General features: G+C 69.2%; 52 protein-coding genes (1 of these 52 cut by a window edge). 24 read left to right on the forward strand and 28 right to left on the reverse strand.

Features of this window, described 5'->3' with window-relative positions:
• Positions 1–214 precede the first annotated feature (214 nt).
• Positions 215–970, forward strand: a complete 756-nt coding sequence (locus IEY70_RS13050) for a phosphodiester glycosidase family protein (RefSeq protein ID WP_189065467.1) — start codon at positions 215–217, stop codon at positions 968–970.
• Positions 971–1,243: 273 nt separating this feature from the next.
• On the opposite strand, the gene IEY70_RS13055 is transcribed toward IEY70_RS13050, so the two are convergent.
• The 5 genes from IEY70_RS13055 to minD form a co-directional block, all read right to left on the reverse strand.
• Positions 1,244–3,736: a DUF937 domain-containing protein gene (locus tag IEY70_RS13055; protein ID WP_189065468.1), complete on the reverse strand. Its 2,493-nt coding sequence runs from the start codon at positions 3,734–3,736 to the stop codon at positions 1,244–1,246.
• 333 nt (positions 3,737–4,069) lie between these two features.
• Entirely contained in the window at positions 4,070–4,666 is a 597-nt protein-coding gene (locus tag IEY70_RS13060) for a dihydrofolate reductase family protein (protein WP_189065469.1), read from the reverse strand.
• Positions 4,666–5,733, reverse strand: coding sequence for an FtsW/RodA/SpoVE family cell cycle protein (locus IEY70_RS13065; protein ID WP_189065470.1), 1,068 nt, complete (start codon positions 5,731–5,733; stop codon positions 4,666–4,668). The genes IEY70_RS13060 and IEY70_RS13065 overlap by 1 nt, the downstream gene beginning before the upstream one ends.
• 156 nt (positions 5,734–5,889) lie before the next feature.
• A complete protein-coding gene (gene minE / locus IEY70_RS13070) occupies positions 5,890–6,150 on the reverse strand; it encodes a cell division topological specificity factor MinE (RefSeq protein ID WP_189065471.1) in 261 nt (86 codons plus the stop codon).
• 1 nt (position 6,151) lies between these two features.
• Positions 6,152–6,952, reverse strand: coding sequence for a septum site-determining protein MinD (gene minD / locus IEY70_RS13075; protein WP_189065472.1), 801 nt, complete (start codon positions 6,950–6,952; stop codon positions 6,152–6,154).
• 149 nt (positions 6,953–7,101) lie between these two features.
• Between minD and IEY70_RS13080 the strand changes: the two genes are divergently transcribed.
• The 4 genes from IEY70_RS13080 to IEY70_RS13095 all read left to right on the forward strand — a co-directional run bounded on the left by IEY70_RS13080 (position 7,102) and on the right by IEY70_RS13095 (position 12,447).
• Positions 7,102–9,018, forward strand: a complete 1,917-nt coding sequence (locus IEY70_RS13080; RefSeq protein WP_189065473.1) for an alpha/beta fold hydrolase — start codon at positions 7,102–7,104, stop codon at positions 9,016–9,018.
• 118 nt (positions 9,019–9,136) lie between these two features.
• Complete coding sequence (gene rimO / locus IEY70_RS13085) at positions 9,137–10,630, forward strand: 30S ribosomal protein S12 methylthiotransferase RimO (RefSeq protein WP_189065474.1); 1,494 nt, start codon at positions 9,137–9,139, stop codon at positions 10,628–10,630.
• 97 nt (positions 10,631–10,727) lie between these two features.
• Positions 10,728–11,237 carry a hypothetical protein gene (locus IEY70_RS13090; RefSeq protein WP_189065475.1) on the forward strand — a complete coding sequence of 170 codons (510 nt, stop codon included), beginning with the start codon at positions 10,728–10,730 and terminating at the stop codon, positions 11,235–11,237.
• A gap of 64 nt (positions 11,238–11,301) precedes the next feature.
• Positions 11,302–12,447: a prepilin peptidase gene (locus tag IEY70_RS13095; protein WP_189065476.1), complete on the forward strand. Its 1,146-nt coding sequence runs from the start codon at positions 11,302–11,304 to the stop codon at positions 12,445–12,447.
• Between the two features lie 100 nt (positions 12,448–12,547).
• On the opposite strand, the gene IEY70_RS13100 is transcribed toward IEY70_RS13095, so the two are convergent.
• On the reverse strand, positions 12,548–12,991 hold the full coding sequence (locus tag IEY70_RS13100; RefSeq protein ID WP_189065477.1) for a superoxide dismutase: 444 nt from the start codon (positions 12,989–12,991) through the stop codon (positions 12,548–12,550).
• A 223-nt stretch (positions 12,992–13,214) separates the two neighbouring features.
• On the opposite strand from IEY70_RS13100, the gene IEY70_RS13105 reads away from it, so the two are divergent.
• Both IEY70_RS13105 and mobA read left to right on the forward strand, forming a co-directional pair.
• Positions 13,215–14,660 (forward strand): aldehyde dehydrogenase family protein, encoded by a 1,446-nt coding sequence (locus IEY70_RS13105; RefSeq protein ID WP_189065478.1) that lies wholly within the window; start codon positions 13,215–13,217, stop codon positions 14,658–14,660.
• A gap of 133 nt (positions 14,661–14,793) precedes the next feature.
• Entirely contained in the window at positions 14,794–15,378 is a 585-nt protein-coding gene (gene mobA, locus IEY70_RS13110; RefSeq protein WP_189065479.1) for a molybdenum cofactor guanylyltransferase, read from the forward strand.
• Between the two features lie 59 nt (positions 15,379–15,437).
• Here mobA and IEY70_RS13115 read toward each other — a convergent pair whose 3' ends face one another.
• From IEY70_RS13115 to IEY70_RS13125, 3 genes are all read right to left on the reverse strand, one after another.
• Positions 15,438–15,929, reverse strand: a complete 492-nt coding sequence (locus IEY70_RS13115; protein WP_189065480.1) for a DUF4385 domain-containing protein — start codon at positions 15,927–15,929, stop codon at positions 15,438–15,440.
• A gap of 84 nt (positions 15,930–16,013) precedes the next feature.
• A complete protein-coding gene (locus IEY70_RS13120; RefSeq protein ID WP_189065481.1) occupies positions 16,014–16,628 on the reverse strand; it encodes a Dps family protein in 615 nt (204 codons plus the stop codon).
• Between the two features lie 48 nt (positions 16,629–16,676).
• Positions 16,677–17,579 carry an MBL fold metallo-hydrolase gene (locus tag IEY70_RS13125; protein WP_189065482.1) on the reverse strand — a complete coding sequence of 301 codons (903 nt, stop codon included), beginning with the start codon at positions 17,577–17,579 and terminating at the stop codon, positions 16,677–16,679.
• Between the two features lie 63 nt (positions 17,580–17,642).
• Here IEY70_RS13125 and IEY70_RS13130 point away from each other — a divergent pair, with 63 nt between their 5' ends.
• Together IEY70_RS13130 and IEY70_RS13135 are read left to right on the forward strand one after the other, a co-directional pair.
• On the forward strand, positions 17,643–18,071 hold the full coding sequence (locus IEY70_RS13130; RefSeq protein ID WP_189065483.1) for a hypothetical protein: 429 nt from the start codon (positions 17,643–17,645) through the stop codon (positions 18,069–18,071).
• A gap of 143 nt (positions 18,072–18,214) precedes the next feature.
• Positions 18,215–18,706 carry a hypothetical protein gene (locus tag IEY70_RS13135; RefSeq protein ID WP_189065484.1) on the forward strand — a complete coding sequence of 164 codons (492 nt, stop codon included), beginning with the start codon at positions 18,215–18,217 and terminating at the stop codon, positions 18,704–18,706.
• A 37-nt stretch (positions 18,707–18,743) separates the two neighbouring features.
• Here IEY70_RS13135 and IEY70_RS13140 read toward each other — a convergent pair whose 3' ends face one another.
• Positions 18,744–19,562, reverse strand: a complete 819-nt coding sequence (locus tag IEY70_RS13140) for a hypothetical protein (RefSeq protein ID WP_189065485.1) — start codon at positions 19,560–19,562, stop codon at positions 18,744–18,746.
• Positions 19,563–19,631: 69 nt separating this feature from the next.
• On the opposite strand from IEY70_RS13140, the gene IEY70_RS13145 reads away from it, so the two are divergent.
• Positions 19,632–20,912 carry an MFS transporter gene (locus IEY70_RS13145; RefSeq protein ID WP_505706062.1) on the forward strand — a complete coding sequence of 427 codons (1,281 nt, stop codon included), beginning with the start codon at positions 19,632–19,634 and terminating at the stop codon, positions 20,910–20,912.
• A gap of 31 nt (positions 20,913–20,943) precedes the next feature.
• On the opposite strand, the gene IEY70_RS13150 is transcribed toward IEY70_RS13145, so the two are convergent.
• From IEY70_RS13150 to IEY70_RS13160, 3 genes are all read right to left on the reverse strand, one after another.
• The gene (locus tag IEY70_RS13150; RefSeq protein ID WP_189065486.1) at positions 20,944–22,359 is read right to left on the reverse strand and encodes a S41 family peptidase; all 1,416 of its coding nucleotides are present in this window, start codon (positions 22,357–22,359) and stop codon (positions 20,944–20,946) included.
• Between the two features lie 179 nt (positions 22,360–22,538).
• Complete coding sequence (locus tag IEY70_RS13155; RefSeq protein ID WP_189065487.1) at positions 22,539–23,624, reverse strand: M20/M25/M40 family metallo-hydrolase; 1,086 nt, start codon at positions 23,622–23,624, stop codon at positions 22,539–22,541.
• 134 nt (positions 23,625–23,758) lie between these two features.
• A complete protein-coding gene (locus tag IEY70_RS13160) occupies positions 23,759–24,184 on the reverse strand; it encodes a hypothetical protein (protein WP_189065488.1) in 426 nt (141 codons plus the stop codon).
• 157 nt (positions 24,185–24,341) lie between these two features.
• Here IEY70_RS13160 and IEY70_RS13165 point away from each other — a divergent pair, with 157 nt between their 5' ends.
• From IEY70_RS13165 to purL, 7 genes are all read left to right on the forward strand, one after another.
• Positions 24,342–25,802, forward strand: coding sequence for a CbiX/SirB N-terminal domain-containing protein (locus IEY70_RS13165; protein WP_189065489.1), 1,461 nt, complete (start codon positions 24,342–24,344; stop codon positions 25,800–25,802).
• A 456-nt stretch (positions 25,803–26,258) separates the two neighbouring features.
• Complete coding sequence (gene purC / locus IEY70_RS13170; protein WP_189065490.1) at positions 26,259–26,987, forward strand: phosphoribosylaminoimidazolesuccinocarboxamide synthase; 729 nt, start codon at positions 26,259–26,261, stop codon at positions 26,985–26,987.
• Positions 26,988–27,081: 94 nt separating this feature from the next.
• On the forward strand, positions 27,082–27,345 hold the full coding sequence (gene purS / locus IEY70_RS13175) for a phosphoribosylformylglycinamidine synthase subunit PurS (RefSeq protein ID WP_189065491.1): 264 nt from the start codon (positions 27,082–27,084) through the stop codon (positions 27,343–27,345).
• Positions 27,342–28,013, forward strand: coding sequence for a phosphoribosylformylglycinamidine synthase subunit PurQ (gene purQ, locus IEY70_RS13180; RefSeq protein ID WP_189065492.1), 672 nt, complete (start codon positions 27,342–27,344; stop codon positions 28,011–28,013). The genes purS and purQ overlap by 4 nt, the downstream gene beginning before the upstream one ends.
• Positions 28,014–28,033: 20 nt before the next feature.
• Entirely contained in the window at positions 28,034–28,495 is a 462-nt protein-coding gene (locus IEY70_RS13185) for a DinB family protein (protein ID WP_229777912.1), read from the forward strand.
• A 1-nt stretch (position 28,496) separates the two neighbouring features.
• Complete coding sequence (locus IEY70_RS13190) at positions 28,497–29,018, forward strand: DinB family protein (protein ID WP_189065494.1); 522 nt, start codon at positions 28,497–28,499, stop codon at positions 29,016–29,018.
• Positions 29,015–31,243, forward strand: coding sequence for a phosphoribosylformylglycinamidine synthase subunit PurL (gene purL, locus IEY70_RS13195; protein WP_189065495.1), 2,229 nt, complete (start codon positions 29,015–29,017; stop codon positions 31,241–31,243). The genes IEY70_RS13190 and purL overlap by 4 nt, the downstream gene beginning before the upstream one ends.
• A 65-nt stretch (positions 31,244–31,308) precedes the next feature.
• Here the strand turns inward: purL and IEY70_RS13200 are convergent, their stop codons facing one another.
• Positions 31,309–31,692, reverse strand: a complete 384-nt coding sequence (locus IEY70_RS13200) for an endonuclease domain-containing protein (protein WP_189065496.1) — start codon at positions 31,690–31,692, stop codon at positions 31,309–31,311.
• Positions 31,693–31,787: 95 nt separating this feature from the next.
• On the opposite strand from IEY70_RS13200, the gene purF reads away from it, so the two are divergent.
• From purF to IEY70_RS13215, 3 genes are all read left to right on the forward strand, one after another.
• Positions 31,788–33,206 carry an amidophosphoribosyltransferase gene (purF, locus tag IEY70_RS13205; RefSeq protein ID WP_189065497.1) on the forward strand — a complete coding sequence of 473 codons (1,419 nt, stop codon included), beginning with the start codon at positions 31,788–31,790 and terminating at the stop codon, positions 33,204–33,206.
• A 333-nt stretch (positions 33,207–33,539) separates the two neighbouring features.
• Positions 33,540–33,740, forward strand: coding sequence for a YwbE family protein (locus tag IEY70_RS13210; protein ID WP_189065498.1), 201 nt, complete (start codon positions 33,540–33,542; stop codon positions 33,738–33,740).
• Positions 33,741–33,805: 65 nt separating this feature from the next.
• A complete protein-coding gene (locus tag IEY70_RS13215) occupies positions 33,806–34,366 on the forward strand; it encodes a hypothetical protein (protein WP_189065499.1) in 561 nt (186 codons plus the stop codon).
• A gap of 102 nt (positions 34,367–34,468) precedes the next feature.
• On the opposite strand, the gene IEY70_RS13220 is transcribed toward IEY70_RS13215, so the two are convergent.
• On the reverse strand, positions 34,469–36,019 hold the full coding sequence (locus IEY70_RS13220) for a serine hydrolase (protein WP_189065500.1): 1,551 nt from the start codon (positions 36,017–36,019) through the stop codon (positions 34,469–34,471).
• 27 nt (positions 36,020–36,046) lie between these two features.
• Positions 36,047–36,307 (reverse strand): hypothetical protein, encoded by a 261-nt coding sequence (locus IEY70_RS13225; protein ID WP_189065501.1) that lies wholly within the window; start codon positions 36,305–36,307, stop codon positions 36,047–36,049.
• Between the two features lie 169 nt (positions 36,308–36,476).
• Here IEY70_RS13225 and IEY70_RS13230 point away from each other — a divergent pair, with 169 nt between their 5' ends.
• The 3 genes from IEY70_RS13230 (at position 36,477) to IEY70_RS13240 (ending at position 41,317) form a co-directional block, all read left to right on the forward strand.
• The gene (locus IEY70_RS13230; RefSeq protein ID WP_189065502.1) at positions 36,477–39,323 is read left to right on the forward strand and encodes a 2-oxoglutarate dehydrogenase E1 component; all 2,847 of its coding nucleotides are present in this window, start codon (positions 36,477–36,479) and stop codon (positions 39,321–39,323) included.
• Positions 39,324–39,462: 139 nt separating this feature from the next.
• Entirely contained in the window at positions 39,463–40,692 is a 1,230-nt protein-coding gene (odhB, locus tag IEY70_RS13235) for a 2-oxoglutarate dehydrogenase complex dihydrolipoyllysine-residue succinyltransferase (protein WP_189065503.1), read from the forward strand.
• A 142-nt stretch (positions 40,693–40,834) separates the two neighbouring features.
• Complete coding sequence (locus IEY70_RS13240; protein WP_189065504.1) at positions 40,835–41,317, forward strand: hypothetical protein; 483 nt, start codon at positions 40,835–40,837, stop codon at positions 41,315–41,317.
• A 74-nt stretch (positions 41,318–41,391) separates the two neighbouring features.
• Here the strand turns inward: IEY70_RS13240 and IEY70_RS13245 are convergent, their stop codons facing one another.
• From IEY70_RS13245 to IEY70_RS13270, 6 genes are all read right to left on the reverse strand, one after another.
• Positions 41,392–42,864 (reverse strand): xylulokinase, encoded by a 1,473-nt coding sequence (locus IEY70_RS13245; protein WP_189065505.1) that lies wholly within the window; start codon positions 42,862–42,864, stop codon positions 41,392–41,394.
• Entirely contained in the window at positions 42,848–43,690 is an 843-nt protein-coding gene (locus IEY70_RS13250) for an ATP-binding cassette domain-containing protein (protein ID WP_189065506.1), read from the reverse strand. Before IEY70_RS13250 ends, IEY70_RS13245 begins: the two co-directional genes overlap by 17 nt.
• Positions 43,687–44,679 carry an ABC transporter permease gene (locus tag IEY70_RS13255; protein WP_189065507.1) on the reverse strand — a complete coding sequence of 331 codons (993 nt, stop codon included), beginning with the start codon at positions 44,677–44,679 and terminating at the stop codon, positions 43,687–43,689. Before IEY70_RS13255 ends, IEY70_RS13250 begins: the two co-directional genes overlap by 4 nt.
• 163 nt (positions 44,680–44,842) lie before the next feature.
• Complete coding sequence (locus tag IEY70_RS13260; RefSeq protein ID WP_189065508.1) at positions 44,843–45,856, reverse strand: sugar ABC transporter substrate-binding protein; 1,014 nt, start codon at positions 45,854–45,856, stop codon at positions 44,843–44,845.
• Between the two features lie 45 nt (positions 45,857–45,901).
• Positions 45,902–46,999, reverse strand: coding sequence for a LacI family DNA-binding transcriptional regulator (locus IEY70_RS13265; RefSeq protein ID WP_189065509.1), 1,098 nt, complete (start codon positions 46,997–46,999; stop codon positions 45,902–45,904).
• 504 nt (positions 47,000–47,503) lie between these two features.
• Entirely contained in the window at positions 47,504–49,417 is a 1,914-nt protein-coding gene (locus IEY70_RS13270; RefSeq protein ID WP_189065510.1) for an HRDC domain-containing protein, read from the reverse strand.
• A gap of 136 nt (positions 49,418–49,553) precedes the next feature.
• On the opposite strand from IEY70_RS13270, the gene IEY70_RS13275 reads away from it, so the two are divergent.
• Positions 49,554–50,762 carry a vWA domain-containing protein gene (locus IEY70_RS13275; protein ID WP_189065511.1) on the forward strand — a complete coding sequence of 403 codons (1,209 nt, stop codon included), beginning with the start codon at positions 49,554–49,556 and terminating at the stop codon, positions 50,760–50,762.
• A 96-nt stretch (positions 50,763–50,858) separates the two neighbouring features.
• Here IEY70_RS13275 and IEY70_RS13280 read toward each other — a convergent pair whose 3' ends face one another.
• From IEY70_RS13280 to IEY70_RS13305, 6 genes are all read right to left on the reverse strand, one after another.
• Positions 50,859–51,311: a DinB family protein gene (locus IEY70_RS13280; protein WP_189065512.1), complete on the reverse strand. Its 453-nt coding sequence runs from the start codon at positions 51,309–51,311 to the stop codon at positions 50,859–50,861.
• A gap of 70 nt (positions 51,312–51,381) precedes the next feature.
• Entirely contained in the window at positions 51,382–51,759 is a 378-nt protein-coding gene (gene mscL, locus IEY70_RS13285; RefSeq protein ID WP_189065513.1) for a large conductance mechanosensitive channel protein MscL, read from the reverse strand.
• 195 nt (positions 51,760–51,954) lie between these two features.
• Positions 51,955–52,548 carry a DoxX family protein gene (locus tag IEY70_RS13290; protein ID WP_189065514.1) on the reverse strand — a complete coding sequence of 198 codons (594 nt, stop codon included), beginning with the start codon at positions 52,546–52,548 and terminating at the stop codon, positions 51,955–51,957.
• Positions 52,549–52,982: 434 nt separating this feature from the next.
• A complete protein-coding gene (locus IEY70_RS13295) occupies positions 52,983–54,485 on the reverse strand; it encodes a DUF512 domain-containing protein (protein WP_189065515.1) in 1,503 nt (500 codons plus the stop codon).
• 161 nt (positions 54,486–54,646) lie between these two features.
• The gene (ribH, locus tag IEY70_RS13300; protein ID WP_189065516.1) at positions 54,647–55,111 is read right to left on the reverse strand and encodes a 6,7-dimethyl-8-ribityllumazine synthase; all 465 of its coding nucleotides are present in this window, start codon (positions 55,109–55,111) and stop codon (positions 54,647–54,649) included.
• Positions 55,112–55,268: 157 nt separating this feature from the next.
• Positions 55,269–56,035, reverse strand: partial view of a bifunctional 3,4-dihydroxy-2-butanone-4-phosphate synthase/GTP cyclohydrolase II gene (locus IEY70_RS13305; RefSeq protein ID WP_189065517.1) — the 3' portion only. The gene runs 439 nt beyond the window's last position; 767 of the gene's 1,206 nt are visible here — the last part of the coding sequence; the start codon falls outside the window, past its right edge; its stop codon occupies positions 55,269–55,271.

Here is a 56,035-nt window from a genome sequence, read left to right on the forward strand (position 1 = left end):
CATGCATCGCGCCTCGCTTGAGGCTCAGAAAAGATACAGGCCACCAGCGAATCTGTCAACACCCTGTTCCCGATCAACACTTCACGCTTGCCGCCACGCTGCCCGGCACGCCTGCCAGAACGGCGTTCCCCGGACGCCTCTCACCCCGAGTGGCCGCGCACACACCACGCAGCTGCCATGCAGGCACCACATGAAGGACCGCCATCATGGGCGTATGTTCCGCCTCTGCGTTCGCCTGTCCCTGCCGCCTGTCCTGTTCGCGGGCGCGCTGCTCTCCTGCGTCCTCTCCCCCGCCGCTTCGGGGTTGAAGGTCGAACCGGTCGTCGCGGGCGGCACCCTCTACACGGTCGCCACCGTGAATCCCGGCCGGGACCGCCTGCAACTGCACTGGCTGAACCCCACCACCCGCGCCCCGTACACCACCTTCACGCAGTTACGGGCGCGGCTGCGTAAGGAAGGCCGCACGCTGACCTTCGCCACGAACAGCGGCATCTACGCGCCGGGCCTGAAACCGCTGGGCCTGCACGTCGAGAACGGGCGGACGCTGGTGCCGCTGAACATGGCCCGCAGCGGCGGGAACTTCGCGCTGCTGCCCAACGGCGTGTTCTGGGTGAAAGGCGCGCAGGCTGGCGTGACCGAAACGCGCCAGTACGCCACGCTGAACGTGCAGCCCACCTTTGCCACGCAGTCCGGCCCGCTGCTGCTCCGGGGCGGGAAGGTCCACCCGGAATTCAACCGGGGCAGCACGTCGTTCAAACTGCGCAGCGGCGTCGGTGTGTGCCGGGACGGACAGGTGCGCTTTGCGGTGAGTGCCGGGCCGGTGAACTTCTACTCGTTCGCGGTGTTCTTCCGGGACACCCTGGGCTGTCCGGACGCCCTGTACCTGGACGGCAGCATCAGCGCCTACGCCACCAGCGACCGCAGCACGCAACTGGCGGACTTCGCGGGCATCTGGAGCGTGAGCCGCTGACCATCCGCCCCACACGACCCGCCCTGCACAAGCGGTCCCTATAGAAGGATCATACGGATTCCGTTTGTTTCGCTGACAATCCGGAACTTCACCGGATTGCCAGCTCCACGCCCGGAACCCGTTTTTCTCCTACTCGCATCCGCTCGGATTGAACGGTCTTTGCAGCCCATTCAATCGGAGTCCGTATCAGAGCCGCCCGGTTCCCCTGAAGGAATGGGCGGCTCTGCTGCCTGCTTACTGCCTGTTTACTGCCTGAAGGTCACTGCCTGACGGTTACTGCTTGACGGTCAGGGTGACGCTACTGAGAGGCTCGGCAGCCGCGTCACCCGTGGGGCGGACCTCGTAGGTGATGGTGCCCGCGCCGGGGCGGCTCTGGTAGCTCCAGCCGCAGGTGGCGTCCAGCGGGATGGCCTTGGTGCCGATAGTCCGGTCGCCGCGCTTGACGGTCACGCTGTACCCCTCGCCCTGCCCGACCCCGCCGAAGCGGAAGGGTTCGCTGACGGTCTGGCCGTCCGTGATGCTCAGGGTGTAGTCCTCGGTGCAGTCGGCGGCGCTGGCGTCGGCACTGGCGGCCGCGACCGTCGCGCTGACCGTTCCGAGTTCCGTGCCGTCCGGGCCGTTGACCGAGTAGGTGTGCGCGCCCGCGGCGGGGCTGGGCACGTCGAAGGTCCAGGTGCCGTCCTCGCCGATGGTGACCTTGCCGAGGCTGGTGCCGTCCTCGAACAGTTCCACTTCCTCGCCGGGCGTGCCGGTGCCGTTCATGGTGAAACCGCCCGCCGGGAGTTCCTGATCGGCCGTGGGGGCGCTGATCGCGAAGGCCGCCGGGGTCGCCGCGCCGTCCGCATCGGTGCCAGTCGTGTCGGTGCCAGTCGTGTCGGTACCGGTCGTATCAGTGCCGGTCATGTCCGTGCCGTCGTCAGCAGCGCCGCTCGCGTCGCCACTCGTGTCGTCGGCGGGGGCCGCGCCGTCAGCGCCCTCGGTAATGTTCACCTTGAACTCGCTGCGGGCCGAGCCGCTGTCCACGGTGTACGTGTGCTCACCCACGGTCGGGGCGGGCAGGTCGGCCGACCAGTTGCCGTCGTCACCGACCGTGGCGGTCCCCACGTCCTGACCCTCGTCCTGGATGGTCAGGGTCGCGCCGGCCGGGCCGGTACCGCTCATGGTGAACGGCTGGGGCGGCAGGTTCGCGTCGGAAGACGGGTTGGTGACCAGAATGCTGGCCGCCGTGTCGGTCGCCGTGGTGGCCGTTCCCGCCGTGTCCGTGGACGGACGGTTGACCAGCCAGCAGCCGCCCAGCAGCAACAGCAGCAACAGCGGAATGATCCACCAGGGGAAGCCGCCCCGGCGTTTCTCCTCGGGAGGCGTGGGCGGCGTACCCGCCGGAGGCACCGGCGCAGGCGCGACCGGCGGCACGGCCGGACGGGGTGCGCCCGCCATGGCCGCAGCCGTCCCAGCGGCGGCCAGTCCACCGGCGCCCAGCAGCGCGCCCAGGCTACTCAGGCCGCTGGGCAGCAGACCCGCGAGGCCCGCGCCCATGCCGCCCAGCACGCCGCTGAAGCCAGCCGCGCCCAGGCCGCCGCTGCGGGCGCGGTTGCCCAGCACGCCCAGCACCAGCGGGGTCATCAGGGCCAGCAGGCGCCCGGCGCTGGCGCCACTGCCGCCCAGCGCGGTACCCAGTCGGCCCGCGACCTGATCCACATTCCCGAACAGGCCGCCCAGCAGGCCGCGCCCCTGGCCCTCGATGCGGGCGGATTCGGCGGCGTCGTCCAGCACGGCCGTGTTCAGGTGGCCGTCCGTGTCGGCCAGCGGTTCGAAGGGCCGGGCCATGTTCAGCACGTCCTGCGCGCCCGCCTCGGTGCGGCCCTTGTTCACCAGTGAATTCAGGATCAGCGGCAGCGCCGCCTGCGCCGCCCGCCTGGACGCGCCGCCACCGAACCCGGCGGAGGTTCCGATGCGTTCGGCGGCCGGGCCGCTGAACTGCCCCTTCAGGAACTCCAGCAGGCCAGCGGCGCTGTCGTCACGGGCGACCACGCCCGCCGCCATGCCCGCCGCCGTCCCCGCTGCCACGCCCAGGGTGGCGGCACCTGCCGCGCCGGGCACCGGAGTGTCCAGACGGGGCGTGTCCAGACGTGGCGTGTCCAGCGACGGGACGTTCACGGCCGGAGGTGCGATGTCCGGCACGACCGGGGTGGGGGCCGTCAGGTCCGGCGCGGCGACCTTGCCGAGCGCTCCGCCCAGTCCCACTCCGCTCAGTGCCGCTCCGCCCAGTGCGGTGGCTCCGGCTCCGGCGCCCAGCAGTCCGCCCAGTTGCCCTTTCAGGCCGCCGAGCATCCCGCCGACGTTGCCGCCGTTCACGCCGGCGCGGCCGAGCTGGCTCAGCAGGAGCGGCAGGGCCATGCCCAGCATCTTCTGCACGCCGCCGCCCGCCGCGCCGGTCTGCGCCGCCACCGTCTGAGTGAGGGTCGCGCCGCGGTCGCCCAGCAGCACCGACCCGAGCAGGTCACCGGCCTGCTGGAGGTTCTGCGGGCCGTCCGCGCCTTCCAGGGCTTCCTGCACGCTGCCGAATTGCGGGAGGTTCTGGATGGCCTCGGCGATCTGCGCCTGCCCCTGGGCGCCGCGCGCATGATCGGCCAGCGCGTCGAGTTGCAGGGGCAGACCGGCGCTCAGGACGCGCTGCGCGGTCTGGGCGTCCAGCCCGGCGACCTGCCCGAGACGGGCGGCCCCGTCACCTCCGAAGAACGATTGAATCGAGTCTGTGATGTTCATGACGCCTCCTGGGAACTGCCGTGAAGCTGAAGAACCTGCCACTGAAGTAGGTGACCCTGCATGGCCGCGCCGCCCGCAGCGAGACACGAGCGGCTACCGGCGCAAGTGTAAATTATTTCACTCTGTCAGGGCAGTGGGGATGGAACGCCACCCACCGTAACACCTCCGGCAGGGCAGCGTTCCAGACGACATAAATGCCTTTCTTTAACGATTCGCGCCCGCGCTTCCCCCCATCAGGGGCATGCGCCCAGTCGGCACGCAGTGGGGCGCAGCAGCCACCGGCCACCGCGCCCCGTTCCCACCGCGCCCCATTGCTGCCCCCTGCTGGCGGCCCTACCGGCCATCCCTGCGGCGGTAGGTGCTCTGCACGAACCCACTGCCGCTGAACACCCGCGCCGACACCAGCTTCAGGGGCAGGTCGGCGCCCAGCGGCCCGAACAGCGGGCGGCCCCGCCCCAGCAGTACCGGCACGACCGTGACCGTCAGTTCGTCGATCAGTCCGGCCCGCAGGAACGCCTGCACGGTCTGCCCGCCGTCCACGTACACGGCCCGCGCGCCCAGGTGACCCAGTTCCTCCGCGACCTGCTCGGGCGTGCCAGCCATGACCTGCACCGCGCCGCGCAGGGCCGGCGGCAGGTCGGCGGCCGTCAGGGTGCGGCTCAGGACGACCACCCGCAACCCCGCGTACGGCCACTCCGGGAAGTCCCGGACGGTCCCGAAGGTCTCCCGGCCCATCAGCAGGGTGTCCACGCCCGCCATGAACGCCGCGTACCCGTGATCCTCGCCCGCCGGGGCTGGAGCGCTGTCCGGAGTGGCTCCCGGCAGCCAGTCCAGGCGACCGTCCGGCCGAGCGATCAGGCCGTCCAGACTGACCGCCACGAACACCCGGAACTCAGGCCGCGCGCCACCCGCAAGGGCCGCGCCACCCATCAGATACGCCCCTCGTACCGGTCCCGGTGCACGACATACGCCAGTCCCAGCGTGCTCAGGGTACTGACCAGACTGCTCAGGCCGTAACTGATGAGCGGCAACGTGATCCCGGTCAACGGCAGGACACTCAGGGCCGCGCCGATGTTCTCAAGGACCTGAAACCCGATCTGCCCCAGAATCCCGGCGAACAGCACCTGATCCTGCAAGCGGGGCGCCTCGCCCGCCATGCCCGCCAGCCCCCAGAACAACCCGCCGTACAGCAGCAGCACCACCACGCCCCCCACGAACCCCTGTTCCTCCAGCCACGTGGACACCGCGAAGTCCGTGTGCGCCTCCGGCAGGAACCCGTTGTGCGACTGACTGCCCTGCTTGTACCCCTTGCCCTGCAACCCACCGCTGCCCACCGCGATGGTGCTCTGAATCACCTGGTACCCCGCCCCGCGCGGGTCCTGGTACGGGTCCAGGAAGATCGTCAGGCGCTTCTGCTGGTACGGCTCCAGGTGCGGGTACAGCACCGTCGGTACCGCCGTTCCCACCACCAGCGCCGCCAGCAGCGCGTGCCACACCGGCATGCGCGCCGCGAGCATCATCACGGCGAACATGACGCTCAGCACGATCGCCCCCCCGAAATCCTGAATGACGACCAGACCCAGCGCGGGCAGGAACACTGCCAGTGCCCGCCCGTACGTGGACAGACCCTTGAACCCCTCGCGCAGCGTGACGGCCAGCATCAGGATCAACGCGAACTTCAGGATCTCCAGCGGCTGGAACTGCAGCGGCCCCAGCACAATCCAGTTCCGCTGCCCGTTCACCTCCTTCCCGATCACGAAGGTACTGACCTGCATCAGCAGCGCCAGCCCGTACAGGTACGGCGCCACGCGGTAGATGCGGTCCCGGCCCGCCCACCACATCAGCGCGATCGGCACGGCCGCCAGCACCACGCCCAGCATCTGCTTGGTGAACACGCCGCTCGACACGCGCGGCGACAGGGCCGCCGTACTGACCGTCATCAGACCCACCGCCAGCAGGGCCGCGATGATCACGGGAAACCGCAGGTCGTACTTCAAGGCATTCCCCGCAGCGGCGCCCGCACGGGCACCCCGGAGTGAACAGCAGACAGAACATTCAAACGCGACACCCCCACAGGCTACGGCGTGCAGGGGTGAAGGTGCTTAGAAAGGTGCCTAGAGCGGTGAACGCACCGGGCCGCGCGAGAGGCAGACTCAGCGGTTGCGTTCGGCCGCGCGGCCCGGCGAATCCTCATCCAGCGGAATGTTCGCCATCAGGACCACCATGTCGCCCCGCTGCTCGATCTCCACGGAACTGTTCCCCGTCGGGAAGTACCGCTTGACGACCTCCAGCAGATCGTTGCGCAACGCGTCCACCTTGCCGGGCGGAATCTGCGCCCGGTCGTACGCCAGCACCAGCTCCAGGCGGTCTTTCAGGGTCTCCTTGGTCCGGCCGCGCTTCATCCACGAGAACACGTCAGGCCCCCCCGAACAGTCGGCGCAGCGCCGCCAGGAACCCCTTGTCCTCCTCGAACTTCGGGTACGGCACGTCCTCGCCCTTCAGGCGCCGCGCGGTCGCCATGAACGCCTCGCCCGCCTTCGTCTTCCCCAGCACCGCCGGCTCCCCCACGTTCGTCGAGATGATGATCCCCTCGTCCTCCGGCACGATCCCGATCGGCTTGACCCCCAGGATGTCCAGAATGTCCGCCTCCGAGAGCATGTTCCCGCTCGCCACCATCTTCGGACGCAGGCGGTTGATGACCAGCCGGATCTCACTGACCTGCTGAGCCTCCAGCAGCCCGATGATGCGGTCCGCGTCACGCACGCTGGACACCTCCGGGTTCACGACCACCAGCGCCCCCTCCGCCGGGGCGGCCGCCGTCTTGAAACCCGACTCGATCCCCGCCGGAGAATCGATCAGAATCCGGTCGAAGCCCTCGGTCTCGATCAGGTCACGCACCACACCCCGGAACACCTCCGGGTCCAGCGCGTCCTTGTCACGCGTCTGACTGGCGGGCAGCAGGAACAGGTTCTCCACCCGCTTATCCCGGATCAGCGCCTGAGACATGCGGCACTTGCCTTCCAGCACGTCCACCAGATCGAACACCACCCGCGACTCCAGACCCATCACCACATCCAGGTTCCGCAGGCCCACATCCACGTCAATGACCGCGACCTTCTCACCCAGTTTCGCGAGTGCCGCTCCTATGTTCGCGGTGGTCGTGGTTTTACCCACGCCCCCCTTGCCGGACGTGACCACAATAACCTTGGCATTCATCTTCAGGCAGTGTACAGCCCAACCCTGAGAGACGCGCCCGCGAATGACAGGCTGACTGCAGAACGGGTAGCGGTGCCGGGCCGAGCATGTCAAGCGAATCCGAGCCGCATTCCCTTACGCCGCATTGGTAGTTTCCGGGCGGAGGAATCATGAAACTCAACCGCTCTGCCCTGGCCCTGCTTCCACTGACCGCCACTCTGGCCGCCTGCAACCCCACTCCGACCCCCGCCGCGCCGGACCCCATGGCTCCCTTCACCGGTCAGACCCTGGGCTGGGCCGCGTGTGACGCCACCATCCTGGGCAGCGACAACGCCGACCTGTTCAGCGAACTGGGCAGCCGCCTGCAGTGCGCCGACATGACCGTTCCGCAGAACTGGGCCAAACCCGACGCCGGCACGCTGAGCGTCTCGCTGATCCGCGTGACTGCCAGCGACAGCAAGCAGCGGCAGGGCGCGATCTTCTTCAATCCGGGCGGCCCCGGCGGCGACGGCCTGTCGTTCGCGCCGTTCAACGCCTACTTCTGGGCCAACGGCGACACCAGCACCACGCGCGGCGCCAACCTGAAGAAGATGACCGAGCAGTACGACCTGATCGGTTTCTCCCCGCGTGGCGTGGGGGCCAGCAGCCGCCTGTACTGCGGCAGCAACGAACTGATCGACCCGATCAACCCGCCCGCCGCCGACCGCAGCGCCGCCAACGTGAACCGCATGATCCGCGCCGGGAAGCTGACCGCCCTGGCCTGCCAGAAAAACCCGCTGACGCCGTTTATCAACACCGACGCCACCGCCCGCGACCTGAACCTGGCGCGGCAACTGCTGGGCGACCAGAAACTGAACTACATCGGGTACTCGTACGGCACGTGGCTGGGCTCCTGGTACGCCAAGACCTTCCCCGAACACACCGGGCGGATGCTGCTGGACGGCAACATGTCCTGGAACGAGACCATGCAGGACGCCTTCGGCCTGCAACCCGCCGCCTTCGAACGGGACTTCCGCGACTCTGCCGCGCCGTACCTGGCACGTCAGAACGCGTACTTCGGTCTGGGCGCGACCGGCACCGACGTGTACACCACGCAGAACGAGCTAGAAGAGAACCTGCGCTTCATCACCAGCCGCTACATCGTGCAGTTCATGTACGGCCGCGACAGCCTGCCCCTGATCGGCGTCGTCCTGAAACCCGCCGCCGTGCTCAGCAGCCTGATCAAGGCCAAGCCGGCTGCCACGACCAACGAACTGGGCACCCTGGCCCTGAAACAGACTTACTTCCCGGATGCCGAAACCAACGACCTGGCCAAACAGCTGGCGCTGCTGTTCCTTCAGATCCGTGAGGACCTGCGTAACCCAGCACCGACCCCCGTCGAACTGGACACGTCCTCCTCGGTGTTCAGGGCCGTGACCTGCAACGACACTGCCTGGAAGTCCAACCTGAGCGCCGCCCGCGCCCTGGACGACCGCGAGGCGCGCGACTACCCCCTGATCGGGGGCGCGTCGGTCAGCAACCCCTGCCTGCAGTGGAAAGGCGGCCCCAGTGTCCAGCAGCCCAAACTGCCCGCGAACATGCCGCCCGTCCTGATGCTCCAGAACGAACTGGACCCCGCCACGCCGCAGGAAGGCGCGCTGCGTGCCCTGAACAGCACGCCCAGCGCCCGCATGATCTTCATTGACGACGAACCCCAGCACGTCGCGTTCCCGTACGACACCGACTGCGTGGATACACCCATCACCGAGTACTTCCTGACCGGCAAGATGCCCAGCGACAAGCTGACCAACTGCGCCGCCCTGCCACTGCCCGGCGAGAACGCCGTCGTGCCGGTCAAGACGCAAGGTGTCATTCCCATGGCACGCAAACGCGCCAATGACACCGTCGCCAAGAACCTGAAGGTGCAGAACGGCGCGCTGTGCGTCGCCACGCCCACCCTGAGCGCCCAGTCCCTGCGGGAACAGCGTGTCTCGTACGCCCGCGACGAGGCCCGCCGCATCATCGAACGGGATGCGCAACGCATCTTCACCGCGCAGGGTGCCTACGGCCTGCAGATCAAGCCGCTGATCATGAACCGCTGCCAGTAACCCTTCCTGACGTGATCCTGTAATCCAGTGCGTCGCCCGGCGCGGCCCGTCCCTGTAGAGTGGCGGGCTGAACCTCTGTGCCCCCGGGGTGCTGGGTGCGGCGCAAGGGAAGGAGTAGATGATGATGGAAGGCAACGGTCCCGCTGTGGCGGGCGCAAAACGGGTGGGGTTCATCAGTCTGGGGTGCCCGAAGGCGCTGGTGGACAGTGAGCGGATTCTGACGCAGCTGCGGTTCGAGGGCTATGAGGTGGCGGCCAGTTACGAGAATGCGGACGCGGTGATCGTGAATACGTGTGGGTTCATCACGCCGGCGGTCGAGGAGTCCCTGAGCGCGATCGGTGAGGCGCTGGAGGCGACGGGGAAGGTGATCGTGACCGGGTGCCTGGGTGAGCGGCCGGAGAAGATCATGGAGCGGCACCCGAAGGTCGCGGCGATCACGGGCAGTGAGGCGGTGGATGACGTGATGGGTCACGTGCGGACGCTGCTGCCGATCGATACGAGTGCGTTCACGGGTCTGCTGCCGGTGGCGGCGCCGGGCACGCGGGCGGACGCCGTTCAGCCGGAGCGGGAGGATACGCGGCACGGGGATGTGTTCGCGCCGAGCGTGAAGCTGACGCCGAAGCACTACGCGTACGTGAAGATCGCGGAGGGCTGCAATCACACGTGTTCGTTCTGCATCATTCCGAAGTTGCGGGGGTTGCAGGTGTCCCGTGACGCCGGGTCGGTGCTGTACGAGGCGTACCGCCTGATCGCGGGCGGCACGAAGGAACTGATGATCATCTCGCAGGACACGAGTGCGTACGGCGTGGATGTCCGGTACCGCGAGAGCGAATTCCAGGGTGAGCAGGTCCGGGCGCACCTGACGGACCTGGCCGTGAAGCTGGGCGAGATGGGCGCGTGGGTGCGGATGCATTACGTGTACCCGTACCCGCACGTGGAGAAGATCGTGGAACTGATGGCGCAGGGCAAGATCCTGCCGTACCTGGATGTGCCGCTGCAGCACGCCAGTCCGAAGATCCTGCGGTCCATGCGCCGGCCCGGTGCGGGCAAGCAGCTGGACACCATCCGCCGCTGGCGGGAGATCTGCCCGGAACTGGTGATCCGCTCCACGTTCATCGTGGGGTTCCCCGGTGAGACGGAGGCGGACTTCCAGGAGTTGCTGCAGTTCCTGGAGGACGCCCGCCTGGACCGCGTGGGGGCGTTCACGTACAGCGACGTGGACGAGGCCGACGCGAACGCCCTGCCGGACGCCGTGCCGCAGGACGTGAAGGAGGAGCGCCTGAGCCGTTTCATGGAGGTCGCGCAGCGCATCAGCGCCGAGCGGCTGGCCGAGAAGGTCGGCACCGTCATGGACGTGATCGTGGACGAGTTCAACGACGACGAGGACGACGCGCCGGGCACGAAACTGATCGGCCGCACGAAGGGGGACGCGCCGGGCATCGACGGGCAGGTGTACCTGTTCGCCGGTGAGTTCGCCGGGACCGTGAAGATCGGGGACATCGTGCGCGTGCGCATCGAGGACAGCGACGAGTACGACCTGTACGGCGAGGTCGTGGAGACGCCCGCCTGGACGCCCAACGTGCCTCAGCTGGGGCATTTCGGGAAGCACTGAGCGCAACGGTTACTGACGGGTGGCGGGTGTCCTGGGAACGGGGCGCCCGCCATTCCCCTGTCTGAAAGCTCACGTGCCTACGTGCCAGACTGGGTGCATGGTCCGCCTGTACTTCAACCGCACGGGGCGGCAGCCTTCGGCGCAGCTGCTGGACGTGCCGATCTTCACGGTCTGCCCGGCGTGCGGGTTCGTGCCGCACGAGGCGCGGCGGTACGTGGGCAGCCGGTACGGGCACGTGGGCGGTTTCACCTGTGGGGGGTGCGGGGCGCGCGTGACGATTCTGGACGGTGACTGCCGCCCGCCGGTGCGGTTCGTGGCGGACGTGCCGGGGAAACCCGAGCGGTCCTTCGTGTTCGAGGACGTGTACCGCCTGAACTGGGCGGACCTGACGCGCGCCGGGGCGCTGACCCGCACGGCGCTGATTCCGCCGGGTGAGAAGGGGTACGTGGATTTCGGGGCGGCGCTGGCGGCGGTGCAGGGCGAGGTGGCGCGGCTGGGCGTTCCGGTCGTCCCGGCGCCGCTGCCCGAAGGGGTGTCGTGGGTGCCGGAGCCGCTGCGGGCGTGGCTGGACGCGCTGTTCACGCTGGACGGTCCCACGACCGGGTAGGGGTCGGGCAGGCCGGGCAGGTGAAGGCAAGACGTCTGTGAGAATTGTTGCCTACACTGCCGGGGTGACCCCTGACGTCCTCCTCGTGATCTTCGCTGCCCTGCTCGGCCTGCTGGTCGGGTCGTTCTCGAACGTGCTGATCTGGCGCCTGCCGCGCGGCGAGAGTATCGCCTTCCCGCCCAGTCACTGCCCGAACTGCGACCACCGGCTGGGCGTGCCGGATCTGGTGCCGGTGCTGTCGTGGCTGAGCCTGGGCGGCAAGTGCCGCTACTGCCGGGCGCCCATCAAGGCGCGGTACCCGGTCGTGGAACTGCTGACCGGGCTGGGGTACGGCGTGATCGCGGCGCTGTTCCCGCCGCTGGTGGTCGGGTGGGGCGCACTGGGCCTGATGGCGCTGTTCACGATCCTGCTGGTCGGGAGTGCCATCGACCTGGATACGTACACCATCCCGGACGAGTTGACGCTGCCGGGCACGGCGCTGGGCATCCTGTTCGGGTTCCTGAACGGCCGGGCGGGCGCCGAGGGCCTGCCGGACCTGTCGGGCGCGGTGCAGGGCGCGCTGCTGGGCGCGGGTCTGGTCGTGGCGATCAACCAGTTCGGGTCGTGGGTGCTGCGCCGCTTCCGGGAACGCTCCTTCCCGGAAGCGCCCATCGGGTACCAGCAGATCAGTCTGGCGCTGCTGGCCGGCGCGTGGCTGGGGCCGTGGTGGGGGCTGGGCGTGGCGCTGCTGTCGGCGGCCGTGAACGTGGTGGCCCGGCGCGTGGTGCGTGTGCCGGAACTGCTGACGCTGGGCGGCCTGCTGGTCAGCGTGGTGCTGGGCAGCGCCGGCTACGGCCCCGGCATGATCCTGATGGTTCAGGGCGCGCTGGCGGCGGCGGGCGCCACGTCGCTGGTGGCGGGCGTGTACTGGTGGCTGAAGTACCGTGGGCAGACTGTGGATGACGCGGCCGACGAACCGGCCGACGCGAGCGCCATGGGGTTCGGGGACGTGAAACTGGCCGCCGTGATCGGCGCGTTCCTGGGCTGGGAGCGGCTGCTGCTGACGCTGGTCGTCGCGGTGTTCGCCGGGGCGCTGTACGGCGTGGCGCAACTCGCCATGAAACGCGAGAACCGCGTGAAGTTCGGGCCGTTCCTGGCGGTCGGTGCGCTGGTCGCCCTGATCTGGGGCGCGCAGATCATCCAGGGATACCGGGACGGCCTGGGGCTGTAAGAGAGGCGGATGGCAGATGGCGAATAGCAGATGGCAGAGACCCGGTCACGGAACCTCTGCCATTTGCCTTCTGCCATCTGCTTTCTGCCGTACGCCGTGGTTACATCTTGACGCTGGTGCAGGTCACGCCGGCGTCGGCGGGGGTGCCGGCGGCGTCACTGGCGGTGTGGATGTTGAAGTACGTGGCGTTCATCACGTCGGCGGCGGCCACGCTGCCAGTCAGGGTGAGCATGCCCATGGCGTCGCTCTGCCCAACGATCATGCTGTTCATGATGGGCGCGCCGCCGCTGCTGCACGGGTCGGTGCTGGCCGTGCCCTGCAGGTGGTAGTGCGCGACGTAGTAGGTGTTCGGGGCGAGACCCATGACCTTGGCGCTGGTCATGACGGTCATGCCGTCTTTCTTCACGTCGACCATGCCGGTGGGGGTCAGGGCGCCGCCGGCGGGTTGCTTGGCGAGGGTGTAACTCATGGCGGGGGCCATCATGGCGCAGGAGCCGAGGGTCAGGGCCAGGGTGGAGCCGAGCAGCAGTCTGGTGATGGTCATGGTGGAACCTCCGTGAACAGGGACGTGGGGGGCGGGTTGTCGTGCGGTTTGCAGTGTGCGCGTCCCCGGCGTGCCCAGAGTGTTGCCGGGGCTGCTTTGTGACGGGGCGCTCAATGCGTGCTCAAGGTGGGGCGCGGCTCTATACTCGGTTCAATTCAGTGCCGTTCCGCCCCGCCACTCGGGCACGCCCGGCCCGTCACGCACGCCGCTCCCTGAGGTATTCATGCCCGATTCCAGCCTGCCCGCCCCCGACCTTCACGCCCTGTTCGCCGCGCAGCAGGCCTGGCGCTGGCAGGCCGCGCAGACGACTGCGCCGCAACGGCAGGCGATCCTGCGCCGACTGCACGACGCCATCCGCGCGCACCGCGTGGCCCTGGCCGACGCCCTGCACGCCGACCTGGGCAAGAGCCGCGCCGAGGCCGAGATCACCGAACTGCACCCGGTACTCGAGGAGATCCAGCATGCCATCCGCCGCCTGCCGCGCTGGATGGCGCCCCGGCGCGTGGACACGCCGTCCGTGCTGCTGGGGGCGCGCAGCGAGGTGCAGATGCAGGCGCGCGGCGTGACCCTGATCCTGAGCCCCTGGAATTACCCCGTGAACCTCGCGCTGGTGCCGCTGGTCTCCAGTCTGGCGGCCGGGAACACCGTGATCCTCAAGCCCAGCGAGAAGGCCCCGAACGTGGCGCGCGCGCTGCGGGAACTGCTGCACAGCGTGTTCGAACCGCGGCTCGTGGCGGTCGTGGAGGGGGACGGCGAGGTGGCCCGCGCCCTGACGGAACTGCCGTTCGGGCACATCTTCTTCACCGGGAGCGGCGCGGTCGGGCGTCACGTCATGCGGGCCGCCGCGAACAACCTGACGGGCGTGACCCTGGAACTGGGCGGCAAGAGCCCCGCCCTGATCGACACCAGCGCCGACCTGGACGTGACCGCCGAGCGGCTGGCGTGGGGAAAACTGCTGAACGCCGGGCAGACCTGCGTGGCGCCGGACTACGCGCTGGTGCCCCGGCACCTGGAAGGGCCGCTGCTGCGCCGCCTGGAGGCCGTGATCGGGCGGCGGTTCGGGACGGGCGCGTGGCTGCGGGCCGGGCCGGACTACGGGCGCATGGTGGACAGCGCGGGCGTGCAGCGCCTGGAACGCCTGACGCGCGCCAGCGTCGAGCAGGGCGCGCGGATCGTGCTGGGCGGCGAGTTCGACGCGCCGGGCCGGTTCATCTCGCCGACCGTCGTGAGCGGCGTGACGCCCGACATGCCCCTGATGCAGGAGGAACTGTTCGGGCCGGTCCTGCCGGTCGTGACGTACGACACGCCCGAGGAGGCCCTGAACCTGATCCGCCGCCTAGACGCGCCGCTGGCGCTGTACCTGTTCGCCACCGACGAGGACATGATCCGCCGCGTGCAGCGCGAGACGACCAGCGGCGGCATGGTCGTGAACGGCGCGGTCGTGCACCTGACCAACCCCAACCTGCCGTTCGGCGGGGTCGGCCCCAGCGGCATGGGCAACTACCACGGCGAGCACGGTTTCCGCACGTTCAGTCACGAGCGGGCCGTGCTGCGCGAACCCACGCCCAGCCCCGTGCGGTTCCTGTACCCCCCATACGGCCGCCCGGTCCCCCGGCTGGTCGCGTGGACGCTGCGCCAGATGGAACGCCAGAGCGGCCCGCGCGAGTGATACGGATTCCGTTTGTTTCGCTGACAATCCGGAACTTCACCGGATTGCCAGCTCCACGTCCGGAACCCTTTTTTCTCCTCCTCGCATCCGCTCGGATTGAATGGACTGCAAAGGCCATTCAATCGGAGTCGGTATGACCCGCCCCCCGCCGGAGCTGTGGCTGACCGGGGCGGTCACGGCAGGCGGACGGTCCAGCCGTTTCGGGAGTGACAAGGCCCTGGCCCTGCTGGACGGCCGGACGCTGCTGGAACGCGCCTGCGCCAGCCTTCAGGACTGCCCGGTGCGCCTGCTGATCGCCCCGCCCGGCCGCTACGCCCTGCCCGCCCACCTGGGCCGCTGGAACACGCACCCCGACCTGCGCCCCGGCGAGGGCCCGCTGGCCGGACTGGAAAGCGCCCTGACGCACGCCCCGCCCGGCTGGGTGGCGTTCACCGGGGTGGACCTGCCCTGGCTGACCCCCGACTACTGGCGCGCCCTGAGTGCGGCCGTCACGTCCGGCTGCCTCAGCGTGCAGGCCACGGACGGGCAGGGCCGCCCGCAACCGCTGGCCGCGCTGTACCACACGGACCTGCTGCCCCATGTGACCGCCCTGCTGGACAGCGGGGAACGCCGTCTGAGACACGCCGCGCCGCCCGAACAGACCGTGCAGGTGGGCGGCTTTGAGGCCCGAACGTTCCTGAACGTCAACACGCCGGAAGAGTTGATGGTTGACGGTTGAAAGTCGATGGAGACAGCACACGACCCCATCAACCATCACCCTTCAACCATCTACCTGCTTCAGCCGTACTGGGCCTTGTGGGCTTTCTTCAGCGCGGCGTACTCCTCGTTCGCCTCGGCCTCGTCCCATTTCGCCTTGAAGATGCGGGCCGACTCGGCCTTCACCGGGTCTTCCGGGCTGCGCGGCAGTTCAGCGCGGCCGTGCGCGCCGCTCTGGCCCTTCCTGTCCTCCGGGACCGGGCCGTCGTACTTCTTGCCGCCCCGGTGGTTCGCGTAGCGGCGGGCGCGCGTGAACCCCATCTGCAGGAACTTACGGGCCATGTCGGCCCCCACGAACTCCCCGGCCCGCAGGTACGCCAGGAACATTCCGTGGATGACCTCGCTGCTTTCCCGCGCCAGTTCCGGCGTCGCGAACCGCCAGTGCGGCAGCAACTCAGACTTGTACGGCTGCACCAGCAGCACGCCCTGTTCCCCCACCCCCACCCGGTACAGCTCCGGGTGCGCGCGCAGGTCCAGTTGGGCGTAGTTCAGGGAGTAATCGAATTTCGGCATAGGAGTGCAGATGGCAGAAGGCAAATGGCGGATGGCAGAGGTCCCTGGCTTTCCGCCATCTGCCATCTGCCATTTGCCTGAAACTCAGTTCATCCGGTCGTCGTCCATCATCGCCTGAAGCATCCAGCGGATCTTGTCGACGGTGGCGGCGTACCCGTTGTACATGTCGGCGGTGGCGGGATCGTTCGCGTCGTCGACGGTCTGGCTGTCGTCACGGTACCCACGGCCCACGCGGCTCAGGTCGTCCACGAGATCCGCGACCTGCGTGCGGGCGTCACGGACGGTCTCGGTGGGCACCTTCACCACGCTGAAGCGTTCGATGTCGGCGGGCGCGGCGATGGGACTGCCGCCCAGCGCGACCAGACGCTCGGCCTGCTCGTCGATACCGGGGAAGATCTCCTCGATGAACTCGTCGTACGCGAGGTGCAGGTCGCGGAAGAACCGGCCGCGGATGTCCCAGTGGTACTTCTTGAACTTCAGGTACAGGCTGATGGTCGTCGCGAGGTTGCGTTGCAGCGTCTCGGCGACCGTGCCGAACTCGGCTTCCGTCAGGTAGTTGTGGTCCACCAGGGCGTTGTTCGTGGCGTTCAGGTGCGCGGCGTCCGCGCTGCCCTTCCCGCTGGCTTTCGCGGAGGTGGCCTTCCCGTCGCTGGTGGCCTTGCTGGCGGATTTCTTGGCGGGTTTGGATTTACTGGTCATGCGTTCACCGTACCCCCGAGCCTGCCGGGCCGCCCATACGTGTTTCCTTTAGGCTCCGGCCACAAACAGCAGGCGGTTCCCGTGAACCTTCATGTGCACCTGCCCGTCCTCCAGCAGTTCGGTCAGGTGGGCACTGACGACCGCGCGGTTCAGGACCACCGCCCCCGCACTGTCCATGGTGATGCCCAGCGCACCGCACACGCGCGCCAGCAGGTCGTCCACGCCCGCCGCGCCGACCTGCACGGCCTCCAGCACGGCCGCCGTGGTACGCGCGTACGCCGCGAGGTTCGCCGCGACCAGCCCCGTCAGGTCCGGGGTGGGGTCCCCGTGACCGGGCAGCGTGACCCGCACGCCCTCCAGTTCCCCCAGCCGGGCGGCCGCCTCCTTCTGAAACGCCGAGTCCGCGCAGAACGTCAGCGGATGCTTGGCCAGGGCATCCGGGCCGAACAGCGCGTCGGCGGCGTACAGCACCTCGCCCACCCGCACGGCGTACATCATGCTGGCGTGCCCGGCGACCTCCAGCAGTTCCACCACCGCCCCCCCGATCCGGGTCAGGCCCGGTTCCGGTGCCAGCCGCGCCGGGCTGGGCGGCGCGAGCAGGAATTTACTCTGCAACTCCCTGGGCGGCCGCGCCCCGAACAGCGTGATCGGTTCCAGAATCGGGTGCGTGATCACGGCGTCCTCCAGCGGCGGCGCGAACACCTTGAGCTCCGGGAATTTCTTCAGGATGAACGCATTCCCGCCGTGATGGTCGGCGTGACTGTGCGTGTTCAGAATCCCGGTCGGCATCAGGTTCAGCTCTGTCAGGCCGCGCAGCAGCTTGCGCGCGTGCCCGTCATCCAGGCCCGTATCCACCAGCAGCGCCCCGCCCCGACCGTCCTCGACCACCAGACTGTTCACCGCGCCCGGCAGGTAATGCACCCCCGGAGCCAACGAGACAAGAGAACCCATGCCCGGCAGCGTACCCGCTCAGGTGCGGCAGCGGCGCGCGGGCAGGCGCGATACGGTCAGGGCATGCTCGCCATGCTCCTGTTGTTCCTGCTCGCGATTCAGGCCGCCGGTCTGGTGGTCGCTGCGGCGTTCGGGCTGGCGCTGCCGTTCTCGTGGGTGCTGGAACGCGCAGCCCTGCGGGGGCGCAGACCGGCGGGTGGGAGCGTCGCCACGGTCCTGACCTGCGCGGCCGGAATACTGCTGGGACTGGGCGTGACGCACGCAGCCTCGGTGACCGGGCAGCACTTCCAGGCAACGCTTGCAGGGAACCCAGAAGCCTCACCGACCGACTTCACCTGGGTGTACCTGACCTTCATGACGACCCTGGTGGCGCTGGGCCTGGGCCTGTCCCGCTGGCAGTACGGGCGCGTGCTGCGCCTGCACGCCGTCGTAGGTGGACTGCTGGTGCTTGCGGGGGTGGCACTGGCCGGTGTGGTGTCGGCCGTGAAGTGATACGGAATGCGTCTGTTTCGTTGCCAACCCGGAACTTCACCGGAGTGCCAGCTCCACGTCCAGAGGAGCGTTCTACTCCTACTCGCATCCGCTCGGACCCAGCGGATTTGTAAGCCATTCAATCAGAGTCCGCATGAGGAATGATGACAGCTGTAAATGACCTGCTCGCGACAGCACTCTCACGCCGCGTCTCCTCCACCGACGCCCTTGGTGCGCTGGGCCTCCTGCTTGAAGCTGCCCGTGCAACGCACCCCGCAGGCGATGATGGCGGACTGGCTGATCTGCTGCCCCCTGAACTCGCCCGTCACCGACTGACCGACACTGAACGCCGGAAGGTCATCGGGGAACTGTCCCGCACCCTCTGGGGGCAGCGCACCCTGAACCACAGCCTGATCTGGGCGCTCAGCAAGAGCGCCGATCCGGTCATCCTGCCGGTGCTGGAACGTGCCCTGAACCGCGCCGTGAAAAGTGGACAGCAGGACGCAGCCAGCGAAGCCCTGAACGGTCTGGCCCTGTTCTGGCCCGACTCTGCGGCAGCGGTCAGATACGCCGCGCAGTACGGTCAGGGGGACGTGAAAGCGCAGGCAGAAGACCTGCTGGAACGGTGGCAGCAGGACGAGGCACCAAGTATCTGACGTTCGATGCCCCGCTGCACGGCATCCTCCGCATTGTTCAGGGGTGGTGGTGAAGCCAGCCGGCCACCACAACATCGAATTCTGGATCGCGTAGCAGGGAGCCCATCTGCCGGAGACCGTCAGCGAGCGAAGCGTCATCCCAGCCTGGAGAGCCCAGGCCCGGGGAATTCAGGGTCATCCAGGCTTCCGCATATCGTCCCTGGGCCAGCAGTTGGCGGAACAGATCAGGAATGTCGCTGTCCGGATCTAGCCACGGCATGCTGGACGCCAGCGCAGGGTCGGACGTGTCCGGGTCAAACTCGAAGCCGCAGATCAGACCGGGCGGATGTTGGAGGTACACGCCGTCCAGTCGTTTGGAGCTGACAGGGTGAAAGCCCGTGTACGTGTCACCCGCCTGCATGACTTCCATCGGCAGTGTGTCCCGCTCAGAGGAGAAGAGCCGCAAACCCTGCGGGGAATCTCCGTGTTGCCTCACAGCTTCGAGGAGCAGGTCGTCCGGGGCCAGCGGATAGGCATCCAGAAACTGCCGCAGTTCCGGAGTGATACCCCGCGCCTCCACGTATTGAAACGCGCGCGTCAGCAGGAACTGCCGTTCGTTGCGGGCTTCCTCGTAAGCGAACGGCAGTTCCAGGTGGAACGACACGATGGTCGGTGGGCGGTCAATGAACCGACGCTGCCAGACGCCCAGCATTGACGGATTGTCGTTGTCCCAGAAGGGCAGCAACGCGGGTGGGTACGGGTAGAGAGACTCCGGAGTGACCCGCTGATACCCGCGCATCGGCGCTTCAAACTCCCCGGCGATTACGGCATGCATGGCAGGGGAGAACCCGAAGGAACGGAACACCTGTGGCGTCATCCGGTTCAGGGTAAGGCAGGGGTGGACGCCCATGCAGCTTGTTTGTGCGGGCGGGTGTACCCTGCGCGCGTGTCTGCGCCCCAGCCCGCCCCTCCCGCTTCGCCCATTCCTACGCCCATCTCCCCTGCCCCAGATACTGCCGCGCCCGGCCCGCCCGCGCCGTTCCGGTTGTCGGCGGCGCAACTGGGCCTGATCGGGTCGAATTTCCTGATGTGGGGCGGGTTCTTTGCGGTGATTCCGCTGGTGACGGTGCATTTCAGTGGTTCGGTGGCCGGGGGTGGGCTGGGCTGGTCGGCGGCGAGTGTGGGGGCGGTGCTGGGCCTGCGGCAGTTGACGCAGCAGGGCCTGACGGTGTTCGGGGGGGCGTGGGCGGACCGCTGGGGGCCGAAGCCGTTGATCCTGCTGGGCTGCGCGCTGCGGACGCTGGGGTTCGCTTGGATGGGCTTCAGTGACTCGTGGGCGGAGTTGCTGGCGGCGGCGGTGCTGGCGGGCGTGGGGGGCGGCCTGTTCGACGCGCCGAAGAGTGCGGCGATCACGCAGGTGACTCCGGCCGAGCACCGCACGCGGATGTTCAGTCTGACGAGCATGTCCGGGAATGCGGGCATGGTGATGGGGCCGCTGATCGGGGCGGCGCTGCTGGGCCTGGGGTTCCGGACGGCGGCGCTGTCGGCGGCGGGCGTGTACCTGCTGGCGGGGGCGGTCATGGCGGTCACGTTGCCGCACCTGCGGCCGCAACGGCTCGCGGCGAGCAGTCTGGACGGACTGCGGGCGGCGGCGACGGATACGCGGTTCCGGCGGTTCACGCTGGTCCTGATCGGGTACTTCATCCTGAGTACGCAGATCAACGTGGCGGTCACCCTGAAGGCCATTGCGCTGGCGGGGAACGGCGCGACCGGGCCGCTGTACGGGCTGTCGGCGGGTCTGGCGGTGCTGCTTCAGTACCCGTTGCTGCGGCTGGTCGAGCGCTTCGTGCCGGTGCGGTCGGCGCTGGTGGCGGCGGTGCTGCTGGTCGGCGCGGCGCTGGGGCTGATGTCGGTGGCCACGACGTTCCCGCAACTGCTGGGCTGCGTGGCGCTGTACAGCCTGGGCACCATGATCGTGTACCCCACCCAGCAGACCCTGACGGCCCGGTTCGCGCCGCCGGGGCGGGTCGGGAGTTACTTCGGGTTCTCGGCGATCAGCCTGGGGGTGGGGGGCGCGGTCGGCAGCGTCCTGGGTGGCGCGCTGGTGGACACGGGCGCGCAGTTGGGCTTCCCGGCGCTGCCGTGGGTCACGCTGGCGGCCATCGGTGCGCTGACGGCGCTGGGGCTGCGCTGGGCGCTGCGGGGCCTGCCGCGCCGGGCGGCGTGAACGCCACACGCCCGCCCAGGGGCGCGGGCGCTCAGGGTTGCGTGCGGAACGGGTCGATGGACAGCACGGGCGCGCGTTGCAGGGACTGCACGCCCAGTTGCAGCAGCGGGTCGAAGCCCTGGGTCAGTTGCCGGATCTCGTCCTCGCCCTGTGTGCGCAGCTGGTCGGGCGTGATGCGCTGCGGGTAGGGGGTGCCGTCTGGCTTGGCGTAGTTCAGGAGGGTGAGCTGCACGGCGGCCTCCCCGACCTGGAAGACGCGGGTGGCGGTGTTCCCGACCCCGGCGGTCGCCTCGCCGATCACGGGGCCGCGCGCGGCGTACTGCACCTCGTACGCGAAGAATTCACTGCATGAGGCGCTGCCCTCGTCGACCAGCACGGCCAGCGGCCCGGTCCACAGTCGGGCATTGCGAACCCCGCCCGCCAGTCGGCCGTCCTCGAGGCGGGTGCCGCGGCTGACGACCGTGCGGGCGTTCCCGTCGGCGCTGCGGGCCACGCGGGTCAGGCTGGGCACGAAGGCGCTGACGGCGCTGTCGCACTCGCTGAGGCTGCCGCCGGGGTTGCCGCGCAGGTCCACGATCAGGCCGCTGGCGCCGCGGCTCTGCGCCTGCCCCACGAGGTCATGCACGCGCTGCGCGACGCGGTTCCCGGACAGGAAGGTGGGAATGCGGATCACGGCCACCTCGCCCTGCGCGGCCGGGGTGGCCGCCAGGGGGTCCGTGCTGGCGGGCAGGACCGGGATCGTGGCGGTCCCGTCGGCTGGCACGAAGGTCAGGCGCGGCAGGTCCAGGGTGCTGCTCTCGCGGGCGGTCAGGCTGACGGTCACGGTCCGCCCGAGCCGCAGGACGCCCAGCGTGATGGGCAGGCCCTGTTCGCGGGCGCTGCGCAGGTCCTCGTACAGGTAGGGTCGGCCGTTCAGGGTCTGGATGGAGTCGCCGCGCCTGAGTCCGGCGTCCTCGGCGGCGCTGCCGGGCACGACCTCGGTCACCACGCGGTTCTGTCCGTCCAGGCGGGCGAGTTTCACGCCGAATTGCAGGCGGTTGCCGCCGGTGGCGCTGGCAACGAATTCGCGGTAGTCCTCGGGCGTCTGGAAGAACGAGTGCTCGTCGCCCAGCGCGGTCAGTTCGGCTTCCAGGACCGGGTAGGCGCGGCTTTCCTCGCAGGTGTCGGGGGTGGGCGCGCAGACGTTGTTCAGGCGCTGCTGGTACTCGCGGGTCAGGGCGGCGCGGTCCACGGTGGACAGCCCGCCGTACCGGGTGCTGATCAGGTCGTTCACGCTGGTGAACACGGCCTGCGCGGGCGATACGCCGCTCTGCGCGTCGGCGCCGGGCAGGGCGGACAGGCTGCCCAGCAGCGCGGTGAGGGCTGCGGTGCGCGCGGCGCGCAGCGGCAGGCGGGACCGGGCCGGGCGGTCACGGCGCGGAAGCGAGCGACGCAGGAATGGATTCATGACTGCCCTCATTCTGCTCTGAACAGATGGGAGTTTGGTGGGCGGCGATTGCGACGTCAGTTACAGGATTGACCGACTGGCACGCGTTTCAGCGAGCAGAACGCATGAACTGACCGGGCGTGTGGGTGGGGGTACCCAGGGGCAGCCGGTGGGGGCAGCCCATTCAATCGGAGTCCGTATCAGGCGACGGGCGAGCGCTGGTACAAGTCCACGAGCCGCCGCAGGAACTTCAGGCCCGGCGCGAAACTGGCCGCCTGCACCCACTCGTCCGTGCGGTGCGCGTTCCCGCCCCGGTACACGCCGACCGCCACGGCAGGCAGGCCGTGCGGGACGGCGGCGTTCGCGTCGGTGCTGCTGGACGCCAGCCGCAGGTCCACGCGCACCTCGCGGGCCGCCTCGCGCACCAGCGGCAGCAGCGCGCCGCTCTGGAGGTCCCCGCCGGGCCGGTCGCCCACGCGTTCCAGGCGCAGTTTCACGCCCACCTCGCGCGCGGCGGCGTGCAGGACGGCCACGGCCCGCGCGTCCAGTTCGGCCAGCACCCCGGCGTCCAGGGACCGCAGGTCCAGCAGCAGCTGCGCGCTGCCCGCGATGGAGTTCACGCTGGTCCCGCCGGACGCGACACCCACGTTCAGGGTGGTGCGGGGCGTGGCGGGCAGGTGCAGGGCGTACAGGGCGCTGATGGCGCGGCCCAGCGCGTGCAGGGTGCTGGGCGCCTGATCACCCCACGAGTGCCCGCCCGGCCCGACGAACTCGGCGCGGTAGCGGCGCACACCCACGCCGCGTGTGACCGCGATGCCCAGGTAGCCGTCCACGGCGATGAACGCGCCCAGGTGCGGGCGGTGCCGGGCGATCAGGTGCTTGGCGCCGCGCAGGTCGCCCAGGCCTTCCTCGCCCACGTTCGCGGCCACCCACAGCGGGCGGCGCAGGGTGGTGCCGCCGCCGCGCAGGTCGCGCAGCAGGGCAGTCACGACGGCCAGACTGGCGCTGTTGTCGCCCACGCCGGGGCCGGTCAGTCGCCCGGCGTCCTCGCGGACCGTCACGTCGGTTCCGGCGTCGAACACGGTGTCCAGGTGCGCGGCCAGCAGCAGCGCGGGGCGGCCCTCGGTGCCGGGCGGGGTGATGCGGGTCAGGACGTTGCCGACCTCGTCGCGTTCGGTCACGTAGCCCAGTCCGGTCCACAGCTCGGAGATCAGGTCCGCGCGCGCGCCCTCATGGAAGGTCGGGGCGGGCGTCTGAGCGATACGAGTGAGGTACGAAAGAGGCATTGCGCGGCATTCTAGAACAGTTGCCAGAACGACTGTCCCGGTACCGGCCCCGCGGGAGGGCAGCGCGGCGGGGCACCCTGGACCGGGGTGCCCCGCCCGCCGCGCCTGTCACGGCGCCGTGTTCAGGGTGGGTGTCAGCGGCGCAGCATGCGGCTGCCGATCATGCCAGCCAGTCCGACCAGTCCGGCTTTCACCATGGGATTACTGAGCAGACCGCCGGGCGCGAAGGCCTCTTCCAGCGGGCTCTTGCCGTTCTGGGCGGGTGCCTGCGCGGTCTTGGTGTACGCGTCGATCAGGTCGTCGTCGTCGCCGGGACGGACCTGCTGCACGGGGTTGGCGGGGCTGCGCACGATGGCGTCGCCCATCTGCTGTTTCTGTTCGGGGGTCATGCCGCCCACGTACTCTTTCAGGATCGCCTGACGCTCCTCGGGACTGGCGGTCTGAAGGTAGTCGCGGATGTACGCGGCGGCCTCCTCGGGGCTCACGACGCCGTCGCCGTTGGTGTCGCGGGGGTCGAGTTTCGCCATCTGTTCGTGCCGGTCTTTCTGCTGGAAGAACATGTCTACCTCCTGGGGAGTAACCGGGCGGCCTGCCCGCCCTGTAACTGTCGGTGCGTCCTTCACGCTACGCAGTCGGGGGGGTGGGGCGCTACGGGGACCGTCTTCAGGAATCCGTGACCCTGACCTCACGGGCAGCGGGCCGGGCGGCCGTGACCGCATGCTCCGGGACAATTCCGGGCGCGGGTGGGCGCTACAGTCGGTGGGTATGCGTTCCCTGGTGCTTATTGGTCATGGATCTCACCTGAACGGTGAGTCGGCGGTCGCGGTGTACCGGTACGCGGAACTGATCCGTCAGCGCGGCCTGTTCGACGAGGTTATCGAGGGGTACTGGAAGGAGGAACCCTCGCTGCGGCAGGTGCTCAAAACGACCGCCAGCACGGACGTGACGGTCATCCCGATGTTCATCAGCGAGGGGTACTTCACGGAGACGGTGATTCCGCGCGAGATGGGCCTGGGGCACCAGGGACCGGTGCCGCCCGAGGGCGTGGCCCGCGTGATCGGCGGCCGGACCGTGCGGTACACCCTGCCGTACGGCGTGCACCCCAGCATGACCGACGTGATCCTGGAACGCGCGCGCGAGGTGCTGCCCGACGCCAGCCCGCACGACACGGCGCTGATCGTGCTGGGGCACGGCACGACCCGCAACGAGAACAGCAACAAGGTCGTGTACCAGAACGCCGACCGCATCCGCGAGTCCGGGCAGTTCGCCGAGGTGCAGGCCCTGTTCCTCGACGAGAACCCCAAGGTGGGCACGTGGCCCGAGACGGTGCGCTCGCCGCGCGTGGTGGTCGTGCCGTTCTTCGCCAGTGAAGGCTGGCACACCCTGGAAACCATTCCCGAGGACATGGGCCTGACCGGGACCGTCACGGACTTCCCGGACAACCCGCACGGGCATCAGCAGGTGTTCTACGCCAAACCGGTGGGCACGCACGCGGCCGTCGCGGACGTGATCCTGCACCTCGCGGAGGAGGCGCGCGGGGCGGGCGGGGCGGGCGGCGACACCGAACGCGGGCACGAGGCGGCGTGGCAGGCGTTCCTGAAGGCCGCGCGCGCCGGACTGCGCGTCGGCGAGGTGCTGGTCACGCCGGAACTGGGCGTGTTCGAGCTGCGTAACGCGCTGGACGAGGGCGTGCCCGGCGGGGACCTGACCACGCTCGTCACGCCGGAGGGCGTGCGGGATCAGGTGCGGTTCACGGACGGCGGCGAGCACCGGCCCGTGCACACGCTGCGGAACCTGCCGCGCGGCTGGCGGTCCGTGCTGAGCGAGGCGGACCTGCGCCGCGCCATGCACTACCTGTACCCGGCGGTGATCGAGGAGACGTACGCGCACGCCTGCCACGCGCTGCGCCCCACCCCGTGGGCGACCACGGCGCGGCGGCAGACGGGCATCTACGCCAAGGTGCAGAAGGCCACGCCGGAACAGGTGGAGCACGTGGCGCGGGACGTGTGCAGCGGCTGCCTGCGCACGCGCCTGTGGGCCGGTCAGCGCCTGACGCACTCGTTCCTGGACGGCGTGCCGGGCGGGATTCCCTGCGCGGAGGCCTGCACGTTCGTGGTGGCCGAGGTGCGCGAGGAAGTCAGCGGGAAACGCGGCGGCGGTCACTCGCACAGCCACTAAGTACACTGCGTTTATCTTTTGGATAAACCGCGCGGAGCGCGTAGCAGAGGAAGTACGTTGAAGCGGGAATGGAGAGATTCCGGTGCTTTCCCGGAATCGCGCAATGGTAGCTTCAATGTACTTAAACGGCACCCCCCGAAACGGCCCCTGGCGGGACTCGTCCGAGTCCTCTGAACACCCCTGACGCGGCGGCGTGCGGGGGTGTTACGCTGTCAGCCGGTGATCAGCTCCCCAGCGCGGGAGTGGGTTGCACTTCCCTTTTCTTCCACCCGCGTCCTGTGAGACGCCCCGCCCCCCGCACCGGGAGCGGTAAGCCCGTCCGAGAGACGGCGATGGAGGCCTTCACATGTTCAGCACCGCGACATTCCAGCGTCGCCCCGGCCAGCTTCGGGGGACGCTTTTCCTACTTTCCGGGGACACGCCCGCCCAGGCCGCCCCCACCCCCCTGGAGGGCGCATGACCGTAAGCAGAGGCGAACTGAAGTACGAGGGGAAAGCCAAACGCGTGTACGCCACCCCCGACGCGAACGAGTACGTGGTGGAGTACAAGGACGACGCGACCGCCTTCAACGGCGTGAAGAAAGCGCAGATCGGCGGGAAGGGCGCGATCAACAACGCGATCACCGCTCACCTGTTCCCGCAGCTGGAAACGGCGGGGGTGCCCACGCACTTCATCCGGCAACTGTCGGACACCGAGCAGCTCGTGCGGGCCGTAACGATCATCCCCGTGGAGGTCATCGTGCGGAACGTGGCCGCCGGGTCGTTCAGCAAACGCCTGGGCGTCGAGGAAGGCACGCCCCTGTCCCGCCCGGTCGTGGAGTACTGCTACAAGAGCGACGCGCTGGGCGACCCGCTGATCAACACGGACACCGCCGTCGCGCTCGGCTGGGCCACGCCCGAGCAGCTGAAGCGCATCCGGGAGCTGGCGCTGAACGTGCAGGCGTTCCTCGTGCCGTACTTCGCGGCGCGCGGCGTGCGCCTCATCGACTTCAAGCTGGAATTCGGCACGCTCGCGGACGGCACGGTCGTCCTGGCCGACGAGATCAGCCCCGACACCTGCCGCTTCTGGGACGCCCAGACGAACGAGAAGATGGACAAGGACCGCTTCCGCCGCGACCTCGGCGGCGTGGAAGACGCCTACGCGGAAATGCTCCGGCGCGTGACCGCACCGGGCGCGAATGGCTGAAGGCCGATGGCCGACCGCCACGACCCACCTGCGCCAGCCCTCCTGACCATCTGCCATCAGCCTCTTGCCATCTGCCCTCCGAAGGAGCCCCACCATGTCCACCTTTAAAGCGAAAGTGTTCGTGACCCTGAAGCCCAGCATTCTCGACCCGCAGGGCCGCACCGTGGAACGCGCCCTGTCGCACCTGGCTCACGGGAACGTGAGTGGTGTGCGCGTCGGGAAGTACATCGAACTGACCCTCTCGGGCAGCCGCGCGGAGGTGGAGGCGCAGCTGAAGGACATCACCGAGAACGTCCTCTCGAACCCCGTGATGGAGGACGCCCGCTGGGAGCTGAGTGAGGAGCTGGTCGGGGCGTGAAGACGGCCGTCATCCAGTTTCCCGGCAGCAACTGCGACGGCGACGCGCTGCACGCCGCGCAGCTGCTCCTTGATCAGGACGCGCAGTTCGTGTGGCACACCGAGGCCGGACTGCCCCAGGGCACGGAACTGGTGTTCCTGCCCGGCGGGTTCAGTTACGGCGATCACCTGCGCAGCGGCGCGATTGCCGCGCGCAGCCCGATCATGCAGGCCGTCAAGGCGCACGCCGAACGCGGCGGGTTCGTGCTGGGCGTCTGCAACGGCTTCCAGGTCCTGACCGAGTCCGGCCTGCTGCCCGGCGCGCTGAGCCGCAACCGCGACCTGCACTTCCTGTGCCGCCCCGTGCACCTGCGCGTGGAGAACACCAGCACGGCCTTCACGGGCGCGTACACGAAGGGGCAGGTCATTGAGGTCCCCATCGCGCACGGTGAAGGCAACTACTACGCCGACCCCGAGACCATCGCGCGGCTGGAAGGCGAGGGGCAGGTCGTGTTCCGGTACACCGACAACCCGAACGGCAGCCTGAACGACATCGCCGGGATCGTCAGCGAACGCGGCAACGTGCTGGGCATGATGCCCCACCCCGAACGGGCCGTGGAGGCCCTGCTGGGCAGCGAGGACGGCCGCGGTCTGTTCGACAGCCTGAAGGGCGCGCTGGTGTCCCGGTGACCCCCCCGTCGCCCGGTGCCGTGACGGCCTACCTGGCCGAGCAGTTCCGCAACGAACTGGACCTGTTCCGCGCCGCGCTGGACGCCGCGCCGGGCGACGCCTTCCACACGCCCCGCCTGGGCCACAGCCCCGCGTGGCACGCCCTGCACATCGCCGAGTGGCTGCGCCTGATGGTCCTCGACGACCGCACGCCGAACTACCACCACCTCGGGTGGGAGGACAACGCCCGCGTGCAGGCGCTCGGCACCCAGCCTGCCCCCGTCCGCGAGAGCGACCCGCGCGAACAGATCCTGGCCGCGCTGGACCAGACCGGCACGCAGGTCGTCGCGTGGCTGGAACAGGCCGACGACACCGCCCTGAACGGCGAAGTCTTCAGCGCCGCCACCCCCAGCGGCACCCGCCCCCGCCGTCTCGCCCTCGGGATGCAGCTGCGCCACATCGGCTACCACCGCGGACAGCTGAACCTGCTGCTGAAGGCCTGACATGACCGATCCGCGCCAGCCCCTGATGACACAGCCCCTGTCCACGCAGTCCCTGATCGTGCAGCTGCTCGACGCCGAGTTCACGGCTTTCGAGGCGGCGCTGCACGCCTGCCCGGACGTCCTGTTCGGCCAGGCGCCGCGCGTCGGGCACCGGGTCGCGTGGCACGCGCTGCATGTCATGGACTGGACGCGGGCCACCATCCAGCCCGGCCTGACCGGCCCTGACCCGGCCCACACCTTCGGGTACCTGGGCTTCGAGGACACCGACTGGGCACGCGCCGCGCACGGCCCGACCCTGGCCGAGGAGACCGACGCGCCCGTCCTGATCCGCGCCGCCGTGAGTGGCGTGTTCAACGCGGCGCGGCGGGACCTGAAAAACGCGCCCGCCGGGCGGTTCGATCCAGACGCGACGTTCCAGATGTTTCACAAACGGCGGGATGTGACCGGCAGTGTCACGTACCACCTTCGCCACACCGCCTACCACCGGGGCCAGATCGCCCTGGTCACCAAGGAGCTTCAATGACGCAAGCCGCCACCCTCCGCGACCGTGCGGGCACGTTTGGCCTGTCCACCGAAGAATTCGACCTGCTCGTCACGCGTATCGGCCGGGAGCCGAACGCGCTGGAGGCCGCCATCGTGGGGGCCATGTGGAGCGAGCACTGCGGGTACAAGAACTCGCGGCCGCTGTTCCGTCACTTCCCCACGACCGGGCCGCAGGTGCTGCAGGGTCCCGGTGAGAACGCGGGTGTGGTGGATATCGGGGACGGGTGGGGCGTGGCGTTCAAGATGGAGAGCCACAACCACCCGTCGGCGGTGGAGCCGGTGCAGGGCGCGGCGACGGGCGTGGGCGGCATCCTGCGTGACATCTTCGCGATGGGCGCGCGGCCCTTCGCGGTGCTGGACAGCCTGCGCTTCGGGAACCCCGACAGCCCCCGCACCCGCTTCCTGCTGAACGGCGTGGTGGAGGGCATCGCGCATTACGGCAACGCGATCGGCGTGCCGACGGTGGGCGGCGAGGTGACCTTCCACCCCAGCTACCAGGAGAACCCGCTCGTGAACGTGATGGCGCTGGGTCTGCTGCGTCACGAGGATCTGGCGAAGGGGACGATGGGTGAGGTCGGGAACACCATCGTGTACGTCGGCTCGAAGACCGGGCGGGACGGGCTGGGCGGCGCGGTGTTCGCGTCTGCCGACCTCAGCAACGCGTCCCAGGCGGACCGCCCCGCCGTGCAGGTGGGCGACCCGTTCATGGAGAAACTGCTGCTGGAGGCGACGCTGGAGGCCATCCAGGCGGGCGTCGTGGCGGGCGTGCAGGACATGGGCGCCGCCGGGCTGGTGAGCAGCACCTGCGAGATGGCGTACCGCGCCGGGCTGGGCATCACCATGGACCTGGACCTGGTCCCCACCCGCGAGGACGGCATGGTCCCCATGGAACTGTGCCTGAGCGAGTCGCAGGAGCGCATGATCCTCGTGCCGGTGCCCGGCAAGGAGCAGGACCTGCTGGACCTGCTGGCCAAGTGGGAACTGGACGTGGTGACCATCGGGCAGGTGGAGGGGCACACGAACTACCGCCTGACGTGGCGCGGCGAGGTCGTCTGCGACCTGCCCGTGGACCTGCTGAACGAGGCGCCCAAGTACACCCGCGAGGGCATCGAATCCGACGAGATCAAAGCGAAGCGCGAGCGTGACCTGAGCGGCGTGCCCGTCCCCGGCGACCTGGGCGCGGTCCTGACCGACCTGCTGGGTCACCCCACGATTGCCAGCAAGCGCCCCATCTACCAGCGGTTCGACCATCAGGTCATGACGAACACCGTCGTCGTGCCCGGCGCCGCCGACGCCGCCGTCATGCGCGTCAAGGGCTCCGGCATGGGCGTCGCCGCGACCAGCGACTGCAACCCGCGCTTCGTGTACCTCGACCCGTACACCGGGGCCGCCGCCGCCGTCGCCGAGGCCGCCCGCAACCTCGCCTGCGTGGGCGCGACCCCGCTGGCGATCACGGACAACCTCAACTTCGGCAACCCCCACCGCCCCGAGGTGTACTACCAGCTGGAACGCGCCGTGCACGGCATCGCCGACGCCTGCCGCGCCCTGAACACGCCCGTCACCGGCGGGAACGTCAGCCTGTACAACCAGTACACCGAGGGCGACGAACGCGTCGCCATTCACCCCACCCCCACCATCGGCATGGTCGGCGTGCTGCCGGACATCACCAAACGCGCCACCATGAACCTGAAAGGCGAAGGGCAGACCATCTACCTGATCGGCCAGCACGCCGACAGCATCGGCGCCAGCCAGTACCTCGAAACCGTGCACGGCCTCGAAGCCGGACACGTCCCCACCCTGGACCTGACCCGCGAACAGGCCGTCATCGACGCCACCCTGCACCTGATCCGCGCGGGCCTGACCGACACCGCGCACGACTGCGCCGAAGGCGGCCTCGCCGTCGCCCTGAGCGAAATGGCCATTGCGGGCAACACCGGCCTGACCGTCACCCTCGACGCCCCCACCACCACCCGCCCCGACGCCCTCCTGTACGGCGAAGCGCACGCCCGCATCCTCATCGCCACCCACGACGCCACCGGCACCGAAGCGGCCCTCACCGCCCAGGGCGTCCCCTTCACCCGCCTCGGCACCACCGGCGGGGACACCGTCACCATTGCCCTCCCCGCCCACCACATACACTTGAGCGTGACCCTCAGCGCCCTCACCCACGCCTTCACCACCCCCCTCGCGGAGATCCTGGGATGACCGGACACCCCGCAGCGGGGTGCACTCCCTCTCCCCCTGCGGGAGAGGGCCGGGGAGAGGGGAATCTAAGCGTCCCCTCCCTCACCCCGCTCGCGCACCGCCTCGACAATCCGCGCCAGGACACCCTCCAGATTGCCGGACACCTCGCTGTTCCAGAAGCGCAGCACCCGGAACGCCCGGCCCTCCAGGTACTCCGTCCGCAACGCATCGTACGCACGCCCCTGTACCGAACCGTGCTGTCCACCATCCAGCTCCACGATCAACCCGCACTCGAAGCACACGAAATCCGCGATGTAAAACCCCAGCGGCTGCTGACGACGGAACTTCACCCCCAACTGCCCCGCCCGCAACCGCGCCCACACCATCCCCTCGTGCGGCGTGGCATCACGACGCAACCGCCGCGCCCGCCCCGTTCCCTCCACGTTCGTGAACCGCTGACGCACCGGCATACCGGCAGTCTACCCACCCGAACGCGCCAGTACGGCGTGACAGCACCCCTCACCCCAACCCTCTCCCGCAAGGGGAGAGGGAGCAAAGGACACGCATGATTTTCGACCCCGTAACCGATAAGCCGCAGGATGAATGCGGTGTGTTTGGCATGTACTCGCCGGAACCGGCGGACCTGGCGTGGTTCACGTACCTGGGCCTGTTCGCGTTGCAGCACCGTGGGCAGGAGGCGGCGGGCATGTGCGTGTCCGACGGTGAGAAGTTCCACGTGGAGAAGGACCTGGGGCTGGTGACGCAGGTGTTCGACGAGCGGCGCCTGGACAGCGTGCGGCTGGCGAACGCACGGGTGAGCATCGGGCACGTGCGGTACAGCACGACGGGCAGCAACCTGCGTTTCAACGCGCAGCCGCTGACGACCCGCACGAACAAGGGCATCCTGGGGTTGGCGCACAACGGGAATTTCGTGAACGCCCGCGAGGTCCGGAACGCCATGCTGATGGAAGGCGCGCTGTTCGCCACCACGAACGACAGCGAGGTCATGCTGAACCTGATTGCCCGCGAGAGCCACATGGACCTCGTGGAAGCCACGGCCGCCGCCATGAAGCAACTGCGCGGCGGGTTCGCGTGCGTCCTGATGAGCCGCACGCAACTGCTGGGCTTCCGCGACCCGAACGGCGTGCGCCCCCTCGTGATCGGGCAGCGGGAGGACGGCGCGTACGTGATCGCCAGCGAGCCGTGCGCGCTGTTCACGGTCGGCGCGAAACTCCTGCGGGACGTGCAACCCGGCGAACTCGTCTGGGTGGACCGGGACGGCCTGCACTCCCTGATGGTCGAACCCCGCAAACCCACGCCGTGCGCGTTCGAGTGGATCTACTTCGCGCGCAGCGACAGCCGCCTGGACGGCGTGGACGCCCACGAGAGCCGCATCCGCATGGGCCACCAGCTGGCAAAGGAACACCCCGTGAACGCCGACATCGTCGTGCCCGTCCCGGACAGCGGCATCGGCGCCGCCATCGGCTACGCCCGCGAGAGCGGCATTCCGTTCGATTACGGCCTGTACAAGAACCCCTACGCGGGCCGCACGTTCATTGCACCCACGCAGGAAGCGCGCGAGTTGAAGGTCAAGATGAAACTCTCGCCCACCAGCGCCGTCGCCGGGAAACGCGTGATTCTGGTGGACGACAGCATCGTGCGCGGCACCACCAGCCGCCAGATCGTGAACCTCCTGCGCGAGGCAGGCGCGACCGAAGTGCACTTCCGCGTATCAAGCCCGCCCATCAAGCACCCGTGCTTCTACGGCATCGACACCGCCGCGCGGAAGGAACTGGTGGCGAGTACGCACAGCATCGAGGAGATCCGCGAGTTGATCGGGGCGGACACGTTGAGTTTCATCAGTGAGCAGGGCATCCGCGAAGCCGTCAGCGGCCCCGGCCTGTGCCTAGCCTGCTTCAACGGGGAGTACCCCGCTGGGACGCCCCTGTTAAATGACGTGGACAAACTAGCACTCGAAGTCTGAACCCAGCCAGAACGAAGCATCGGCCCCGCGTGGAAGCCGATGCTTTTTTGGTGGAGGAGACGGGACTTGAACCCGCATGAATGGCGCTGGAGCTTTCAGGAAACTCGCTTCCCTTGCTGCTTTATCCCACCCCTCGCGGGGCCGCTATAGGTGCATCCGCAACCCGCTCCGACGTTGCCGCCTGCGCCCAAGGCTTCCGCCTTTCCGGTATACCAAACGTTTTTCCGGTGCCCTGCCTATTGAGACCACTCCCCCAGGCCCACACAGCATACCGATCATCGCGACCAGCTCCATCCGCCAGACGACCTACGCGGCGTCCCGTACCCTGTGCCCATGCCTCCCCTCCGTTCGCAGATTCAGCCCGGCGCAACCGTGGATATCGTTCAGAAGCAGGATCAGCCCACCGGACGGCTGACGCGGGGCGTGGTGGCGGCGCCGCTGACGCGTTCGCCGTCGCATCCGCACGGGATCAAGGTGCGCCTGACGGGCGGGCAGGTCGGGCGCGTGCAGGCCGTGGTCACGCCGGGCGAGTAGGCCTCCCCCCTCCCGTTGCGCCTTCGCCTACGGAAAGTCCCTCGGTTGTTCTGCACACTGCGATCATGACAACTCTACGGGCGTGGCGCGGCGCAATCTTGGCAGCCTCCCTGCTCTTCGCGGGGGCGGGGGCGCATCAGCCGTTGTTCAATCCGGGCAGCGGCACGCTGGAGTCCGCGTTCCGGGTGCCGCAGCCGACCATGTCGAAGGTCATCACCGTGCAGGGCCGCGCGGGTGGCCGCGACTGGTACGCCCTATCGACCGGGGCGGGCTTCCGGCTGGACGTGGCGGTGTTCGTCAGCTCCGCGTGTGACGCGGCGTACCGTCCTCGCCTGTGGCTGGTTGGGCCGGGCGTGCCCGCGCGTGCGGAGCAGCCGGACTTCGTGCCGGACGGCTGGGGTGCGGTGAGCGTGTCGGGGCCGTACTCGGCGTACTCCGGGCATGGCGTGGTGGGGTGGCGCGGGCCGACGCTGACGCGCACGCTGGGCGCCGGGACGCACTACCTGGTGGTGGAGCATGGCGCGCGGGGCGGGTGGTCGTTCATCTCCCTGGCGGGCGCGGAGGTGCCGGGCGGCACGCCGGAAGGTCGCGCGGCGCTGGGTCGCTTCGCGCGCTGCGGGGCCTGAGCGGGGGTGTCCCTGGCTCCCCTTGAGGGGAGCTGTCGGCGAAGCCGACTGAGGGGTCGCCCGCGACGGTGTTGCCCCGGCAGGCTCGTTACCCCGATTGGGTCAGGGCGTGCCCTTCCCGATTCGCCGGGCGTTTTGCAGGATGTACTGCGCGACGCTGGGGAGTTGCTGTTCGATCAGGGCGCTGTCCATGAGGTCCGAGCCGGTGTTGAAGTACGCGTACACGAAGGTCTGCCCGGTGTTCAGGGTGAGCAGGCCGCTCATGGTCAGGTTGCGCCAGCCGCTGCCGGCTTTGCTGCCCCAGTAGGTGACGCTGGGGTCGTTCACGCGGCAGCAGCCCTGGGCCAGGGTGCGGCGCAGGGCGCTGCGGTTGGTGGGGGTCAGGGTGGGGTCCAGGTACTGGCGGGTGATCAGGGCGGCCCATTCGCGGGGGGTGCTGCGGTTTTGCAGGTGCACCTCGGTCTGGGGGTGGTACGTGGGGCTGTAGAAGTACCGGTCCAGGGCGTTCAGGAGGGTGTCGGCGTTCAGGGTCTGTGCTTGCGTGACGGCCTGCGCGGCGGTGGCGGCCTGCTGTTCGGGCGAGGCGGTGAAGGCCTGCTGCGCGCCGGTGGGCAGGTCGGGGCCGTACACGCCGGGCAGCAGTCCGGCCTGCGCGGCCCACCAGGCTTTGGTGGTCATGTTCACGCGGGTGTGGCAGGTGCCGTGGGCGTCCGCGAGGGCCTGTACGCGTTGGGGGGTCAGGTGCAGGTGCAGGATGTCGCTGGCGGTGTTCTCGCTGCGGGTGATGGCCTGCGTGATGAGGTTCTGCACGGTGCGGGTGCCGGGCTGGTACGTTTCGATGCTGCGGTTGGCTTCGGTGACGGTCAGGCGGGTGTTCAGGGTCAGGGTTCCGGCGTTGATGTCGCGGTAGGCGGCCCAGGCGATCACCTGTTTGTAGGTGCTGGCCAGCGGGTAGAGGCTGTCGGGGTCGTGCGTGATGACGCGCAGGGGCGTGCCGGTGCGCGGGTCGATCTGCGCGAGGTAGAACCCGACGGGGCCGGTGGCGAAGGTGGGCGGCTGGTACGGCAGTTCCGGCACGCCCGCACCGGGTACGCCTGCACCGGGGCTGCCGGGGGTGCATGGGGTGGTGGGTTCCGGCTGGTACTCCGTCCAGCTTTCCGGCGGGTACAGGTCGATGGCGGTGGTGGCGTCCTGGCCGGGGATCACGCCGGGCCGGATGTAACTCAGGTTCACGCGCAGGGGTCGCCGGTCGGCGGTGCGGGCCGTGACGGTGTGTCCCTTGATGGTGATGGTCAGGTCGCCCGTGGCGGTGCGGACGGTGCGGTTCAGGGGTGGCAGGGCGGCGCGGAAGGTCAGGGTGGCGCCGCTGCGGTCGGGTTCCGCGCGCAGCGTGCCGTCGGTGGGGGTCAGGCCGCGCAGGGTCAGGCGGTACGCGGTTCCGCTCCAGGCGGCGGTGATGGTGACGGGCGCGGCGTGCGCGTGGGTCGGCAGCAGGGCCGCCAGGGTCAGGCAGGCGGCAGTCAGGTGGCCCGGCGGCAGGCGGCGCGCACGCCGGGACTTCGGGCGCCGGGACGCTGTGGGCTGCGGTTCTGGCAGCAGGGACTCTGTGGGCTGCGGCTCTGGCAGCGGGGGTTGGGCAGGGGAGGTGGGCATGGGTGTGCCCTCTGTTCTAGCGCGCGGTCAGTGGGGGGTGCGGGGGGTGCGGGGGGTGCGGCGGGCGCGGGTCAGGCCCAGGCCCAGGCCGGTGATCAGGCCGCCCAGCGCGGCCAGCCCGGCGGTGATCAGCACGTTGTTCAGGGGGCTGGGGAAGTTGGTGCTGCGGTTGGCGTTAGCCACGGCGTGCAGCTGGTTGATGTCGATCACGTCCTTGCCGAGCAGGATCGCGGCGATCACCAGGAGAATCAGGCCGACGGCCAGGGCAAGGCGGGACAGGAGTTGCATGCCTCTCAGCTTACGGGGTTGGGGGCTTACGGGGTGGGGCGGGTACCGGCCACTTCTTTATGGGTGCGGGGGTCTGTGGGTGCGGGGCGGCGGGTGGTACGCGCGGGGGAACATGAAGCGGGTGGGCAGGTGCCATTTCCGGCGCGCAGCGGGGGTATGCTGAGGTGTTATGACGCAGTCGCAGACGATCATGTCAGGCGGGAACGCAGCCTTTATCGAGGGTTTGTACGAGGCGTACCTGGCCGACCCGCAGAGTGTGGATCCCGAGTGGCGTTCCTACTTCGATGAACTTCGTGGGGGCGCGCAGGAAACGCCTCATTCAGCCATTCAGCAGGCGTTCTACGAGCTGGGCACGCAGCGCCGGGGCGGCGCGGTCGTTCCGGCGCCGCAGGGTGTCAGCGGGGCGCAGCAGGCGGCGGGGGCGCTGATCACGGCGTACCGCGTGTACGGGCACATCAGTGCGCGCACCAACCCGCTGAACATCCGGGGCCTGCCGGTCGTGCCGGAACTGACGCCCGAGTACTACGGACTGTCGGCCGCCGACCTGAGCGAGCAGGTGCAGGACGGGCCGTTCAGCGGGCCGCTGCGTGACGTGATCGCGCAGCTGCACGAAACGTACTGCGGGACCATCGGCTTCGAGTTCAGTTACCTGCCCGCCACGGAACGCGCGTGGTTCCAGGCGCGGATCGAGGCGAACCGGGGCCGGGGCGTGTACTCCGCCGACGAGCGGCGCCGCTTCATGATGAAACTGAACGCCGCCGAGGGCCTGGAACTGTACCTGAAGAACAAGTACCCGGGCGTCAAGCGCTTTGGTCTGGAGGGCGGCGAGAGCTTCATCACGCTGCTGGACCGCGTGATTCAGCAGGCGGGCGTGCAGGGCGTGAAGGAAGTCGTGATCGGCATGGCGCACCGTGGCCGCCTGAACACGCTGGTGAACATCTTCGGGAAGCCCGCCAGTGTGCTGTTCGACGAGTTCGACGGCAAGAAGAAACTCAGTGACGATCCGGACGTGGCCGGTGACGTGAAGTACCACATGGGGTACTCCAGTGACGTGCGCACGCCCGGCGGCCCCATGCACCTGGCGCTGGCGTTCAACCCCAGTCACCTGGAGATCGTGTCGCCCGTCGTGCACGGCAGCGTCCGCGCCCGCCAGGACCGCCGGGGCGACGAGAGCCGCCGCAGCGTGCTGCCCATCACCGTGCACGGTGACGCGGCCGTGAGCGGGCAGGGCGTGGTCATGGAGACCCTGAACCTGTCGCGCCTGCGCGGCTTCGCGACCGGCGGGGCGGTGCGGATCGTGATCAACAACCAGGTGGGCTTCACGATCAGCGACCCGCGTGACACCCGCTCCAGCCGTTACTGCACGGACGTCGCCAAGATCGCCAACGCGCCCGTGCTGCACGTGAACGGTGACGATCCCGAGGCCGTGGCGTTCTGCGGTGATCTGGCGCTCGCGTACCGTCAGGAGTTCGGCAAGGACGTGTTCGTGGACCTGATCTGCTTCCGCCGCAACGGGCACAACGAGGGCGACGAGCCGCGCATGACGCAGCCGATCATGTACCGCGAGATCGACAAGCACCCGGGCACGCGGGCGCTGTACGCCGCCAGCCTGGAGAAGGAGGGCGTCCTCCAGGCTGGCGAGGGCGACCAGATGGTCGAGGGGTACCGTGACCGCCTGGACCGCGCCGAGCCGGTCGTGACCGAGATGGAGAACCTCGCGCAGAGCAAACTGGCCGTGGACTGGTCCGGGTACACGAACACCCGCTGGCAGGACGAGGTGCCGACCGCCGTGTCCCGCGAGAAGCTCGAGGCGCTGGGCACGCAACTGGCCCAGGTGCCCGCCGAGTTCAAGGTGCACCGCACCATCGAGCGCACGGTCATCAAGCCCCGTCAGGCGATGGCCCGGGGCGAGCAGCCGCTCGACTGGGGCATGGGCGAGATGCTGGCCTACGCGACCCTGCTGGACGAGGGGTACGGCGTGCGGCTGGTCGGTCAGGACAGCGGGCGCGGCACGTTCGTGCACCGTCACGCGGTCCTGCACGATCAGAATGCCACCGACCCCATGAACGAGGAGTACATGGCGCTGGCGCACCTGCGTGACGGGCAGGGCAAGGTCGAGGTGATCGACTCGACGCTGTCCGAGGAGGCCGTCATGGCCTTCGAGTACGGGTACTCGACGAGTGAACCGAACGCCCTGATCGCCTGGGAAGCGCAGTTCGGTGACTTCGCCAACGGCGCGCAGGCCGTGATCGATCAGTTCATCGCGGCCGGTGAGAGCAAGTGGCAGCGCCTGAGCGGCCTGACGCTGCTGCTCCCGCACGGCTACGAGGGCGCGGGACCCGAGCACAGCAGCGCCCGCCTGGAGCGGTACCTGCAGCTGTGCGCGCAGAAGAACATGCAGGTCGTGGTGCCCAGCAGCGCCGCGCAGATCTTCCACCTGCTGCGCCGTCAGGTGCTGCGCCCGTACCGCAAGCCGCTGATCGTCATGACGCCCAAGAGCCTGCTGCGCAACAAGGCCGCCATGAGCCCCCTGTCGGAACTGGCCGAGGGCCGTTTCCAGGAGGTCATCGGTGACGCCGAGGTGACCGGCGCGCGCCGCGTGGTGATCAGCAGCGGCAAACTGCACTGGGAACTCGTGGAGGCCCGCAACGCGGACGCCGAAGGGTACGCGGGCACGGCACTCGTCCGCCTGGAACAGCTGTACCCCTTCCCGGCCGAGGCGCTGGCCACCGAACTGGCCCGCCACCCCGGCGCGCAGGTCGTGTGGGCGCAGGAAGAACCCGAGAACCAGGGCGCGTGGCTGATGATCTGGGAGGACCTGGAGAAACTCCTGGCCCCCGGGCAGACGCTCACGCACTCCAGCCGCGCCCGCAGTGCCAGCACGGCCGCCGGGTACGCCAGCGTGCACGCCAAGGAGCAGGCCCGCGTCATCGCCGACGCGCTGGGCGAGAAACTGGACCGCGAAGTGGTCGAGGATCAGAAGGAACTGGCCGAGACGGCCAAACAGCAGGGCTGAGCCGCCCCGCACTCCCTGACCGTTCGTGTGGGCGGGCCGCCTCTGTGGGGGTGGTCCGCCCGCGCCGTTGCAGCATTGGGAATCGGTGGGGGCGTCCCCGCCCCAGTCACAGTCCCGGAGGGGTATAACTGAGAGCGTTATGGCGGACATCAAAGTTCCTGTTTTTTCCGAGTCTGTCAGCGAGGGTACGCTGCTGACATGGCACAAGAAGCCCGGCGACGCGGTCAAACGCGGCGAGGTCCTGGCTGAAATCGAGACTGACAAGGTCGTGCTGGAAGTCACGGCGTTGCAGGACGGCGTGCTGACCAGCATCGCCAAGCAGGAGGGCGACACGGTCCTCAGCGAGGAGACGCTGGGCGTCGTGGGTGACGCGGGCAGCGCCCCGGCCCCCGCCGCCGCCCCTGTGGAAGCCCCGGCTGCGGCGCCCGCCGAGACTCCGGCCGCCGCACCCGCCGAGGCTGCGGCAGGCGCGGATCGCCGTGAGGACCTGTCCCCGGCGGTGCGCAAGGTGGTCGTGGAGAACAACCTGAACCCCGCGCAGATTCCCGCGACCGGCCCGAAAGGCAACATCACCAAGGCCGACGCCCTTGGCGCCGTGGGCCAGCAGGCCCCGGCCAGCACCCCGGCCGCGCCCGCGTACGCACCGGCGGCCAGCGTGCCGGCCGGCGCGCGCCCCGAGCAGCGTGTGCCCATGACCCGCATCCGCCAGCGCATCAGCGAGCGCCTGAAGGACGTGCAGAACACCGCCGCGATCCTCACGACCTTCAACGAAGTGAACATGCAGCCCGCCATGGACCTGCGCAAGAAGTACCAGGATCAGTTCGTGGCGAAGCACGGCGTGAAACTGGGCTTCATGAGCCTGTTCGTGCGCGCCGCGACCGAGGCCCTGAAGGCCTTCCCGGTCGTGAACGCCAGCGTGGACGGTAAGGACATCATCTACCACGGCTTCTACGACATCGGCATCGCGGTCGCGTCTGACCGTGGGCTGGTCGTGCCGGTCCTGCGTGACACCGAGCAGATGAGCCTCGCCGGGATCGAGAAGGCCATCGGCGGCTTCGCGCAGAAAGCCAAGGCCGGGAAACTGACCCTGGACGACATGAGCGGCGGCACGTTCAGCATCACGAACGGCGGCACCTTCGGCTCCATGATGAGCACGCCCATCATCAACGCCCCCCAGAGCGCCATCCTGGGCATGCACAACATCATCGAACGGCCCATCGCGCAGAACGGGCAGGTCGTGATCGCCCCCATGATGTACATCGCCCTGTCGTACGATCACCGCATCATCGACGGGAAGGAAGCCGTGCAGTTCCTCGTGACCATCAAGAACCTGCTGGAAGACCCGGCGCGGATGCTGCTGGAACTGTAAGTCGGGTTGATGGTTGAAAGTTAATGGTTGAAAGTTGATGGTCGGTAGAGGGGAAGTCCCTTCCATCGACCATCAACTTTTTGCGGCTCACGGCTCCGGTCCGTCAGGCTTCTGCCAGAGTGCGTTTTCTACCCTGTGGCCCATGAGGTTAGAGGGTCGGTTTGGTGGTCTGACGGACGGGCTGGCGCTGGGGGCGCAGTGGGACGGCTCGCGCCTGAGTGCGCGGGTGGGGGGCTTCACGGACGGGACGGACGTGCAGGTGTGGCTGGACACGGGCGGACTGTCGGGCCGCGTGGGCGGCTTCACGAGCGGCTGGGACGTGCAGGCGACCATCGAGGCGGGCGTGATGCGCGTCCGGCTGGGCAGCTTCGCGGACGGCACGGACGTGACGTTGCATTTCACGCCGGACAGCGTGACCGGCCGTTACGGGACCTTCACGGCGGGGCAGGACGTGACCCTGCGGCACTACGCGGGCGAGGTGCGCGGCCGGTTCGGGTCGTTCACGCGGGGCGTGGACATCCGCATGGACCTGGGCGACGTGCCGTTCCCGCTGGGCGTGCTGCTGGGCGTGTGCGCCCTGCACCTGTGGCTGGCGCAGGGGCGGCCCCTGACACCCGCACGCTGACACCCGCACGCTGACACCCGCCCGCTGATTCCAGGGGGGCGGCCTCTTCCCCGCTCTGCGCGGACGCTGCGCCGCTACCCGCTGTGCTTCAGGACCTGGTATGCGCTGCGGAACCCGGCGCGCCGGGCGGGCGGGATGCGCTGCGCCTGGGGCGTGATGACGGCCGTGACGGTGGGTGCGGGCGCGGTCCAGGGAACGCCCAGTCCGGTCCAGGCGAGGCGGGCCGCGCCGCGCAGTGAGGCGTCGGGCACGTTCGTGACGTGCAGCGGGCGGTTCAGGGCGTCCGCGAGCAGTTGCTGCCACCAGGGGTCCACGGTGCCGCCCCCGGCCAGCCGCAGGGGCTGCGCGTGGGGCAGGCGCAGCAGTTCGGCGGCCTGCGCGATGGACAGCGCCACGCCCTCGAACGCGGCGTAGGCGAGGTGGCCGGGGTCGTGGTCGGCGCTCAGGCCCAGCCAGCCGGCGCGGGCGTGGGGGTCCAGGTGGGGGGTGCGGTCGCCGGTCAGGTACGGCAGGAACAGCGGCGCGGGCTGCCCGTCGGTCTGCTGCGCGCCGAGGTACATGTCCGGCCAGGAGAGGCGCAGGGTGCGGCGGACCCATTCCAGCACGTTCCCGGCGTTCTGCACGGCGGCCAGCAGGTACCAGCCCTGCGTGGCGTCCCGGAAGGCGTGCAGCGCGCCGTGTGGTTCGGGCAGGTCGGCGCGGCTCAGCGCGAGTTGCGCGCCGGTCCCGACGGTCAGTTGCGCCTCGCCGGGCGCGAGGTCGGCGGCGTGCAGGGCGGCGGCGGTGTCGGCCGCGCCGGTCAGGACGGGCAGGCCCGGCGGGAGGCCCAGCGCGCGGGCAGGTGTAGTGCGCAGGAATCCGGCGACGCTGCCGGACGGCCGGATGGGGGGCAGCAGCGCGGCCGGGAGGCCCAGGCGGCCCAGCAGGTCGGCGTGCCAGTCCTGCCGGTGCGGGTCGAACAGCAGCGTACCCGAGGCGTCCGAGGGGTCGGTGGCGGCCTCGCCGGTCAGGTGCAGGCGCAGCCAGTCCTTGGGTTGCAGCGCCCAGCGGGCGGCGGCCAGGGTGGTGGGTTCGTGCGCGGCCAGCCACAACAGGGTGGGACCGGCGAAGCCCGTGACGGGCGGGTTACGCAGGTCGCGGCGCAGGTCTTCCGGCAGCGCCCGGTAGGCCGTGAGGTGCGGGGCGCTGCGCGTGTCGGACCACAGCACGGCGGGGCGCAGGGCCTCGCCGGTGGGAGCGGTCAGGGTCACGCCGTGCATCTGCCCGGACAGGCTCACGGCCCGCACGCGCGCCGGGTCGGTGCCGCGCAGCACGTCCTGCGCGGCGCGCTGCGCGGCCGTCCACCAGTCGTCCGGGTGGCTCTCGGACCAGCCGGGGTGGGGGCTGTGCGCGGGGTAGGGGTGCGCGGCGCGGCGCAGGGTGTCGCCGCCCGCCGTGATCAGCGCCGCTTTCAGGCTGCCGGTGCCGAGGTCCAGGGCCAGCACCACGTCCGGCTGGTCGGCCGGACGTGCGGGGTGGGCGGGTGGGGGCTCAGTGGGCCAGGACATCGGCACTGAGGTCATCGGCGGCCAGGGCGCCGGTCATGACCGAGACGGTGTCGGCCATGCTGATCTTCTTCGGGTTCAGCAGGGCGGCGCGTTTGCCCATGCGGTGCACGTGGATGCGGTCGGCGATCTCGAACACGTGCGGCATGTTGTGACTGATCAGGATGACGGGCAGGCCCTTGTCCCGCACCTGCCGGATCAGGTCGAGGACCATGTTGCCCTCGCGCACGCCGAGCGCGGCGGTGGGTTCGTCCATGATGACCACGTGCCGGGCGAAGGCGGCGGCGCGGGCCACGGCAACGCCCTGCCGCTGCCCGCCGCTGAGCGTCTCGACCGGCTGGTTCATGCTCTTGATGGCGAACTGCAGGCCCTGCATGTGCTGCGTGGCCTCGGTCAGCATGCGCTTACGGTCGATGACTTTCAGCAGGCGGCCCAGCGGCCCGCCGACGTACAGTTCGCGGCCCAGGAACAGGTTCTCGGCGATGGTCATGGCGGGCGCCACCGCGAGGTCCTGGTACACGGTCTCGATGCCTTCGCGGCGGGCGTCGCTGGGCGTGCGGAAGTGCACGGGTTTGCCGTCCAGCAGGATCTCGCCCTCGTCGGGAATGACCGCGCCGGACAGCGCCTTGATCAGGCTGCTCTTGCCCGCGCCGTTGTCGCCGATGACGGCCATGATCTCGCCGGGCCGCAGTTCGAAGTCCGCGCCGTTGATGGCGGTCACGTGCCCGTAGCGTTTGATCAGGCCGCGCGCCTGCATGACCAGCGGTCCCGCAGGGCTGTGCGGGGTGGGTGTGGGGACGGGCGCGACAGGCAGGGTGGGGGCGGTCATGCTTTCCTCCGGGAGAACTGGTCGGTGGCGACCGCCAGGATGATCAGGATGCCGGTGATCAGGTTCTGGTACACGCTGTCCAGGCCCATGAAGGTCAAGCCCGAGCGGAACACGCCGACGATCAGCACGCCGATCAATGTGCCCATCACGTTGCCGCGCCCGCCGAACAGGCTGGTGCCACCGATCACGACGGCCGTGATGCTCTCCAGGTTCTCGGTGGTGCCGGCCTCCGGGGACGCGCCGCCGATGCGTTCGAGCAGCAGCAGGGCCGCCACGCCGTACAGCACCCCGGCGAAGGTGTACACGCTGAGCAGCAGGCGGTTCTGGGGAATGCCGCTCAGGCGCACCGCTTCGGGGTTGTTGCCCAGCGCGTAGATGTGCCGGCCCGGCGCGGTGAAGTTCAGGTACAGCCACGTGGCGAAGAACAGCGCGACCATCAGCAGGCTGCCGTACGTGAACGGCGTGCCGAACACCGTGAACCGCTGCGCGAGGAAGGTCAGGCCGTCGGCGGGCATGGGGACGCTGGTGGCCTTCGAGTAGATCTTCACGGCCGCGAACACGATGGAGTACATACCGAGCGTCACGATGAACGGCGGCAACTTCCATTTCGTGATCAGCAGGCCGTTCAGCCAGCCGACGAACGCGCCGACCGCGAAGCCCGCCAGGATCGCCAGCGGAATGGGCACACCCTGCTCGACGGCCAGTTTGCCGATCACCATGCTGGCAAGTGCCATGATCATGCCGCAGCTCAGGTCGATCCCGGCGGTCAGGATGATCAGGGTCTGCGCGATGGCGATCACGCCGATGAACGACGCCTGTTGCAGGATCAGGGAGAAGGTACCCAGCGTGAGGAAGCGGTCGGACTGCGTGGCGAAGAAGATGCACGCGACCAGCAGGGCGATCAGTGGCCCCAGGGTGCTGAGGTTCGGGAGCTTCAGCCCGGTGCGGGCGGCGGGCGCGGCGGTGGGTGGCGCAGTGGGTGGCGTCATACGCAGGGTTCTCCAGGTGTGGGGGAAGGAAAAGGAGTCACGGCCGGGCGGCCTTGACCGCTGACGTGACTCCGGGGGGAACAGCTGGGCCAGTGAAGGTGAACCCGCTCTGGGGGTGGGTCAGGAACTTCAGGTGGTGCCTGGGTTCCCGACCCGTCCGGGCTTACTGACCCCAGCAGTTGGCGAGGCCGAACTTGCCGTTCTGGCTCTTGACGCCGCTCATGGCCTTGTTGGTGATCAGGGCGACGCCGGTGTCGGTGTAGCCGCTGACTTTCTTGCCGGTCTTGGCGTAGTTCACGCCGGCCGCGACGCCCATGCTGGCCATCTTCAGGGGGTACTGCTGGCTGGTCGCGCCGATCACGCCGGCCTCGACGTTGCGCACCCCTGCGCAGCCGCCGTCCACCGAGACGATCAGGACGCTCTTTTCCTTCCCGGCGGCTTTCAGGGCCTGGTAGGCTCCGGCGGCGGCGGGTTCGTTGATGGTGTACACCACGTTGATGTCCGGGTTCTTCTGCAGGCAGTTTTCCATGGCGGTCTGGCCCTTGGTCTGGTCGCCGAAGGAGTCCTGCGCGCAGGCCACGCCGGTGTTCACGAGGTCCTTGGTGCTGGCCGTGATGCCCTTGATGCCGAAGCCCGCCAGGAACCCGTTGTGTCGCGCGATGCCGACCGGGTGGCCGGGGAACAGGTCCAGGGTGGCGATCACGGCTTTCTTGTTGCCCATGGCTTTCTTGGCCCACTGGCCGATCAGCACGCCCGCCTGGTAGTTGTTGGTGGCGAACAGGGCGTCCACGGCGCTGGCGGGTTCGGTGGGGCTGTCCAGCGCGATGACCATGACGCCCTGCGCGCGGGCCTTGGCGATGGCGGGCACGATGGCCTTGGAGTCGCTGGGCGTGATCAGGATGGTCTTGGCACCGGCGGCGACCATGTTCTCGATCGCGGCGACCTGTCCGGCGTTGTCACCGTCGGCCTTCCCGGCGGCGGTCAGGAGTTTGGCGCCCAGGCGGGTGGCTTCCTTCTGCGCGCCTTCTTTCATCTTCACGAAGAAGGGGTTGGTTTCGGTCTTGGTGATCAGGCCGATCACGGGTTGGGCGCTGCTCTGGGCCTGCACGGTGCTGACGGTGAACACGGCGGCGCTGGCGAGGACGGCGGTGGCGGCGATCAGTTTGGCGTGGCGCATGGTGGGTCTCCTGGGGGGAATGAGAGGGCGGGTACGGGCAGCTGGTCAGGCGCGGGGTGGACCGGCAGAGGGAGTAACGGGCGGGTGACTGGAGGTGGCGGGGCGGGCTGGATCACGGCTGGACGCACTGGTTCTGGGCTGGCCCGGAGGTCCGGTGGAATGACGGATGATCAGGGTGGTGGGCAGTTGCACGCGGGCCGGGGTGCGGGCGCCGGTGTGGTGCAGCAGGCGCAGCAGTTGCTCGCAGGCCTGCACGCCCAGGTCGTAGGCGGGTTGCGCCACGACGGTCAGGGGTGGGGTCATGGTCTGTGCCCAGCGGGAATCGTCGAAGCCCACGATGCTCAGGTCGGCAGGGATGTGCAGGTTCAGGGCGCGGGCGGCCAGGACGGCGCCGACGGTCATCTCGTTGTTGCCCACGAACAGAGCGGTGGGGCGGCGGTCTGGGGGGAGGCTCAGCAGGCGCATGGCGGCGCGGTACCCGTCGTCCTCGCGGTGGTTGCCGGGCAGGACCAGCGCCGGGTCGTAGGTCAGTCCGGCGGTTTCCAGCGCGGCGCGGTAGGCGTCGTGGCGCTGCGTGGCGGTGCTGATGTCCTGCTGGCCGACGATCATGCCGATGCGGGTGTGGCCCAGGTCGATCAGGTGCCGGGTGGCGGCCGTGCCGCCGCCTGCGTTGTCGGTGGTGACGGTGGTGGCGTCCGGGTTGCCGGTCACGCGGTCGAGTTCGACGACCGGCAGGTCCGGCATGGCTTTCAGGTGTTCGCGCGCTCCGCTGGTGGGCACCAGGATCAGGCCCTGGGGCAGGTGGCCGCGCAGGGTTTCCAGCGCGCGGCGTTCCTTGGCGGGTTCCTCGTCGCTGTTGAACAGGAAGGCCACGTAGCCGTGCCGGTCGGCGGCGTCCTGAATGCCCTTGGCGAGCGTGGCGTGGAAGGGGTTGAGGATGTCCGTGACGACCACGCCGATGGTGCGGGTCTCGCCCTGGCGCAGGCTGCGGGCCAGCACGTTCGGCTGGTACCCGAGTTGCTGCGCGGCGTTCAGGACGCGCTGGCGGGTGGACTGGGCGACCATGTCAGGTCGGGAGAGGGCGCGGGAGGCGGTGGCCGTGGAGACCTGGGCGAGCTGGGCGACATCCTGAATACTCGGCATTGAAAACGATTACACCCCCTTGGCGGAAATGTGATTTCGGGTGGTTTCCCAGACGAGGAAACCGGTTGCAAACGATTACATTGAGGTGCCGTCAGTGTGCACTCATCCGCCGCTCCTGTCAATCCCCATGACCCGGCGTCAAATTAGACCCGGTTCAACCGTGCCCCTGCCCCATACGGCCTGCCGTCTGTCTCGCTGACAGTCCGGCACTTCACCGGCCCTGCCAGCCCCACGTCCGGAGGGGCGCTTCGGCCCCCACCCGCATCCGCTCGGACCCAGCGGTCTTCGCAGCCCATTCAATCGGAGTCCGTATCAACCGTGCCCCCCGCCTCTGCGGGCTTCCAGCTGAACCAGACCGCCGTCCCATCCGCCACCAGCAATCGATCACGGGAAGCGTCCGGTGTTGGCCTGCCCGCCCGCAGAACAGGCAGTGAAGGCGACGGTAGGGGGCGGCGGGCAGGGACTTCCGTCTCCCCTGCCCGCCGCCCCCTGCCGTACTGGCGATCAGCCGCGCACGAGTTCCAGGATCCGCTCGCCGTACTTGCGCAGACGCTCGGGGCCCATGCCGCGCACCTCGTGCAGGTCGGCCTCGGTGTACGGCACGCGGCGCGCGATCTCGGCCAGGGTCGCGTTGCTCGCCACGATGAACCGGCTGATCTCCTGCCGCTTGGCCTCGGCGTTCCGCCAGTCACGCAACCGGGCGTACACCTCCGCCTGCTCTTCACTGAGGTTCGCGGCCGGATCCTCCCTGCCGCCCGGCAGGTCCGGCGTGAGCATCACGGGCGTCGCGTCCGCCTCCACCGGCGCCGGACGGTCCCGCACGGGACGCCCCGCACCCCGCTCGGAACGGCCATCGCCGCGCCCGCCAGCGCGGCCCTCGGAACGACCCCGCGCGGCGCGGCCCTCCGTCCGGGTGTCCGGCGCGGCAGCTTCAGGTTCCCCGGCCGTCGGCGCGTCCGGCAGTTCCGCCTCCGGCAGCGTGTCCGCCCCGCCCGTACTGATCGGCGCGGGCAGCGGCGCAGGCACGCTGTCCGGCGTGCTGGACGGCGAATCGCTGAACACGATCTCCGGCTCCCAGGTTTCCTCCGGCGCGTCCGTCGGCCCGGCCACCGGCGTGGCGTTCACCTGCACAGGGGCCACCTGCGCGGGCGCCACCTGTGCGGGCGCCTCGAAGGTCACGCGCTCGGGCTGCGCCGCACCCGGCAGGTCACGGCCCCGCTCGCCCGGACGGTCGGCCGGACGATCAGCAGGGCGACCCTGCGGGCGGGCGTCCTCTCGTTGCGGCGCGTCCCGCTGCGGCAGGTCACGCGCCGCAGCCTCCCTGGCAGCACTGTCCCTGACTGAACTGTCCCTGGGAGCAGCGTTCCTGGGTTCACTGTCGCTGCGCTCGTCCGGGCGGCCCTCCCGCCGGAACTCGTCGCGGCGGAACTCGTCACGGCGGCCACGCGAGAACCGGTCCCCGCCACGGTCCTGGCGGTCACGGCGGCCAGCGCGGAACTCGCGGCGTTCCTCGCCCCGCCCCTCACCTCGCCCCTCACCACGCCCGCCGCGCGCCGCGTCCTCCTGGGCAACCTCCGGTTCGCGCGGCGCGGAACCCTCCTGCGCGGCGCCCGGCCGGTCCCCCTGGCTGGCCGCCTCGCCCTGCACCAGCGTCAGGGTCACGCTCAGGTCCTCCAGGCCCGGCGTGACCAGCACGCCCCCGCCCACGCTGCGCGCGGCGGCCAGCACCCCACCCGAGGGCGCGACCGTGTCGGCCACGGCGTCCGGGGCCAGCAGCAGCGCGGTCGGCCCGGCCGGTTGCGCCGCGCCGCCCAGCCGCTCGGCCAGTTGCGCGGTCGTGCGGGCCGCGCGGGCCAGTCGCAGCGGCAGGGTCGCGGCGTCCCGCAGGGCCAGCGACACGCTCAGGTCACTGGGCGGCGCGCCCACCACGTCCGGGCGGCGGCCCTGCCCGAACAGCACGGCCAGCGGGGCGTCCCCGTGACCGGTCAGGGTGACGCTGTCGCGGTACACGACCAGCGCCGCGCCGCGCCGCAACCAGTCCCCGCCAGGAGCGAGGGTCGCGTCGGCAATCACGGGCACCCCGGCGCGGCGGGCGCGGTCCAGGTCGTCCGCGCCGGGTTCCATCAGCCACACGGCGCGCGCGCCGCGCCAGTCGGCGTCGAGGGTCGCGGCGGCCAGTCCGGCGTCCGCCAGGGCGTCCCGGTCGAAGCGCACGCGGGGGTCCACGCGCAGCGTGCCGCCGCCCAGTTGCGCGGCCAGCTGGCGGGCCAGGGCGGCGTGGTCGCGCAGCAGCACGCCCCAGTCGGCGCCTTCCAGCGCGGCCAGCGCGCCGGCCAGCCGGGCCTGCGGGTCGCCGCGTTCGGCGTGCAGGCGCACGAGGCGGGCGTCAGGACGCAGGGAGGCAGGAGCATCAGTCATACCCTCCATTGTGACGCACCCGGCGCAGCGGTTGGAATAGCGGGCAGGTGCGGCAACGTTCACGCGCCCGAAAGGCCCAGACCCTTACAAAGTGCCGCCCGGAAACGCGCCATGCTGGGAGTGAACGGAGGTCTTCATGGCGCGCATTACCCGGTACAGCAAGTTCGAGGGGGAACTGGATCAGCTGGATTCCAGTGAACTGATGCAGATGATTCAGGAGGCGCTGCTGGGGCAGGGCATGAACGACCCGTACGACCCGGACCCGAATGCCCGGCCCAGCATGGACGACCTGTTCGACGCGATCCTGGAAGCGCTGGCCGAGCGCGGCATGATCCCCGAAGAGCAGCTGCTGGAGGCCATGCAGGCCGACGACATCCGCGAGACGGGGCTGGGGCAGCAGATTCAGCAATTGATGGACCGCCTGCAACAGGACGGCTTCATCCGCAAGGAATTCGAGGATGGCGAGGGCGGCGGCGCGGGCGAACCCGGCGACGCGAAGTTCCAGCTGACCGACAAGAGCATCGATTTCCTGGGGTACAAGAGCCTGCGGGACCTGATGGGCGGCCTGGGCCGCAGCAGCGCGGGCGCGCACGACACCCGCGAGTACGCCAGTGGCGTCGAGATGACCGGCGAACTCAAGGGGTACGAGTTCGGGGACACCATGAACCTCGACACGACCGCCACGCTGGGCAACGTGATCAGCAAGGGCTTCGACAACCTCGAAGAGAGCGATCTGGTCATCCGGCAGGCCGAGTACAACAGCTCGGCGGCGACGGTGGTGCTGCTGGACTGCTCTCACTCCATGATCCTGTACGGCGAGGACCGCTTCACGCCCGCCAAGCAGGTGGCGCTGGCGCTGGCGCACCTGATCCGCACGCAGTACCCGGGCGACACCGTGAAGTTCGTGCTGTTCCACGACAGCGCCGAGGAAGTGCCGGTCTCCAGGCTGGCGCAGGCGCAGATCGGGCCGTACCACACGAACACGGCGGGCGGCCTGCGACTGGCGCAGCAGCTGCTCAAGCGTGAGAACAAGGACATGAAGCAGATCGTGATGATCACGGACGGAAAACCCAGCGCCCTGACCCTCCCGGACGGCCGGATCTACAAGAACGCTTACGGCCTGGACCCCTACGTGCTGGGCGCGACCCTGCGCGAGGTCGCCAACTGCCGCCGCAGCGGCATTCAGGTGAACACGTTCATGCTGGCCCGCGACCCGGAACTGGTGGGCTTCGTGCGCCGCGTCAGCGAGATGACACGCGGCAAGGCGTACTTCACGACGCCGCAGAACATCGGGCAGTACGTGCTGATGGACTTCGTGACGAACAAGACCAAACTGGTGAACTGAACGGCAGGCCGCACAGAAAGCCGCTGGCGCATTCACGCTGCCAGCGGCCTTTTCTGATGTCCTGCCTGATGTGCTGTTCGGTGGCGGGCGGGTGCCTCAGCCCATCTTGACGAACATGGGCGGTTTGACGCCCACCATGCGGGCCATGACCCACACCTGGCCCTTGTGGTGCGCCTCGTGCGTGATGATCATGTCGAGCAGGGCGGTGACGGGCATCTCGCGGCCGCCGAAGGCCGGGACGCGGCGGGCGAGGTCGTCGTCGCTCAGGGCGCTGATGGCGGCCAGGGCCAGTTCGTTGGTGTCCCACAGGCGGCCGCGCGCCTCGGTGAGGGTCTGGCTGGGTTCCGGGGCGGGCGCGGGCGCCTGTCCCTGGATCATGCTGAGGAAGCGGGTGGCACTGACCGACAGGTGGTCGGCCTGCGCCATGAAGTTCATGCCGCCTTCCCAGGCGCTGAAGCCGCCCTGGTCCTCGGGCAGTTGATCGTAGAGGTCCATCAGGGCGGCGCGGTGCATCTGGAAGGCGCGGGCGTAGTTCGCGGATCGGGTCATGAATGGCAGCATAAAGGGGCGGCCCCCACGTGTGTGAGGGCCGCGCTTCAGTCTGTGCTGGGACGGGGGTTCAGCGGGCGCGCAGGGCGTCGCGGATTTCCATCAGGAGTTTCTCTTCGTTGCTGGGACCGGCGGGCGCGGCCTCGACCGGCTTGGCGAGGCGTTCGCGGAACTTGTTGTAGGGCACGACGACCACGAAGTAGATGACGGCCATGGTGAGCAGGAAGGTGATCAGGGCCGTGATGAACAGGCCATAATCGAAGTCCACGCCGTCGACCGTGAATTTGCCGCCGACGGCGCCGCCGCCCGTGACCAGTTTGATCAGGGGGTTGATGAAGGCGTTCGAGAAGGCCGTGACGAGCGCCGCGAAGGCCGCGCCGGTGACGACGGCGATGGCGAGGTCGACGATGTTGCCACGCATGATGAAATCCTTGAATCCGCTGATCATGCGTGAAGTTTTACACTCCTTTCATTGGATGGCAATGCAATTCACATAAGGTTGTCTAGTTTACTTTGGGGGTGATGTGGGGTATTTCAGGTCCAGAAGCGCCATTTTCTGCTACCAATCGCAGACAACCCCCCCCAGCGGGCCATACCACTTGCGCCTCCCGCCCTCATCAGGCCAGAGCGCCCGCACCAGACGTCAGGTACGCGGCCCGGCCGCAAGCCGCAGGGTGTCACGCGCGGCGTCCTGCTCGGCGCTTTCCATCATGCGCGCCCCCCGCATGGTCGCCCCGACCACCAGACCACCCGCGATCAATATGAGGTTCTTCAGGATGTACTGCCCTTCCAGGTTCGGGACCAGCGGCACGAACTTGAACGTCTCGGCGGGAAAGAACACCAGCGGCAGGAACGTCCCGGCCATCTGCGCGAACAGCAGCAGCAGCGTGACCCGCATGAACCGGCCCGTCAGCAGGCCCAGCCCGATCAGGCACTCCCAGGTCGCCAGGACCGGCAGGCTCACCTGCGGCGGCACCAGCCCGAACGTCAGGACCGAGATGGTCCGCGTGGCGAGCGCCTCGGCGGAACTGAGACCCGGAAAGAACTTCTGCGCGCCGAACCACACGAAAATCAGCCCCAGCGCCAGCCGCAGCAGCGTCACGCCGTGCCGCACCCACCAGCCCACCAGCCGCAGTTCAAGGGCGTCCACCTTCTGCGCCAGTGGCGCGGCGTCCCGGCGGGGCGGAACGGTCAGGGTGGCCGCGAGGCGCGATTCGATAAAGGGTGTTTTTCGCATGGTGGAACCTCCGGCGCGTGGCCTGGAACGTGACGTGTCCTGGAAGAAGTGGCCTGGAACGTGAATCGGTGACGGTGAAATCCAGGCTGACCGCGTGAAGGATTCACCGCCGCCGCCCGGCCTGCCCCGAACACTTGCCGGGTCCTGAACAGTCATATGCGCCGCAGTCCCGATCGGATGACGGGCCGGTCAGTCTGGCCGCCACATGAAGGTCGCGCCAACCGTCCGGGCATCCACGCGTAGCACCGACCCGGCGCCATCCAACCGTCCGTTTCAACGATCAACGCGGGCTGGCACGACGGAAAACACCCGGCGCGCGACCGGGCACTGCTGTCCATCGGGCCCAGACCACGACAGGGGCGGCAGCCTCAGCCGGGGGCAGATGTGCGCCCGCTGAGGCCGCCGCCCCCGTTCCCTGCCCTGTCCCTTTCCGCTTAAGCCTGACCGCGCATGTTCTGCTCGGCCACCTGCACGGACGCCGGTTCCTCGCGCCCGCTGTCCTTCACGGCATGCGCGCTCATGCCCCACTGGTGACCGCTGCTCTGCGCGCCCTGAAGGATCACGCGGGCCAGTTCGCCCAGCGTCGCGCCACCCGGCCGGATGTCCATGCGCAACTCGGCGCGCAGTTCATCCAGGCTCACGTCGTCCAGCATCAGCTCGGTGCCGTAGCGCAGGGTGGTGGGCGGCACGATCAGCAGGTCCGCCTCGCCCGGCTTGATGGCGTGCCGGAAGCAGCGGCCCGTCAGCAGGCCCGCCACGGTCGTGACCTTCCCGAACGTCTTGTTCTCGATGGCGCGCACCTCCAGGGTCAGGCCCTCGATGGCCCGCAGCGGCTCGACGGCCCGGTCCAGGGACTCGGCGAACAGCGAACCCGTGCCCAGGATCACGCGCCGGGGCTCGGGCAGCGCCGCCGGGAGTTCCGGCAGAGCCTCGGTCAGGAAGTCGCGGATCATGCCCACGCCGTTTTCCAGCATCGGGAAGCCCTCGTACTCCTCCTCGGTCGGCAGCGGCTCTCCGGCCAGCAGGTACAGTTCGTCGCTGGGGAACACGAAGCGCGTACCCCGCTCGGTCAGGAAGCGCTTGCGCCACACGTTCAGGCGGCGCAGGCTGTCCTGCGCTTCCTCCCGCGTGAAGGTCCGCACGTCCGGCAGGTTCGTGCGGTGCGAGGTCAGACCGATCGGCACGACCGCCGCGCTGATCACGTTCGGACGGCTCGCCAGGTACTCCACGGTCTCGTCGAGGTTCTCGCGGTCGTTGCGTTCCGGGACCAGCACGATCTGCGTGTACAGGTCGATCTGCTCCAGGCGCTCGATCATGGAGCGGATCTGCACGGCCTGCTGGTCTTTGACCTTCAGGCGCCACCACTTCATCATGTCCTGCCGCAGGTCCTGGTTCGCCGTGTGAACCGACACATACAGCGGCGAGAGGTTCTCGTTCTCGATCCGCTGAATGTCCCCCTCCGAGAGGTTCGTCAGGGTCACGAACGACCCGTACAGGAACGACAGGCGGTAATCGTCGTCCATGATGTACAGGCTCTTGCGGAAGCCGCGCGGCATCTGATGCACGTAACAGAAATCGCACTTGTTCGCGCACTTCTTGATGCCGTCGAACAGCACCTCCTCGAACTCCAGGCCCGGATCCTCCCACTCCACGTCGAACGTGAACGTGTCCTCCAGGCTGGGCGGGGACGGCAGGAACAACCGGTGGTGATCCTGCGCCGTGCCCGCCACGCCCGTCATGACGCGCGGCGCCTCCTTCGGCCGGGCGATCTCCAGAGTCGCGCGCCCCTGCGACAGCGCGTGCCGGTACGCCAGCACGTCCGTGACGGGCTCGCCGTTCACGCGCAGCAGCACGTCACCCGGCTGCACGCCCGCCCGCTCGGCGGCACTGCCACCCTCGACCGATTTGATCGGTGCGGGAAAAACCTGATCCTGCATATTCTCAGCTGCCGTCACAACACATCACCCCTTTTCGGGACTCCAGTGGCGGCCCCGCATCAAGCACAACAGCATAACAACCCGTTACAGGGCCGGGTGTGAGTCAAAGCGGGATTGGCGGAGGAAGGCACGAACGCCGCCCCCGCACCCAGCGTTCCGGCCTACCCGATCTGCCGCAGCAGGTTCACCGTCTCGATCATCGCCAGAACCGCCTCGCCGCCCTTGTTCCCCGCCTTGATCCCCGCGCGGTTCAGGGCCTGCTCGACCGTGTCCGTCGTCAGCACGCCGAACGCCACGGGCACCCCCGTGTGCAGGCTGGTGTTCAGGATGCCGTTCGCCGCGCCCCCCGCCACGAAATCGTAGTGATCCGTATCGCCCTTGATGACGGCCCCCAGGCACACCACCGCGTCATACTTCCCGGACTCCGCCAGCTTCCGCGCAATCAGCGGCACCTCGTAACTCCCCGGCGCGAGGAAATGATCCAGGTTCCCGGTCTTCCCGCCGTGCTGCACGAACGCCAGCTCCGCCCCCTCCACCAGACGGTCCACGATCAGATGATTCCAGCGGGTACTGACAACAGCGAACTTCAGGTCGGTGGCAAGCAGATTGGCTTCAATTCGGTTCATGGTGGGTCTCCTCGGAAAGGGGATGAAGTGTGGGTGATGGGTGGTGAAGCTGCGGGCGAACCCCTCCGCCCTTCGGGCACCTCCCCTCAAGGGGAGGCAGGGGTGTGTCCTTGGCTCCCCTTGAGGGGAGCTGGCGGCGAAGCCGACTGAGGGGTTCTCAGTCCCCGCTGCCGTCGGTGCCGATGTGGCCGAGTTTTTCGGCTTTGGTGCTGAGGTAGGCGGTGTTGTGTTCGTTGCGGCCGACGTGGAGGGGCACGCGTTCGACGACTTCCAGGCCGAAGCCGCCCAGGGAGTGGAGTTTGCGGGGGTTGTTGGTGAGGACGCGCAGTTGCCGCGCGCCCAGCAGGTGGAGCATCTGCGCGCCGATGCCGAAGTCGCGGGCGTCGGCGGGGAACCCCAGTTGCAGGTTCGCCTCGACGGTGTCGGCACCGCCGTCCTGGAGGTGATAGGCGCGGATCTTGTTCAGCAGGCCGATGCCGCGCCCTTCCTGCCGGAGGTACACGAGGACGCCGCGGCCCTCGGCGGCGATGGCCTGCATGGCCGCGTCGCGTTGCGGGCCGCAGTCGCAGCGCAGGCTGTGGAAGCCGTCCCCGGTGAGGCATTCGCTGTGCACGCGCACGAGCAGAGGGTCCGGGGTGACGTCGCCCATGACGAGCGCGACGTGTTCCGCGCCGGTCAGGGAGTCCTCGAAGCCGACGATGCGGAACTCGCCGTGCTCGGTGGGCAACTTCGCTTCCGCGACCAGCTGCATGAAGGGGTCGTGTTCCAGGCGGTACGCGATCAGCCCCTCGATGCTGCCGACCTTCAGGCTGTGCCGTTCGCCGAACGCGAGGAGGTCCGGGAGGCGGCTCATCTCGCCGTCGTCGCCCATGATCTCGCAGATCACGCCGACGGGCGGGAAGCCCGCCAGCCGGGCGAGGTCGC

The sequence above is a fragment of the Deinococcus seoulensis genome (assembly GCF_014648115.1).
GTDB lineage: Bacteria > Deinococcota > Deinococci > Deinococcales > Deinococcaceae > Deinococcus > Deinococcus seoulensis.

Excerpts from the sequence above, each read along its gene's own strand:
- IEY70_RS13050 (WP_189065467.1), top strand. The coding sequence starts at position 215 with ATGTTCCGCCTCTGCGTTCGCCTGTCCCTGCCGCCTGTCCTGTTCGCG.
- IEY70_RS13055 (WP_189065468.1), bottom strand. The coding sequence starts at position 3,736 with ATGAACATCACAGACTCGATTCAATCGTTCTTCGGAGGTGACGGGGCC.
- IEY70_RS13060 (WP_189065469.1), bottom strand. The coding sequence starts at position 4,666 with ATGGGTGGCGCGGCCCTTGCGGGTGGCGCGCGGCCTGAGTTCCGGGTG.
- minD (WP_189065472.1), bottom strand. The coding sequence starts at position 6,952 with ATGAATGCCAAGGTTATTGTGGTCACGTCCGGCAAGGGGGGCGTGGGT.
- IEY70_RS13080 (WP_189065473.1), top strand. The coding sequence starts at position 7,102 with ATGAAACTCAACCGCTCTGCCCTGGCCCTGCTTCCACTGACCGCCACT.
- rimO (WP_189065474.1), top strand. The coding sequence starts at position 9,137 with ATGATGATGGAAGGCAACGGTCCCGCTGTGGCGGGCGCAAAACGGGTG.
- IEY70_RS13090 (WP_189065475.1), top strand. The coding sequence starts at position 10,728 with ATGGTCCGCCTGTACTTCAACCGCACGGGGCGGCAGCCTTCGGCGCAG.
- IEY70_RS13100 (WP_189065477.1), bottom strand. The coding sequence starts at position 12,991 with ATGACCATCACCAGACTGCTGCTCGGCTCCACCCTGGCCCTGACCCTC.
- IEY70_RS13105 (WP_189065478.1), top strand. The coding sequence starts at position 13,215 with ATGCCCGATTCCAGCCTGCCCGCCCCCGACCTTCACGCCCTGTTCGCC.
- mobA (WP_189065479.1), top strand. The coding sequence starts at position 14,794 with ATGACCCGCCCCCCGCCGGAGCTGTGGCTGACCGGGGCGGTCACGGCA.
- IEY70_RS13115 (WP_189065480.1), bottom strand. The coding sequence starts at position 15,929 with ATGCCGAAATTCGATTACTCCCTGAACTACGCCCAACTGGACCTGCGC.
- IEY70_RS13120 (WP_189065481.1), bottom strand. The coding sequence starts at position 16,628 with ATGACCAGTAAATCCAAACCCGCCAAGAAATCCGCCAGCAAGGCCACC.
- IEY70_RS13125 (WP_189065482.1), bottom strand. The coding sequence starts at position 17,579 with ATGGGTTCTCTTGTCTCGTTGGCTCCGGGGGTGCATTACCTGCCGGGC.
- IEY70_RS13130 (WP_189065483.1), top strand. The coding sequence starts at position 17,643 with ATGCTCGCCATGCTCCTGTTGTTCCTGCTCGCGATTCAGGCCGCCGGT.
- IEY70_RS13135 (WP_189065484.1), top strand. The coding sequence starts at position 18,215 with ATGACAGCTGTAAATGACCTGCTCGCGACAGCACTCTCACGCCGCGTC.
- IEY70_RS13140 (WP_189065485.1), bottom strand. The coding sequence starts at position 19,562 with ATGACGCCACAGGTGTTCCGTTCCTTCGGGTTCTCCCCTGCCATGCAT.
- IEY70_RS13150 (WP_189065486.1), bottom strand. The coding sequence starts at position 22,359 with ATGAATCCATTCCTGCGTCGCTCGCTTCCGCGCCGTGACCGCCCGGCC.
- IEY70_RS13155 (WP_189065487.1), bottom strand. The coding sequence starts at position 23,624 with ATGCCTCTTTCGTACCTCACTCGTATCGCTCAGACGCCCGCCCCGACC.
- IEY70_RS13160 (WP_189065488.1), bottom strand. The coding sequence starts at position 24,184 with ATGTTCTTCCAGCAGAAAGACCGGCACGAACAGATGGCGAAACTCGAC.
- IEY70_RS13165 (WP_189065489.1), top strand. The coding sequence starts at position 24,342 with ATGCTCCGGGACAATTCCGGGCGCGGGTGGGCGCTACAGTCGGTGGGT.
- purC (WP_189065490.1), top strand. The coding sequence starts at position 26,259 with ATGACCGTAAGCAGAGGCGAACTGAAGTACGAGGGGAAAGCCAAACGC.
- purS (WP_189065491.1), top strand. The coding sequence starts at position 27,082 with ATGTCCACCTTTAAAGCGAAAGTGTTCGTGACCCTGAAGCCCAGCATT.
- IEY70_RS13190 (WP_189065494.1), top strand. The coding sequence starts at position 28,497 with ATGACCGATCCGCGCCAGCCCCTGATGACACAGCCCCTGTCCACGCAG.
- purL (WP_189065495.1), top strand. The coding sequence starts at position 29,015 with ATGACGCAAGCCGCCACCCTCCGCGACCGTGCGGGCACGTTTGGCCTG.
- IEY70_RS13200 (WP_189065496.1), bottom strand. The coding sequence starts at position 31,692 with ATGCCGGTGCGTCAGCGGTTCACGAACGTGGAGGGAACGGGGCGGGCG.
- purF (WP_189065497.1), top strand. The coding sequence starts at position 31,788 with ATGATTTTCGACCCCGTAACCGATAAGCCGCAGGATGAATGCGGTGTG.
- IEY70_RS13210 (WP_189065498.1), top strand. The coding sequence starts at position 33,540 with ATGCCTCCCCTCCGTTCGCAGATTCAGCCCGGCGCAACCGTGGATATC.
- IEY70_RS13215 (WP_189065499.1), top strand. The coding sequence starts at position 33,806 with ATGACAACTCTACGGGCGTGGCGCGGCGCAATCTTGGCAGCCTCCCTG.
- IEY70_RS13220 (WP_189065500.1), bottom strand. The coding sequence starts at position 36,019 with ATGCCCACCTCCCCTGCCCAACCCCCGCTGCCAGAGCCGCAGCCCACA.
- IEY70_RS13225 (WP_189065501.1), bottom strand. The coding sequence starts at position 36,307 with ATGCAACTCCTGTCCCGCCTTGCCCTGGCCGTCGGCCTGATTCTCCTG.
- IEY70_RS13230 (WP_189065502.1), top strand. The coding sequence starts at position 36,477 with ATGACGCAGTCGCAGACGATCATGTCAGGCGGGAACGCAGCCTTTATC.
- odhB (WP_189065503.1), top strand. The coding sequence starts at position 39,463 with ATGGCGGACATCAAAGTTCCTGTTTTTTCCGAGTCTGTCAGCGAGGGT.
- IEY70_RS13240 (WP_189065504.1), top strand. The coding sequence starts at position 40,835 with ATGAGGTTAGAGGGTCGGTTTGGTGGTCTGACGGACGGGCTGGCGCTG.
- IEY70_RS13245 (WP_189065505.1), bottom strand. The coding sequence starts at position 42,864 with ATGTCCTGGCCCACTGAGCCCCCACCCGCCCACCCCGCACGTCCGGCC.
- IEY70_RS13250 (WP_189065506.1), bottom strand. The coding sequence starts at position 43,690 with ATGACCGCCCCCACCCTGCCTGTCGCGCCCGTCCCCACACCCACCCCG.
- IEY70_RS13255 (WP_189065507.1), bottom strand. The coding sequence starts at position 44,679 with ATGACGCCACCCACTGCGCCACCCACCGCCGCGCCCGCCGCCCGCACC.
- IEY70_RS13260 (WP_189065508.1), bottom strand. The coding sequence starts at position 45,856 with ATGCGCCACGCCAAACTGATCGCCGCCACCGCCGTCCTCGCCAGCGCC.
- IEY70_RS13265 (WP_189065509.1), bottom strand. The coding sequence starts at position 46,999 with ATGCCGAGTATTCAGGATGTCGCCCAGCTCGCCCAGGTCTCCACGGCC.
- IEY70_RS13270 (WP_189065510.1), bottom strand. The coding sequence starts at position 49,417 with ATGACTGATGCTCCTGCCTCCCTGCGTCCTGACGCCCGCCTCGTGCGC.
- IEY70_RS13275 (WP_189065511.1), top strand. The coding sequence starts at position 49,554 with ATGGCGCGCATTACCCGGTACAGCAAGTTCGAGGGGGAACTGGATCAG.
- IEY70_RS13280 (WP_189065512.1), bottom strand. The coding sequence starts at position 51,311 with ATGACCCGATCCGCGAACTACGCCCGCGCCTTCCAGATGCACCGCGCC.
- mscL (WP_189065513.1), bottom strand. The coding sequence starts at position 51,759 with ATGATCAGCGGATTCAAGGATTTCATCATGCGTGGCAACATCGTCGAC.
- IEY70_RS13290 (WP_189065514.1), bottom strand. The coding sequence starts at position 52,548 with ATGCGAAAAACACCCTTTATCGAATCGCGCCTCGCGGCCACCCTGACC.
- IEY70_RS13295 (WP_189065515.1), bottom strand. The coding sequence starts at position 54,485 with ATGCAGGATCAGGTTTTTCCCGCACCGATCAAATCGGTCGAGGGTGGC.
- ribH (WP_189065516.1), bottom strand. The coding sequence starts at position 55,111 with ATGAACCGAATTGAAGCCAATCTGCTTGCCACCGACCTGAAGTTCGCT.